The organism is Embleya sp. NPDC020886 (assembly GCF_044333915.1).
Lineage (GTDB): Bacteria > Actinomycetota > Actinomycetes > Streptomycetales > Streptomycetaceae > Embleya.
This window is the reverse complement of sequence record NZ_JBIRRX010000002.1, coordinates 492,046-548,534: the sequence shown is the minus strand read 5'-3', so window position 1 is coordinate 548,534 and position 56,489 is coordinate 492,046. Positions and strand designations below refer to the sequence as shown.

General features: G+C 71.2%; 52 protein-coding genes and 1 pseudogene (1 of these 53 running past the window's edge). 33 read left to right on the top strand and 20 right to left on the bottom strand.

All coding sequences use genetic code 11. The features are described 5' to 3' along the window. Positions 1 to 5: 5 nt before the first annotated feature. Positions 6 to 584: a dihydrofolate reductase family protein gene (locus ACH4U8_RS09175; RefSeq protein WP_395776444.1), complete on the top strand. Its 579-nt coding sequence runs from the start codon at positions 6 to 8 to the stop codon at positions 582 to 584. A gap of 193 nt (positions 585 to 777) precedes the next feature. On the opposite strand, the gene ACH4U8_RS09170 is transcribed toward ACH4U8_RS09175, so the two are convergent. Continuing rightward, positions 778 to 1,509 carry an IclR family transcriptional regulator gene (locus tag ACH4U8_RS09170; RefSeq protein WP_379990213.1) on the bottom strand — a complete coding sequence of 244 codons (732 nt, stop codon included), beginning with the start codon at positions 1,507 to 1,509 and terminating at the stop codon, positions 778 to 780. A gap of 76 nt (positions 1,510 to 1,585) precedes the next feature. Here ACH4U8_RS09170 and ACH4U8_RS09165 point away from each other — a divergent pair, with 76 nt between their 5' ends. The 3 genes from ACH4U8_RS09165 (at position 1,586) to ACH4U8_RS09155 (ending at position 6,117) form a co-directional block, all read left to right on the top strand. Then, positions 1,586 to 2,782 carry an amidohydrolase family protein gene (locus ACH4U8_RS09165; protein WP_395776442.1) on the top strand — a complete coding sequence of 399 codons (1,197 nt, stop codon included), beginning with the start codon at positions 1,586 to 1,588 and terminating at the stop codon, positions 2,780 to 2,782. A 61-nt stretch (positions 2,783 to 2,843) separates the two neighbouring features. Continuing rightward, positions 2,844 to 3,623, top strand: coding sequence for a class II aldolase/adducin family protein (locus tag ACH4U8_RS09160; protein WP_395776440.1), 780 nt, complete (start codon positions 2,844 to 2,846; stop codon positions 3,621 to 3,623). A gap of 145 nt (positions 3,624 to 3,768) precedes the next feature. Continuing rightward, on the top strand, positions 3,769 to 6,117 hold the full coding sequence (locus ACH4U8_RS09155; protein WP_360314159.1) for a UvrD-helicase domain-containing protein: 2,349 nt from the start codon (positions 3,769 to 3,771) through the stop codon (positions 6,115 to 6,117). Between the two features lie 57 nt (positions 6,118 to 6,174). On the opposite strand, the gene ACH4U8_RS09150 is transcribed toward ACH4U8_RS09155, so the two are convergent. The 3 genes from ACH4U8_RS09150 to ACH4U8_RS09140 form a co-directional block, all read right to left on the bottom strand. Next, on the bottom strand, positions 6,175 to 7,476 hold the full coding sequence (locus ACH4U8_RS09150; protein ID WP_395776438.1) for a phosphoribosyltransferase family protein: 1,302 nt from the start codon (positions 7,474 to 7,476) through the stop codon (positions 6,175 to 6,177). Between the two features lie 423 nt (positions 7,477 to 7,899). Next, entirely contained in the window at positions 7,900 to 8,451 is a 552-nt protein-coding gene (locus tag ACH4U8_RS09145; protein ID WP_360314163.1) for a hypothetical protein, read from the bottom strand. A 568-nt stretch (positions 8,452 to 9,019) separates the two neighbouring features. Further along, positions 9,020 to 9,508, bottom strand: a complete 489-nt coding sequence (locus ACH4U8_RS09140) for an isochorismatase family protein (RefSeq protein ID WP_360314165.1) — start codon at positions 9,506 to 9,508, stop codon at positions 9,020 to 9,022. A gap of 90 nt (positions 9,509 to 9,598) precedes the next feature. Between ACH4U8_RS09140 and ACH4U8_RS09135 the strand changes: the two genes are divergently transcribed. Both ACH4U8_RS09135 and ACH4U8_RS09130 read left to right on the top strand, forming a co-directional pair. Beyond that, positions 9,599 to 10,216, top strand: coding sequence for a class I SAM-dependent methyltransferase (locus ACH4U8_RS09135; RefSeq protein WP_379991877.1), 618 nt, complete (start codon positions 9,599 to 9,601; stop codon positions 10,214 to 10,216). Further along, on the top strand, positions 10,213 to 11,232 hold the full coding sequence (locus ACH4U8_RS09130) for an HNH endonuclease (protein ID WP_395776436.1): 1,020 nt from the start codon (positions 10,213 to 10,215) through the stop codon (positions 11,230 to 11,232). The genes ACH4U8_RS09135 and ACH4U8_RS09130 overlap by 4 nt, the downstream gene beginning before the upstream one ends. A gap of 630 nt (positions 11,233 to 11,862) precedes the next feature. On the opposite strand, the gene ACH4U8_RS09125 is transcribed toward ACH4U8_RS09130, so the two are convergent. The 4 genes and pseudogenes from ACH4U8_RS09125 to ACH4U8_RS09110 all read right to left on the bottom strand — a co-directional run bounded on the left by ACH4U8_RS09125 (position 11,863) and on the right by ACH4U8_RS09110 (position 14,193). Next, entirely contained in the window at positions 11,863 to 12,393 is a 531-nt protein-coding gene (locus tag ACH4U8_RS09125; protein WP_395776434.1) for a hypothetical protein, read from the bottom strand. A gap of 95 nt (positions 12,394 to 12,488) precedes the next feature. Next, positions 12,489 to 13,110 (bottom strand): annotated as a pseudogene (gene hsaB, locus ACH4U8_RS09120) (3-hydroxy-9,10-secoandrosta-1,3,5(10)-triene-9,17-dione monooxygenase reductase subunit). After that, entirely contained in the window at positions 13,028 to 13,780 is a 753-nt protein-coding gene (locus ACH4U8_RS09115) for a hypothetical protein (protein ID WP_395776432.1), read from the bottom strand. Before ACH4U8_RS09115 ends, hsaB begins: the two are co-directional and overlap by 83 nt. Continuing rightward, on the bottom strand, positions 13,744 to 14,193 hold the full coding sequence (locus ACH4U8_RS09110) for an acyl-CoA dehydrogenase family protein (protein WP_395776430.1): 450 nt from the start codon (positions 14,191 to 14,193) through the stop codon (positions 13,744 to 13,746). The genes ACH4U8_RS09115 and ACH4U8_RS09110 overlap by 37 nt, the downstream gene beginning before the upstream one ends. A 388-nt stretch (positions 14,194 to 14,581) precedes the next feature. Here ACH4U8_RS09110 and ACH4U8_RS09105 point away from each other — a divergent pair, with 388 nt between their 5' ends. The 3 genes from ACH4U8_RS09105 to ACH4U8_RS09095 all read left to right on the top strand — a co-directional run bounded on the left by ACH4U8_RS09105 (position 14,582) and on the right by ACH4U8_RS09095 (position 16,691). Further along, positions 14,582 to 15,106 (top strand): hypothetical protein, encoded by a 525-nt coding sequence (locus ACH4U8_RS09105; protein WP_395776428.1) that lies wholly within the window; start codon positions 14,582 to 14,584, stop codon positions 15,104 to 15,106. Positions 15,107 to 15,223: 117 nt separating this feature from the next. Beyond that, positions 15,224 to 15,685, top strand: a complete 462-nt coding sequence (locus ACH4U8_RS09100; RefSeq protein WP_395776426.1) for a hypothetical protein — start codon at positions 15,224 to 15,226, stop codon at positions 15,683 to 15,685. A 1-nt stretch (position 15,686) separates the two neighbouring features. Further along, the gene (locus tag ACH4U8_RS09095) at positions 15,687 to 16,691 is read left to right on the top strand and encodes a tyrosinase family protein (protein WP_360314175.1); all 1,005 of its coding nucleotides are present in this window, start codon (positions 15,687 to 15,689) and stop codon (positions 16,689 to 16,691) included. Positions 16,692 to 16,849: 158 nt separating this feature from the next. Here the strand turns inward: ACH4U8_RS09095 and ACH4U8_RS09090 are convergent, their stop codons facing one another. After that, the gene (locus ACH4U8_RS09090) at positions 16,850 to 17,779 is read right to left on the bottom strand and encodes a LysR substrate-binding domain-containing protein (protein ID WP_360314177.1); all 930 of its coding nucleotides are present in this window, start codon (positions 17,777 to 17,779) and stop codon (positions 16,850 to 16,852) included. Between the two features lie 58 nt (positions 17,780 to 17,837). Here ACH4U8_RS09090 and ACH4U8_RS09085 point away from each other — a divergent pair, with 58 nt between their 5' ends. Then, positions 17,838 to 18,644 (top strand): NAD(P)-dependent oxidoreductase, encoded by an 807-nt coding sequence (locus tag ACH4U8_RS09085; RefSeq protein WP_395776424.1) that lies wholly within the window; start codon positions 17,838 to 17,840, stop codon positions 18,642 to 18,644. Positions 18,645 to 18,934: 290 nt separating this feature from the next. Further along, the gene (locus tag ACH4U8_RS09080) at positions 18,935 to 19,303 is read left to right on the top strand and encodes a hypothetical protein (RefSeq protein WP_360314181.1); all 369 of its coding nucleotides are present in this window, start codon (positions 18,935 to 18,937) and stop codon (positions 19,301 to 19,303) included. Positions 19,304 to 19,579: 276 nt separating this feature from the next. On the opposite strand, the gene ACH4U8_RS09075 is transcribed toward ACH4U8_RS09080, so the two are convergent. From ACH4U8_RS09075 to ACH4U8_RS09065, 3 genes are all read right to left on the bottom strand, one after another. Next, on the bottom strand, positions 19,580 to 20,209 hold the full coding sequence (locus tag ACH4U8_RS09075; protein WP_360314183.1) for a TetR/AcrR family transcriptional regulator: 630 nt from the start codon (positions 20,207 to 20,209) through the stop codon (positions 19,580 to 19,582). Next, complete coding sequence (locus ACH4U8_RS09070) at positions 20,209 to 21,069, bottom strand: oxidoreductase (RefSeq protein ID WP_395776422.1); 861 nt, start codon at positions 21,067 to 21,069, stop codon at positions 20,209 to 20,211. The genes ACH4U8_RS09075 and ACH4U8_RS09070 overlap by 1 nt, the downstream gene beginning before the upstream one ends. 113 nt (positions 21,070 to 21,182) lie before the next feature. Beyond that, positions 21,183 to 23,594 (bottom strand): UvrD-helicase domain-containing protein, encoded by a 2,412-nt coding sequence (locus ACH4U8_RS09065; RefSeq protein WP_360314187.1) that lies wholly within the window; start codon positions 23,592 to 23,594, stop codon positions 21,183 to 21,185. Positions 23,595 to 24,043: 449 nt separating this feature from the next. Between ACH4U8_RS09065 and ACH4U8_RS09060 the strand changes: the two genes are divergently transcribed. Next, the gene (locus ACH4U8_RS09060; RefSeq protein ID WP_395776420.1) at positions 24,044 to 24,925 is read left to right on the top strand and encodes a GNAT family N-acetyltransferase; all 882 of its coding nucleotides are present in this window, start codon (positions 24,044 to 24,046) and stop codon (positions 24,923 to 24,925) included. Between the two features lie 87 nt (positions 24,926 to 25,012). Here ACH4U8_RS09060 and ACH4U8_RS09055 read toward each other — a convergent pair whose 3' ends face one another. The 4 genes from ACH4U8_RS09055 to ACH4U8_RS09040 form a co-directional block, all read right to left on the bottom strand. Beyond that, a complete protein-coding gene (locus tag ACH4U8_RS09055; protein WP_395776419.1) occupies positions 25,013 to 25,786 on the bottom strand; it encodes a TIGR03084 family metal-binding protein in 774 nt (257 codons plus the stop codon). Positions 25,787 to 25,906: 120 nt separating this feature from the next. Then, positions 25,907 to 26,260, bottom strand: a complete 354-nt coding sequence (locus tag ACH4U8_RS09050) for a hypothetical protein (RefSeq protein ID WP_395776417.1) — start codon at positions 26,258 to 26,260, stop codon at positions 25,907 to 25,909. A gap of 6 nt (positions 26,261 to 26,266) precedes the next feature. After that, the gene (locus tag ACH4U8_RS09045; protein WP_395776415.1) at positions 26,267 to 26,449 is read right to left on the bottom strand and encodes a hypothetical protein; all 183 of its coding nucleotides are present in this window, start codon (positions 26,447 to 26,449) and stop codon (positions 26,267 to 26,269) included. A gap of 166 nt (positions 26,450 to 26,615) precedes the next feature. Further along, entirely contained in the window at positions 26,616 to 27,698 is a 1,083-nt protein-coding gene (locus ACH4U8_RS09040) for a protein kinase family protein (protein WP_395776994.1), read from the bottom strand. A 383-nt stretch (positions 27,699 to 28,081) separates the two neighbouring features. Here ACH4U8_RS09040 and ACH4U8_RS09035 point away from each other — a divergent pair, with 383 nt between their 5' ends. Both ACH4U8_RS09035 and ACH4U8_RS09030 read left to right on the top strand, forming a co-directional pair. Then, positions 28,082 to 29,200 (top strand): serine hydrolase domain-containing protein, encoded by a 1,119-nt coding sequence (locus ACH4U8_RS09035; RefSeq protein WP_395776413.1) that lies wholly within the window; start codon positions 28,082 to 28,084, stop codon positions 29,198 to 29,200. Between the two features lie 338 nt (positions 29,201 to 29,538). After that, positions 29,539 to 29,922 (top strand): VOC family protein, encoded by a 384-nt coding sequence (locus ACH4U8_RS09030; protein ID WP_395776411.1) that lies wholly within the window; start codon positions 29,539 to 29,541, stop codon positions 29,920 to 29,922. Between the two features lie 49 nt (positions 29,923 to 29,971). Here the strand turns inward: ACH4U8_RS09030 and ACH4U8_RS09025 are convergent, their stop codons facing one another. After that, on the bottom strand, positions 29,972 to 30,772 hold the full coding sequence (locus ACH4U8_RS09025) for a hypothetical protein (protein WP_395776409.1): 801 nt from the start codon (positions 30,770 to 30,772) through the stop codon (positions 29,972 to 29,974). Here ACH4U8_RS09025 and ACH4U8_RS09020 point away from each other — a divergent pair. Next, positions 30,771 to 31,130: a hypothetical protein gene (locus tag ACH4U8_RS09020; RefSeq protein ID WP_395776407.1), complete on the top strand. Its 360-nt coding sequence runs from the start codon at positions 30,771 to 30,773 to the stop codon at positions 31,128 to 31,130. The two genes, ACH4U8_RS09025 and ACH4U8_RS09020, sit on opposite strands and share 2 nt — an antisense overlap. Positions 31,131 to 31,269: 139 nt before the next feature. After that, complete coding sequence (locus ACH4U8_RS09015) at positions 31,270 to 31,791, top strand: EF-hand domain-containing protein (protein WP_395776405.1); 522 nt, start codon at positions 31,270 to 31,272, stop codon at positions 31,789 to 31,791. 559 nt (positions 31,792 to 32,350) lie between these two features. Here the strand turns inward: ACH4U8_RS09015 and ACH4U8_RS09010 are convergent. Continuing rightward, positions 32,351 to 32,914 (bottom strand): DUF4396 domain-containing protein, encoded by a 564-nt coding sequence (locus ACH4U8_RS09010; RefSeq protein WP_395776403.1) that lies wholly within the window; start codon positions 32,912 to 32,914, stop codon positions 32,351 to 32,353. A 153-nt stretch (positions 32,915 to 33,067) separates the two neighbouring features. Between ACH4U8_RS09010 and ctaD the strand changes: the two genes are divergently transcribed. The 3 genes from ctaD to ACH4U8_RS08995 all read left to right on the top strand — a co-directional run bounded on the left by ctaD (position 33,068) and on the right by ACH4U8_RS08995 (position 38,696). Continuing rightward, complete coding sequence (ctaD, locus tag ACH4U8_RS09005) at positions 33,068 to 34,840, top strand: cytochrome c oxidase subunit I (protein WP_395776401.1); 1,773 nt, start codon at positions 33,068 to 33,070, stop codon at positions 34,838 to 34,840. A gap of 152 nt (positions 34,841 to 34,992) precedes the next feature. Then, positions 34,993 to 36,651 (top strand): ribosomal protection-like ABC-F family protein, encoded by a 1,659-nt coding sequence (gene abc-f / locus ACH4U8_RS09000; protein ID WP_395776399.1) that lies wholly within the window; start codon positions 34,993 to 34,995, stop codon positions 36,649 to 36,651. A gap of 221 nt (positions 36,652 to 36,872) precedes the next feature. Continuing rightward, positions 36,873 to 38,696, top strand: a complete 1,824-nt coding sequence (locus tag ACH4U8_RS08995; protein ID WP_360314209.1) for a DUF4157 domain-containing protein — start codon at positions 36,873 to 36,875, stop codon at positions 38,694 to 38,696. 151 nt (positions 38,697 to 38,847) lie between these two features. Here the strand turns inward: ACH4U8_RS08995 and ACH4U8_RS08990 are convergent, their stop codons facing one another. After that, on the bottom strand, positions 38,848 to 39,228 hold the full coding sequence (locus ACH4U8_RS08990) for a VOC family protein (protein ID WP_395776397.1): 381 nt from the start codon (positions 39,226 to 39,228) through the stop codon (positions 38,848 to 38,850). A gap of 160 nt (positions 39,229 to 39,388) precedes the next feature. On the opposite strand from ACH4U8_RS08990, the gene ACH4U8_RS08985 reads away from it, so the two are divergent. The 14 genes from ACH4U8_RS08985 to ACH4U8_RS08920 all read left to right on the top strand — a co-directional run bounded on the left by ACH4U8_RS08985 (position 39,389) and on the right by ACH4U8_RS08920 (position 56,231). After that, positions 39,389 to 40,804: an FAD-dependent oxidoreductase gene (locus tag ACH4U8_RS08985; RefSeq protein WP_395776395.1), complete on the top strand. Its 1,416-nt coding sequence runs from the start codon at positions 39,389 to 39,391 to the stop codon at positions 40,802 to 40,804. 177 nt (positions 40,805 to 40,981) lie between these two features. Continuing rightward, positions 40,982 to 42,184: a hydroxymethylcytosylglucuronate/cytosylglucuronate synthase gene (locus tag ACH4U8_RS08980; protein WP_395776393.1), complete on the top strand. Its 1,203-nt coding sequence runs from the start codon at positions 40,982 to 40,984 to the stop codon at positions 42,182 to 42,184. A 54-nt stretch (positions 42,185 to 42,238) separates the two neighbouring features. After that, on the top strand, positions 42,239 to 43,228 hold the full coding sequence (blsE, locus tag ACH4U8_RS08975; RefSeq protein WP_360314217.1) for a cytosylglucuronate decarboxylase: 990 nt from the start codon (positions 42,239 to 42,241) through the stop codon (positions 43,226 to 43,228). Then, on the top strand, positions 43,216 to 44,208 hold the full coding sequence (gene blsF / locus ACH4U8_RS08970; protein ID WP_395776391.1) for a CGA synthase-related protein: 993 nt from the start codon (positions 43,216 to 43,218) through the stop codon (positions 44,206 to 44,208). The genes blsE and blsF overlap by 13 nt, the downstream gene beginning before the upstream one ends. A 99-nt stretch (positions 44,209 to 44,307) precedes the next feature. Then, on the top strand, positions 44,308 to 45,486 hold the full coding sequence (gene blsG / locus ACH4U8_RS08965; protein WP_395776389.1) for an arginine 2,3-aminomutase: 1,179 nt from the start codon (positions 44,308 to 44,310) through the stop codon (positions 45,484 to 45,486). Next, complete coding sequence (locus ACH4U8_RS08960) at positions 45,483 to 46,661, top strand: DegT/DnrJ/EryC1/StrS family aminotransferase (protein WP_395776388.1); 1,179 nt, start codon at positions 45,483 to 45,485, stop codon at positions 46,659 to 46,661. The genes blsG and ACH4U8_RS08960 overlap by 4 nt, the downstream gene beginning before the upstream one ends. Further along, positions 46,658 to 47,965 (top strand): ATP-dependent carboxylate-amine ligase, encoded by a 1,308-nt coding sequence (locus ACH4U8_RS08955; protein WP_395776386.1) that lies wholly within the window; start codon positions 46,658 to 46,660, stop codon positions 47,963 to 47,965. The genes ACH4U8_RS08960 and ACH4U8_RS08955 overlap by 4 nt, the downstream gene beginning before the upstream one ends. After that, positions 47,962 to 49,266, top strand: coding sequence for an MFS transporter (locus ACH4U8_RS08950; RefSeq protein WP_395776384.1), 1,305 nt, complete (start codon positions 47,962 to 47,964; stop codon positions 49,264 to 49,266). Before ACH4U8_RS08955 ends, ACH4U8_RS08950 begins: the two co-directional genes overlap by 4 nt. A 96-nt stretch (positions 49,267 to 49,362) precedes the next feature. Continuing rightward, positions 49,363 to 51,249 (top strand): hypothetical protein, encoded by a 1,887-nt coding sequence (locus ACH4U8_RS08945; RefSeq protein ID WP_395776382.1) that lies wholly within the window; start codon positions 49,363 to 49,365, stop codon positions 51,247 to 51,249. A 76-nt stretch (positions 51,250 to 51,325) separates the two neighbouring features. Next, complete coding sequence (locus ACH4U8_RS08940) at positions 51,326 to 51,943, top strand: class I SAM-dependent methyltransferase (RefSeq protein ID WP_360314231.1); 618 nt, start codon at positions 51,326 to 51,328, stop codon at positions 51,941 to 51,943. Positions 51,944 to 51,980: 37 nt separating this feature from the next. After that, on the top strand, positions 51,981 to 52,499 hold the full coding sequence (locus ACH4U8_RS08935) for a nucleoside 2-deoxyribosyltransferase (protein WP_360314233.1): 519 nt from the start codon (positions 51,981 to 51,983) through the stop codon (positions 52,497 to 52,499). Positions 52,500 to 52,621: 122 nt separating this feature from the next. Beyond that, positions 52,622 to 54,010, top strand: coding sequence for a M1 family metallopeptidase (locus ACH4U8_RS08930; RefSeq protein WP_395776380.1), 1,389 nt, complete (start codon positions 52,622 to 52,624; stop codon positions 54,008 to 54,010). Positions 54,011 to 54,264: 254 nt separating this feature from the next. Next, the gene (locus ACH4U8_RS08925) at positions 54,265 to 55,563 is read left to right on the top strand and encodes a lipase family protein (protein WP_395776993.1); all 1,299 of its coding nucleotides are present in this window, start codon (positions 54,265 to 54,267) and stop codon (positions 55,561 to 55,563) included. 98 nt (positions 55,564 to 55,661) lie between these two features. Next, a complete protein-coding gene (locus tag ACH4U8_RS08920; RefSeq protein WP_395776378.1) occupies positions 55,662 to 56,231 on the top strand; it encodes a GNAT family N-acetyltransferase in 570 nt (189 codons plus the stop codon). 111 nt (positions 56,232 to 56,342) lie between these two features. On the opposite strand, the gene ACH4U8_RS08915 is transcribed toward ACH4U8_RS08920, so the two are convergent. Continuing rightward, positions 56,343 to 56,489 carry the 3' portion of an MMPL family transporter gene (locus ACH4U8_RS08915; RefSeq protein ID WP_395776376.1) on the bottom strand. It continues 2,082 nt past the right edge of the window, so the window shows 147 of its 2,229 coding nt (coding positions 2,083-2,229); its start codon lies off the right edge, out of view; the stop codon is at positions 56,343 to 56,345.

Sequence of the window (56,489 nt, the reverse complement as noted above, 5' to 3'; positions counted from 1 at the left end):
GCATCATGACCGCCACCTACACCTTCGACGTCTTCTCCAGCCTCGACGGCTTCGGCGGCGCCGGCGGCGACTGGGCCGGCTACTGGGGCAAGCAGGGCCCGGAGTTCCTCGAACACCGCCTCGCCCAGTACCGCGCGGAGCAGCGGATGGTCTTCGGGGCCAACACGTTCCGGGCCTTCGTACGCATGCTCGCCGTCGGCACGGAGGGTTCCGAGGTGCGCGACCCGTGGGTCACCCGGATGACGCATGCGCCGGCAACGGTGGTGTCGACCACCTTGGAGGGTCCCCTCGACTGGCCGGATGCGACCGTCGTGAGCGGCGACGCCGTCGATGTCGTCGCCCGGCTCAAGGAGGAGTCCGACGTGCCGTTGCGCTCGCACGGCAGCCTGTCGATGAACCGGGCGCTGATGGCCGCCGGTCTGGTCGACCGCGTCCAGGTGACGATCTTCCCGGTGATCACCGGCCGGACCGGACTGGACCCGATCTTCCGCGGCGCCGCCGACTTCGACCTCGATCTGATCGAGCACCGGACCCTCGACGGCAACATCCAGGAACTCGTCTACCGACCCACCCTGCACGGCTGAGAGGCAATGGCGTCGGGCGTGCCGTCGGTGACCGTCCCCGGCGGCGCGGACATCCCTTGCATCGTCGGCCCGGCGGTCGCCTCGGTGCTCTCCTGCGGGTGGGCGCGCCGCAGCACGAATCCGCCCGTCCGGACCATTCGCCCCGCCGAGCCACAGGCCGGCGCCGCCGCCCGGAGGGTGGGGTGGCCCGAGGTCACCGCGGCGGCCCGGCTCGGTCGCCGAGGCCGGTCGCGGCCCGGGCGACCAGCTTCCCCACGCGTGTGCAGCCGGCTTCGTCGAGGCGGCCGGACGGGGCGCTGACGATCAGTGCGGCGATCGGTCGGCCGGTCGCGTCGAGGACCGCCGCCCCGACGCTGGCGACGCCCGCGTCCACCGCCCCCAGGCTGAGCGACCAGCCGCGGTCGCGGGTGCCGGTCAACTCCCGCCGGAAGACCTCGTCGTGCGGATCGATGCCGGACAGATCCCACTCGTCGGGAGGTGTGGCCGCGCACATCGCGAGCCCGGCCGCACTGGTGGCCGCCGGGAACACCAGCCCGATCCGCGGGACGGTGCGCACCAGTTGCCGACTCTCCGCGACATCGACCGCGACGATGCGCCCGGCGTCGGGCACCGCGAGGATCACCGTCTCGCCGGTCGCCTCGCGCAGGTCCGCCAACACGGGGCGCGCGCGGGTCAGCAGATCGTCCCGGCGCCGCGCCTGAGCCGCCAGGACCAGCGGGCGGGTGGTCAACTTCCATCGGGTCGACGGTTCGGTGGTGGGCCGCAGCCAGCCACCCGCGTGCAGCGTGACCAGGATCCGCTGCAGGGCGCTCTTGTCCACCCCGGTGATCCGAGCCAGCTCCGCGACCCCGACCGGCTCGTGCTCGGCGATGACGTCGAGCACCTCCAGGGCGCGCGCAAGGCTTTGCAGGGGCTTGACGGCCATCGGGCGCCCTCCGATACATTGCGGATCACTCTACAATACGGCATGTCACATAGCAACACACAAGCTGGGAGCCGTCGTGACGACCCTCGACCCGGAGCTGTTCCTCCCCGATCCCGAACCCGCCGACGTGCGCTACACCGTCATCTCGGTCGACGATCACGTCGTCGAGCCGCCGCACCTGTTCGACACCCACCTGCCCGCCTCGCTGCGCGGCCGCGGCCCGCGCATCGTCGAGGACCCGAACGGCGCGCAGGTCTGGGAGTTCGAGGGCGCGCGCTACTCGCAGGTCGGCATGAACGCCGTCGCCGGCCGTCGACCCGAGAGCGTCAAACTGGAACCGGCCCGCTTCGACGCCATGCGTCCGGGTTGCCACGACGTGCACGCCCGGGTCCGGGACATGGACCTCGGCGGCATCTGGGCCATGCTCAACTTCCCGTCCCAGATCACCGGGTTCTGCGGCCGGGTGTTCGCGCACGCCCGGGACACCGAGGTCGGCAAGGCGTGTGTGCGGGCGTGGAACGACTGGCTCTACGAGGAGTGGTATCGCGCCTACCCCGAGCGGATCATCCCGGGCGGGATCACCTACCTCGCCGATCCGGCCGAGGCCGTGGCCGAGATCGAGCGCAACGCGGCCCGCGGCTTCACCTCGGTGACCTTTCCCGAGCGCCCGCACGCGATCGGTCTTCCGTCGTTGTGGGATCGCGGCCACTGGGACCCCATCATCCGCGCGTGCGAGGAAACCGACACCGTCGTCTCGCTCCACGTCGGCAGCTCGGGCCTGCACCCCATCCCGCCCGGCGGCCCCGCGCTGCAACTGGGCGCGACGATGTTCGGCCAACTGTCGCTGGGCGCGTGCAGCGAATGGTTGTGGTCCGGCTACCCGGTCCGGCACCCGAACCTGAAGATCGCCATGAGCGAGGGCGGCATCGGCTGGGTGCCGATGCTCGTCGACCGGCTCGACAACATCGTCGACCGTTCCGGCTACGGCCTGGGCTGGGACGAGCGCCCCGCCGACGTGCTGCGCCGCAATTTCTGGTTCTGCACCCTCGACGACCCCTCCACGATCGCGCTGCGGCACGTCATCGGCGTCGACCACATCATGCTCGAGACCGACTACCCACACGGCGACGGCACCTGGCCGCACACCCAGGACGTCATCGCGCGGCACTGGGGCGACATCCCCGCGCACGAACTGCGGATGATGTGCAGCGAGAACGCCGCCAAGCTCTACCGACACCCGCTGCCGGACGTCGTCCTGCCGCTCGACGCGTGAGCCCCGCGGCCTCGGCCGCACGCCGGATCCCGCCTCGCCCCCGCTCCGCGAAAGGCTTTTCATGGCATTCACCCCGACGCCCGGCCGGCTCGTCCCCGACCTCACCCCCGCGCAGGAGATCGTGCTGCTGGCGCGCACGCTCTGGCGCGAGGGCTACGACGACCACCTCGCCGGACACATCACCTACAACCTCGGCGACGGAACACTGCTGTGCAACCCCTGGTTGCTGGCCTGGAACGAGATCCGCCCGCGCGACATCATCCGGATCGACCTGGCCGGCAACCTAGTCGACGGCGATTGGCCGGTGCCGCTCGGCATACCGCTGCACCTCGAACTCCACCAGGTCCGCCCGGACATCCAGGTCGCGATGCACAACCACCCGCGGTTCGGCACGGTGTGGGCCGACATGGGCGAGATACCGCCCGCGTACGACCAGAGTTCGTCCCTCGGCGGCGGGGACCTGACGCTCGTCGACGAGTACGACGGCGCGGTCAACGATGCCGAGGCCGCGCGCAAGGTGATCGCGGCAATGGGCGACGCCGATCTCGCGCTGCTCGCCGGGCACGGGGTGTTCGTCGTCGGCGTCTCCACCCGGGCCGTCCACCAGCGTGCGGTCGCCCTCGAAATCCGTTGCCGCAACGCCTGGCTGGTCCGGGCCGCCGACGGCCGCCGCACCAGTCCCCTGCCCGCGCACTGGCTGGAGCGCAGCCGCCGCAGCGACGGCAACGGCTTCGTCGGCTACTGGGAGTCCTCGGTGCGGGCGGAACTGCGCGCCGCTCCGGATCTGTTGACGGAACCGTCGACGGAACCCGGGGAGGCCGACCGACGGACCTCGCCATAGGGGGAAACGGAGACAGGGAAGGAGAAAGCCCCGGACGCCTTGGCGTCCGGGGCTTTTCCTAAGGTATATTGGATGATTCTGAATACCGGTGATCACACAGTATTCAGAAAGATTATGAAGGCATAGTAGCCGTCCGGGAGATGAATTGTCAAACGCCGAATTGCGACACGAACAGGAATTCATCGACGTCCTGTACGCGCGCCTCGCGGACCTGCGTGACCAGGCCGAGGCCGCCGTAACGGACGTGCTCGGGCGCGAGCACGACGGCACCCGGCAGGCACGCGTCGAACGGGACATCGCGGTCTTCGAACAGTCGAGCCTGCGCGCGGCATTCGACGCCGGCGCGAACGGCCTGTGTTTCGGGCGTTTGTTGTTCCGTGACGGTGCCGACCACCACATCGGCAGGATCGGTATTCGCCGCGACGACGCCGAGCACACCCCGCTGGTCATCGACTGGCGCGCCGACGTCGCGCGGCCGTTCTACCTCGCGACCGGACACACCCCGATGGGCCTGCGCCGCCGACGGCACATCACCACCTCCGGGCAGCGGGTCGCCGCGCTGCACGACGAGATCCTCGACCTCACCGATGCCACTCGCACCGGCTTCGAGGGTTCGGACGCCGACGCGGTGCTGCTCGCCTCGCTCGACGCCGCCCGCACCGGGCGCATGCACGACATCGTGCAGACCATCCAGGCCGAGCAGGACCGGATCATCCGGGCGCCGCACCAGGGCGTCCTGGTGGTCGAGGGCGGCCCGGGCACCGGCAAGACGGTCGTCGCCCTGCACCGCGCGGCGTACCTGCTGTACGCGAACCGCGAGCAGTTGACCCGTCGCGTGGTGCTCGTGGTCGGCCCCAACCCGGCCTTCCTCGGCTACATCGAGGACGTGCTGCCGTCGCTCGGCGAGACGGGGGTGCAGTTCGCCACGCCGGGCGAGCTGTTCCCGGGCGTCACCGCGACCGCCGTCGACACCCCGGAGGCCGCCGAGGTCAAGGGCCGCGCCGCGATGGCCGAGGTGCTCGCCCGCTTCGTGGCCGACCGACAGACGGTGCCCGAGACGCCGTTGCTCATCGGGCACGACGACGGCGATCTGTTCCTGGACGCGGAGATCGCCCGGGCCGCCCGGAGCAGGGCGCGCGCAACCCGGCTGCCGCACAACCTCGCCCGCCCGGCGTTCGCGGCGCGCGTGATCGACGGTCTCACCGAGCAGTTGGTCGCCGTACTGGGCGCGGACCCGTTCGGCGGGCCGAACTTCCTCGGCACCCACGAGGTCGCGCAGTTGGCGATGTCGGTCGCCGAGAGCCCGGCCGTGCAGGCGGCCGTCGACGAGTTGTGGCCCCGCCTGACCCCGCAGGGGCTGCTCGCGGACTACCTCGCCGAACCCGTGTACCTGTCCGACCAGGACGCCGCGGCGATCCGGCGGCCGGCCGCGTACGACCCGGTCTTCGGGACCTGGACGAGCGACGAATGGACGGTCGCGGACGTACCGTTGCTGGACGAGGCGGCCGAACTCCTGGGTGAGGACGACTCGTTGGCGCGGGCTGCGGCGGCTGCCGAGCGCCGGCGGCAGATCGCGTACGCGCAGGGCGTGTTGGACCTGTCGTACGGCTCGCGCACACAGGAGTTCGAGGACCGCGACGACGAGGAGTCCGAGGTGTTGAGCGCGCACGACCTCGTGGACGCCGAGCGGCTGGCCGAACGCCAGGAGGAGCTCGACCGCCGCACCTCGGCCGAGCGCGCGGCGGCGGACCGCACCTGGGCCTACGGCCACATCGTGGTCGACGAGGCCCAGGAACTCTCGGCGATGACCTGGCGGTTGCTCATGCGGCGCAGCCCCAGCCGGTCGATGACCCTGGTCGGCGACCCCGCGCAGACCTCGGAGCCGGCCGGGTGCGGATCCTGGGAGCGCATCCTGGTGCCGTATGTCGAGGGCCGCTGGGAGCGGGTCCGGCTGGGCGTGAACTACCGTACGCCGACCGAGATCATGCAGGTCGCGGCCGACGTCATGCGGGCCGCCGACCCGGGCTTCGAGCCGCCGAGGTCGGTGCGCTCGACCGGCGTGAAGCCGTGGGCGCGCCACACCGGGAACCTGGCGGCGGCCGTGGCGTGGGCGGTCGCGCTGGAGTCGGGTACATCGGACGGGTCGGGCACATCGGGCACGTCGCGTACGCGGCACGCGACCGACGGTGGCGCGGAGCGGGTTCCGGTCGAGGGACGCCTCGCGGTGATCGCGCCGCGCGAGCTGATCGACGCGGTGGCGGCGGCGATCCCGCACGCCGAACGAGGCGTCGAGCCGGACCTGACCCGGCCCTTGGTGCTGCTCGACCCCAAGCAGGCCAAGGGGCTGGAGTTCGACGCGGTGATCGTCGTGGAGCCGGCAGCGTTCGGCCTCGCCGACCTGTACGTGGCGCTGACCCGGGCGACCCAGCGGCTCGGCGTCGTGCACACCCGCGACCTCCCGCCGGGGCTCACGGGTCTCACCCAGGCGGGGTGACCTCGGCGCGGGCGGGCGGAACCGGCCCGCCCGCGCCGCTGCGTCGGTCGGGTCCGTTCAGCGTTCGGGGCGCGGACGGAGACGGGCCAGGAACCAGTCCTCGGCGAGCGCCGTGGCGGCTTCGAGCGTGCCGGGTTCCGCGAACAGGTGGGTGGCGCCGGGGACGATCGCCAGCTCGTTGGCACAGCGCAGGTGCTGTTGTGCCTGCCGGTTGAGGTCGAGCACGAGGTGGTCGTCGCCGCCCACGATCAGCAGGGTCGGGGCCGTGACCGAGGGCAGGCGGGCGCCGGCGAGGTCGGGTCGGCCGCCGCGGGAGACGACCGCGGCGATTCGGGAGTCGGGCTCCGCCGCGGCCCACAGCGCGGCGGCGGCGCCGGTACTGGCGCCGAAGTAGCCGACCGGGCGCCTGCGGCCTTCGTCCCGGGCGCGGAGCCAGTCGGTGGCACCGGCGAGCCGGCGGGCCAGGAGTTCGATGTCGAACACGTTGGCCCGGTCCTGCTCCTCCTCGTCGCTGAGCAGGTCGAACAACAGGGTGCCCACCCCGGCCTCGGTCAGCGCGTCGGCGACGAAGCGATTGCGCGGGCTGTGCCGGCTGCTGCCGCTGCCGTGGGCGAAGACCACGATCCCCGCCGCGCCGTCGGGCACCCGCAGCCGGCCGCCGAGCCGAACACCCCCGATGGCCATCTCCACGTCCCCGGTGTCGGACACGGGAGGGTGTGGCGCGTCGGCCGCCGCCTGTTCGAGGCACGCGACGACCTCGCCGTCCGAGGTCTGGGAGAAGTCCGTGTAGAACTGGCCGACCGCGAGAAAATCGACCACCGGATGCGGACAGACCACTTCGTCGGCGTCCTTGCCCATACGTTCGACCACGTCCGACGGGGCGACCGGAACCGCGAGGACGATCCGGGCGGCCCTGCGATCGCGGGCGACCCGGCACGCGGCCCGCGCGGTCGCCCCCGTGGCGACGCCGTCGTCCACCAATACGACCGTCCGCCCGGCGATGTCGACCGGCGGCCGGCTGCCCCGATAGCTGCGGGCGCGTTCGGCGAGGGTCCGGCGCTCGCGTTCCTCGACGGCGGCCAGCGCCGCGTCGGTGACGCCCACCCTGCGCACGAGGCCGGGGTCCACCACCCGCACGCCGTCCTCGCCGATCGCGCCCATGGCCAGCTCCGGCTGGTGCGGCACACCCAACTTCCGCACCAGGCACACATCCAACGGCGCGGCGAGTACCTCGGCCACCTCCGCGGCGACCGGAACGCCACCCCGGGGCAGGCCCAGGACCACCACGTCCTCGCCCTTCAAGTAGCCGAGCCGATCCGCCAGTATCCGACCGGCTTCGAGACGATCCCTGAAGATCACGACTCCTCCTCGGATTCGGCGGCCGGCCTCCCCACCGAGGCGACACGCGGCGCGGCAGCCACCCACAGCGGGCCCTCGGCCTCCCGGCCGCCGGACGATGCAACGGAGTCCGCACGCTGCCCGATCATCCGCGCCGCCCATGCCGTCGGCGAAGGGCGAAGGCACGTACTCCCAGTATCCCGCCCACGCCACCACACCGAAGCCGAGCCGTCGGGGGCGTGGGAGCAGCCGAGGTGGCCTCACGCGCGTCACGGCTCGCCGGATCCCGGTACACGCCCCGCCCCACGAGCCGGCTCCGCCGCCGATGGCGACCGGGTGCCGGGATTCCTTCCGACCCGGCTGCACCGCCACCGCCGACACCGTGTTCGAACGGCGACGGGGTGGCGGCGGACGGAGCGCCGTCGGCAAACGGCTCTTCGCTGCTCAACCTCCGTTGCCGCGCCGGAAAGGCTTCGATTTCTCCCCCAGCGCGTCCTTGCGCACCTGGGCGGTCAGCGCGAGATCCGCCTTGTCCGCCTCGGCGGCCGCGTCGAGCACCGTGTCCCACAACGCGTCCGTGCTCTTGAGCGGCGGCGTGTCCGGCAACGACCCGTACGTGTCGTGGTACGAACGCCAGGCCATCAGCGCGAACAGCCATTTCTGCAAGGCCGCGAAGGCCGCACTCTGGGCGTTGCGCAGCTCGGGACTGCCGTACAGGTTCGCCTGCGCGGCCAACCGGGCGCCATCCTCCGAATCCGGATTCGCCAACCGCGCCAGCCGCAACTCGCCCGTGCTCGTGGCCTCCTTGCGCTCCCCACGCAGCCGGGCCATCACGATCAGAATGTCCTCGTACGCCGCCGCCCGACGATCCCAGGTCCGATGCGCACGCTCCCGACGGCCACTGAGCCCCTGAGAGATCCACACCCCCAAAATCGTGGCCATCGACCCGATCCCGGCCCCGGACAACGCGGCTATTCCTGGAGTCAGTCTCATCATGGCCGGTGATTGTGTCAGTACCACGTCACCAGGCCGGCCGGCGGTCCGGCGCTGCAACGAGGTACGACGAGACCCCCACTGCTCGAAGAGGTGTCCTCGGGCTCGGCGGTGCGCGTCGCGGGAGCCGCCCGGACCGTCGCCCACAACGCGCTCACACCGCGAAATCCCGCTGCGGGCCCGACGCGAAGGCGAGGATCTCGGGCACTGCCTCGTACAGGCTCGCAAAGTGGCGGTGCACGCCCTCCACCGGGACCGGGCGTTGACTCCCCCACACCGTCATGCCGGCCCGCGGCCCGGACTCGACTCCGGCTCGATCCTTCGCCGCGGATGGCGCGCCCGGAACTCTTTGCGTAGACACATGAGTTCCGCAAACCGTGCGGCACGCATCGGAGTATCGGCCACGTCCGCGACGAGCGGGTCGTGCCGTATCCACCGCCGTGGCGGCCGGAGTGCGGACCGGCTGTGGCGGCGGTGCGCACGGCGCCGGCCGAGGCGGGCCTTGCCGAGGTCGTGGAGGCGAGCCGCCGCCGATCCGGTCACGGGTGAGTGCCGCGATTCGGCTGCCGGGTCAGACGTAGGCCGCCGTGTCACGCACCTCGCCGAATCGAGGGAACGTCCTTTCCACGGCGAGGTCGTGCTCGTCCGCGGCGAATCCCGACATGGCGTCGGCGACGAACTCCAACTCGTAGCCGTGGTCGCTCGCGGCCCGCGCGGTGGATTCGACCCCCATCGTGGTGACCAGTCCGGCGAGCACCAGCGTGTCCACGCCCAGTTCGCGCAGCCGGTCGTCCAGGTCGGTGCCGTGGAACGCCCCGACGGTGCGCTTGACGATCAGGGCATCGCCGGGCCGGACCAGATCGTCGGCGAAGCCGCTGCCCGGCGGCTGCTCGGCCACGTTCGGCCGCTCCACCCGCACCAGCACCACCGGGCGACCGCCGGCCCTGAACCCGTCGGCCAACCGACGGCAGCGTGCCAGTACTTCCTCGCCGGAGTGCGGAGCGAGAGGCAGCGCGATGATGCGTGGCATCAGGTCGATGAGGAGCAGCGCGGAAGTCACGGAGACGATGGTAGGCCAGGGGCCGTCGGTGCGATGGCGTAGCGTTCCGCGTAAACGGATTCGGTGCGCCGTCGGAAAGGATGGACCGGCATGCGGACACGGCCACTCGGGACCGCCGGCTACGGACCGGACGCCGAGGCGTTGGCTCGTCGATACACGAGCACGACCTTCGAGGCCGTGCACGCGAGCATCCTGCCCTGGTTGCCGTCGAGTCCGGGCCGGGTCCTCGACATCGGTGCGGGAAGTGGGCGGGACGCCGCGGCGCTGGCTCGTCGGGGACACCACGTGGTGGCCGTCGAACCCACCGACGAGTTGCGGCGGATCGGCCGCCGCTCACACCCCGGGGTCGACATCGAGTGGGTCGACGACGCCCTGCCCGCGCTGGCGCGTGTGCGGGGTCGGTACGACCTGGTGCTGATGTCGGCCGTGTGGATGCACCTGGACGAGGCCGAGCGCGTCGACGGCATGCGGCGAGTGGCCGAACTGACCGCGCCCGGTGGCCGCGTGGCGATGTCGATCCGGCGGGGCCCGGTCCCCGAAGGACGGCGCATGTTCGCCGTCCCGGTCGCCGAGACCCTCGCCCTGGCCGGTCGATCCGCGCTCTTCCCGGTCCATCGCGGCGAGGAGCCCGACCACCTGGGCCGCGCCGACGTCCACTGGGACACCCTCGTCCTGCGCGCCGAACCCCCCGCCCCCGAGGGGCAATGATGACGCCGGAGTTCTACCGGACCGAGCCCAACCCACGCACCTCCTGGCGACTCGCCATCCTCACCGGCTCGAATACGCGCACGTACAAGTTCGCCCTGGGCAGCGTCCTGCTCGAACTCGCCGCACAGGGCCGCACCGAGGTGCCGCTGGACGAACTCGCCGCCTTGTACGCGATGGCCATCGTGGCGCACCAGGCCGACGCCCCCCAGGCATCCACCAAGACGCCGTGGCGCGACACGGACTTTCTGGTGGTGGCCGAACGCGAGGCCGCCGAGTCCAAGGCCCTCGGACGCCCCACCGAACGCCTGCTGAACGCGACGATGGACTCCATCCCGGCGATGGTCATGGAGAGGTTCCACAACCTGAAGGGCAAGACCCGAACGGCCCATACCTTCTACGAGTCGACCGGAAAATCTCGCGCCCGGATCGTGCGCCTGACGCCCGACCTGCTCCGCATCGCCCAATCCGAGCAGGCCCAAGGGCTGCGCGCCGAACTCGCCGCGCGCTGGGACATCGTGGCGCTCTCGTTCGCCGCGGGCATCGGCCCCAGCCTCGTCAACGAGGGCTTCGCGGTCGACTGGGAAACGCAAACCCTGATGGACACCGGGCGCCGCCGCTCCGTCACCGGCGTCGCGGACGCCCTGATCGGATTCCAACACGGCCGCTGCCTCATCTGCACCGAGCCCATCACCCCCGCCGACCAAACCGCCGTCGACCACGTCTTCCCCTACTCGCTGATGCGGCGCCTGGGCGTGGTATCCGGCTGGCGCGGCCCCGACCTGGACGCGGTCTGGAACCTCGCCCCCACCCACCGGCAATGCAACGCCGACAAAAGCGACCGTCCCCCCACCTCGGGCCACCTGCACCGCCTCGCCCGGCGCAACGAAGCGATCATGCACTCGCCCCACCCGCTGAAAAGGACCCTCCTCCTCAGCCTGAATGCCGCACGCCTCCGCCGCGAAACCGCCGAGCAGTGGCCCTACTTCCTACGTCAGGTACAGGCGGCCTGCGACTGACTTCCCACCGGGTGGGCCGCGGCAGCATCCACGACCGGGTGGTGGCCCGGCGTCGCGCGGCTCCCACCCACGGTAGGGCTCGAAAAGGGCGTCCCGCCGCCGACGGGGCGGCAGTTCGCCAACCGGGCCATGGCAAATCCGGCGTGGCGGCATTCGCCCGACCGAGGCAACGGCCGGTGCCGCTCGGGCGGTTCGGGCGGTCGGTGGTGCTGCGCGCCGAGCGTCGGCCTCCCGCGGCCGCATGCCCGCGACGGGCGCCGTTCAGTACCGAGTCGAGCAGGCCGGGGAACAGCGTGTCCAGGTCGTGGCGGCGCAGCCGCACCAGTCGGGAGCGGCCCTGGATGGTGGTCCAGATGATGCCCGCCTCGCGCGGCACCCAGTAGTGGTGGGACAACGTCGTCTGGTGGACGTCCAGGTCGCCGCCGATCGTGTTGCAGCTTTCCTGCCCGGTCACGGCGAGCCGTAGCACGATCTCCAGCCACACCGGGTCGGCCGGCGCACGCGGCCCCGCGGCCGGTCCGCGATCCCGGGCGGCCGGGCGGGCCGACGAACACGGTCGTCGGCCCGCTCGGGGGTGGTTCGTCCATTGTTCGGGCCGGTTCGGCCGGTGGGGGCGTGCGGATCGGGGGCTTACTCGCTACGGTCCTGCGCGAACTCGGTGATGTGGTCGGCGATCGACTCCGGGGACTCCAGTGTGGGGAAGTGGGTCCGCCCGCGCAGCCAGGACGAGGTGAACCACTCGTGGTCGGCCCCGAACTCGCGTTGCGCCGTGCGGTAGTCCGCCGAGTCGGGCTGCGAGTACAGGTGGACGACGGGCCGGGTCTGCGCGAGGGCGACCATCCGCTCCAAGGGGGAACCCCACCGTGCGTACGCGTCCTCGATCACCCGGCACGAGCGGGCCCACATCACCTGGTCGAAGCCGCCCATCTCCTCGGTGAGATGCCTGGCCACGGGCGGGCAGTCGGCCGCCGCCAGCCACTGGTCGAACAGGGCCTGCCGGCCCTCGCGCCAGGTGTAGGGGTGGTAGCCGACCCGAAGGCCGGTCACGAATTCGGCGGGAGCCCGGGTCAGCAACAGGAACGGCGGCCGCCCATTCGCCTCCGAGCCGCCTTCGGTGATGTCGTAGTCGATCGCATGGCCGTCGAGCCGCACCGTGCGCATGTTCCCCACTCCCTCTTCGTACTTGCTTGCCTTGTCGGTGCCGATGCCGCCGGCGTGGTTCGGCGCCGACCCCCGTGTGCGTCCACCCCGAGCGGTCACAACCACTCCCCGCGCGGAACCCACCTCGGGTACCCGGCCGGGGCGACCGACACCACCGGGGCCGTGTACCCGCCCCGGTGGAAGTGCAGCGGCCGGCTTCCGTCGACCGCGTCGAGGTCGCGGACCCCGCCCACCACGATGTGGTGATCGCCGCCGTCGTGGACCGACTCCACCGTGCAGTCGAGCCACGCCGCCACGCCCTCGATCAACGGGACCCCGCCCGGCGAGGAACGCCACGCCAGGTCGGCGAACTTGTCCGGTCCGCTGCGTCCGAAGCGCGCGCTGATCCGGCACTGTTCGTGGGTGAGGACGTTGATCCCGAAGCGCCCCGCGCGCGATGATCGGCCAGGTGCGGGAGTGCTTCGTCGGGCAGAACAGCACCAGCGGCGGGTCCAGCGAGAGCGCCGAGAACGACTGGCACGCGAAACCCACCGGTGCGCCGTCGTCGGGGTCGGCCGCGGTGACGATCACCACGCCGGTCGCGAAGTGCCCCAGCACGTCCCGCAGTCGCCGCGGTCGAGCGCGGTGGCCGCCGTCACAACATGCCGTTCTCGACGACCGCGCCGAACGCCAGGTCGCCGTACATCTTCTGGGCCGCCTCGGGGTCGTTGGCCACATGCACCCGCGCGGCGTGCAGGTCGCGCCACAACCGCTGCATTGGCGAGCGGGCGTCCAGTGCCTTGACCCCCGACGCCTCGAACAGGCGGTCGGCGGCGACCGTCACCCGCTGCCCGGCCCGAACCTGGTCGCGACGATGGCTCGCCCGCAACTCCATCGGAATCGGCCGACCGGCCTCGGCCAACGCCACGATCGCGCTCGGGTTCGTGGTGAGTTGGAGCCAGGACGCCTCGATGTCGCCGGCGGCCTCGGCCACGCGTACCTTCGCGAACGGATCGTCCTTGGCGTTGTCGCCGCCGAACGCCCGTACCCGCTCCCGCTGGTGTGCGACATGCGCCTCGTACAGGCCGCTCGCCATCCCGATCAGCGGCGTCGCGATGGTCGTGGTCATCAGCGTATACAGCGGGATGCGATACATCGGGGCGGTGTCGGCCGCATGCCCCGGGCACACGCAGCGGAACTGGTCGGCAAAGGAGAGCACCCGGTGCGCGGGGACGAACGCCTGCTCGACCACGAGGTCGTTGCTGCCGGTGCCGCGCAGCCCGACCGTGTTCCACACGTCGTCCACGCGATAGTCGGCGGCGAGTACCAGGAACGCGACGTAGTCGACCGGCTTGCCGTCGGCGCCGACGATCAGGCCGCCCAGGATCGCGCCACCCGCGTGGTCCACCCCCGAGGAGAAGCTCCACCGGCCGTCGAGGAGATAGCCCCCTCGGTCTCGGTGGCCCGGCCCGGCGGCGCGTACGCGGAGGAGAGCACCGTGGTGCGGTCGGCGCCCCACACGTCGTCCTGGGCGCGTGGGTCGAACTGCGCCAGGTGCCACTGGTGCGCGCCGAGTACGGACGCCACCCAGCCGGTGGACCCGCACGCCGAGGCGATCGCGCGGACCGCGGTGAAGTGGTGGATCGGGTCGGCCTCCATGCCGCCGAACCGCTTCGGCTGCAACAGGTCGAAGAAGCCGGCCGCGCGCAACTCGGCGACGGACGCGGTGGGGACGCGGCGTGCGTCCTCGGTCACCTGGGCGCGTTCGCGCAGCGCGGGCAACAACGCTTCGACGCGATCGAGGACATCCTGTGGGCGCACGAGCACTCCCGGGGATCGTGGAGAACGAAGGGATCCCGCCGGAGACGGCGAACGATCCGCGGCCTCCCGGCAAGCACCTCGCAGCCTGTCCTTCCGCTCACATGCCGAGCAAATGCCATTCCGCCCCACCTCCATACCGAAACGGCTATCCGGCCGCGCTCGATCGATCGCCGCGCGCACCGCGCTCCCATAGCGGTTCCGTTATGCGATCACCGGGGAACGGCATTGGCCCGATCCTGCCGCACCCCGCACCATGTACCTCACCCGGGTAGGGAATGCCCGGCGCACCCGGAACCCGCAGCACCGGCGGATACACGACCCCGGCGGGTAGGCGGCCCAGCGGTACGGGGGTGCGCGACCCCATCCGGACCCGATACGGAGGAACCTCTTGAGCGCCACTCGCATCCTGGTCACCGGCGGCCGGATCCTGACCCTGGACCCGATACTCGGCGACCTGGCCGACGGCGCGGTCCTGATCGAGGACGGCGAGATCGTCGCGATCGCGCCGGACGCCGAGCGCTTCGCCCACGTGGACGCCGAGGTCGTGGACACGAGCGGTGCGATCGTGCTGCCCGGCCTGGTGGACAGCCATCGGCACACCTGGATGGCGCTGCTGCGGGCGATCTCCGCCGACCACTCGCTGCCGGAATTCCTGGGCGACACGTTCTACGGCATCGGCTCGATCCTCGGCGCCGCGACCACCTCGATCCTGCTCCGGGGCCTGCGCGAACTCCACGACCACGGTCTGCTGCGCCCGGGGCACCTGCACATCCACTGTCCCGCGCTCACCGACCACGAGTGGCGACTGCTCGCCGACACCGGTGCCCGGGTGAGCATCGCCCCCGAGACCGAACTCCAGATGGGCGCCTCTCGCCCGGGCGTTGCGACAGGAGTTGCAGCGCCTGCCGCATGAGCGTCTCCTGGACATGTATCCGAACCGCCCGGATCGAGCGGACCCCACGAGGTTCCGCCGGGCCGATGTGCCACGAGGCTCGACCCGAGGCGATTGCGGGCTTTGGGAGTGGACCCCATGGACCATCAGGACTTCGCCGCGACCGCCGAACCGGCCGCCCTCGCCCGATATATCGCGGATCTACCCGTGCCGGAGACCATGCACGGCTCGATGGACAGCGTTCGCGAAGAGGAGTTCGAGGGGCATCGGATCGTCATCAGGACCAGTTACGAGATCACCGTGGACGACCGGCCGGTCACCGCCCACCTGATGGTGTCGAACAACGGCGAGGTGCACTGTCACGCCTTGCCCGCGTACCAATTCCTTTCCGCCGTGGACACCGTGAAGGCCCTCATCCAATACTTCCCGGACGAATTCCCACCGGGCGGCGGAGGCCATGGCGGCCCGGCCGCACCCGGGGGGCACGGGGGACACGAGGGGCACGGGGGCCATGAGGGCCATGAGGGCCATGAGGGCCATGAGGGCCATGAGGGCCATGAGGGACACGACCACGGGCCGGATCACCCGGGAGGTGGCTGAGATGGCGATCGTACGCAGGAACATCGTCACCGACCCGGTCGCCCGGGACGCGTACATCCGCGGCGTCAACCTCCTCAAGCGGGAGAGCACCACGCTCCAGACGACCGCCTTCGGGATCGCCGGCCCCGCCAAGCCGGTCCGCACCTACGATCTGTTCGTGATCTGGCACCACCGCGCCATGACCACGCCCGTGCCGCCGGACGGGGACTGGATGATCCGCAACGGCGCCCACCGCGGGCCGGTGTTCCTGCCGTGGCACCGCGTCATGCTCGCCTACCTGGAAGCCAACATCCAGCGCGTCCTCGACGACCCCGGCTTCGCCCTCCCGTACTGGGACTGGTCCATCGACGGATCCCTCCCCGATCCGGAGAGCCGGCCGATCTGGACGAAGGACTGGATGGGCAACCAGGGCGATCCCATCTCCACCGGGCCGTTCGTCTTCGATCCCGCCGACCCGAACAGCTTCCGGGTCCGCGTCGAAACCGACAGTTCGCTCCGACTCGTCCAGGCGAATCGGGGCCTGCGCCGGGGTCTGGGGCGCCTTCCGCCCCAGGGCACGGCCTCGTCGACCACGCTTCCGAACGCCCTCGACGTGGGCGCCGCCTTCAACACGGCGCCGCTCCTCGGCGGCGATCCCGACCTCGCCACCTACGACTTCTCCCCCTGGGACGCGTCGTCGAGGGGCTTCCGCAACCGGCTGGAAGGGTTCGTCGGCACCGGACTGCACAACCAGGTCCACCGCTGGGTGGGCGGCGACATGGGCCCGGCATCCTCCCCGAACGATCCCGTCTTCTACCTGCACCACTGCAACGTGGACCGAATCTGGGAGGGCTGGATGCAACTCAACGGCCGCTCGTACCTCCCACCGATGACCGCCTCGATCAACCTCCTGGGCCACCGCATCGACGACCCGATCGTGACCCCCCTGGGCCCGGGCTCCCCGGGCGGAACACCCCGTCTGACCCTCGACTTCACCGCCAAGTACACCTACGACATCGTCCCCTGAACGACGATCCGCCCCGCGTCGACCGCGATGCGACGGCAGGGCGGGGGTGCGGGTGGGCGGGTCGTCGCGATCCGACGGCCGTCGGGGTGCCCGGTGGACGGAGATCGGCTCCGGGAGCCGCTCACGGGCCGCCGCCGGTTCGGGCCGCAGCCCTCGGGTCAGTAGCGTTTGCGCAGGTCGCTGGACAACGCGATCGCGGTCTCGCGCAGCCGGGTCAGAAACGCCTCGGTGGCGGCGGACGGGGTCACGCCGTCCCTGGTGGCCGCGTATACCTTGCGGACCGGTGCTCCGTCTCGGCGCAGCGACACCAGCGCGAGGTCGGAACGCAGCGCGGGTGCGGCCAGCGCCGGGACCAGGGTGACGCCGAGGCCGGCCGCGACCAGGCCCTGTTTGGCGATCCAGTCCGCGGCGACGAACACGATTCGCGGTGCGAACCCCTCGCGCAGGTACGGGCCCAGCAGGGTGTCCTCCGGTCGTGCGCTGCCGGCGATCCACTCCGCGTCGGCCAGTTCCGCCGGCCGTACGTGTCGGCGCCCCGCCAAGGGGTGCGAGCGGGGCAGGGCCACGAGCATCGGCTCGTCCAACAGGGGGTGCAGCGTCGCCCCCGCGCTCGCGTCCGCTCCGGCGCCGCCGACCACCGCGACGTCCAGTTCGTCGGCCGCGATCCGCGACAGCAGCCGCCGGGTCAGCCCTTCGTCCAGGGTGAGCGCCACGCCCGGATGCGCCGCGCGGAACGCGGCCACCGTGCGCGGCACCAGCACCGCCCCCGCCGTCGCGAACGCGCCCACCCGGACCCGGCCGCTCGCCAGCCCGCGCAACGCCGCGAGGTCGCGCCTGGCCTCGTCCACCTGGTCGAGTACCGTCCGCGCCCGGGGCAGCAGGGCCCGCCCCGCGTCGGTGAGCCGGACGCCGCGCGGCAGCCGGTCGAACAGCGCCGACCCGACCTCGTCCTCCAGCGCGGACACCTGGCGGGACACCGCCGACTGGGTATAGCCGAGTTCGGTCCCGGCGGCCGTGAACGATTCCGCCTCGGCGACGACCAGGAACACCCGGAGCCAGGCGAGCGGAAAGTCATGCGATGTGGGCATGGCAGCTATGCTAGACATTCGCTGGTCGCATCGCCGGGCAGCGCCTAGCGTCGACGTCATGGAACGCATCGCATTTCTCGGTACGGGCCGGATGGGCCTGCCCATGGCCCACCGGCTGCTGAACGCGGGTTTCCCGCTGACCGTGTGGAACCGTACTCCCGCCCGCGCCGAAGAGCTGGTGGCGGCCGGCGCCCGGCCGGCCGCCGACCCCGCCGACGCCGTGCGCGACGCGGACGTGGTGATCAGCATGCTGGCCGACCCCGCGGCCGTCGCGGACGTGGTCGCCGCCTGCATACCCGCGCTGCGCGCCGGGACCCGACTGGTCGACATGTCCAGCATCGGCCCGCACGCCGTCCGAGCCCTCGCCGATACGCTCCCCGCGGGCGTGGCCCTGGTCGACGCGCCCGTGATGGGCAGCGTCGACCGCGCGGCTGCCGGCGAGTTGCTGATCTTCGCGGGCGGCGACGTCGCGCCGGTCGCCGGTGTGCTCGATCACCTCGGCGAGGTGCGGCCCTGCGGCGCCCTCGGCAACGGCGCCGCGCTCAAGCTCGTGATGATCAACGCGGTCGTCGGCAGCGTCGCGCTCATCGGCGAGGCCCTGGCCCTGGCCGACGCCCTCGAACTGCCCGACGGCACGGCCGAACAGGCCCTCGCCGCCGGCCCCTTGGCCTTCGCCTACGGCAGGGCCACCGACACCACCAGCGACTTCGCGACACAGCTCGCCGCCAAGGACGTGCGCCTCGCCACCGAGGCGGCGGAACTCCCGATCGCCGCGGCCGTGTTGGCCACGCTCACCGCCTTCCCCGAGATCGCCGACGACGACCTGGCCCGCCTGACCTCGGCCGTCCGCAAGCACCGAGGCTGACGACCACGCGGCGGCGAGTTGGCCGAAAGTGCGAGGGAGAACGCCCACGCCGGTGGGTCGAGCATGCGTGTGTGGAGCCGATTCCTCGCCTCGGCAGGGCTTTTGCCTTCGCGCCGCCCGAGATCGGCAACCGTCCACCCGAGCGACCGGGTCGTGTTTCGGACGAAAAGAACCGGAGGCCCTCGAAAGCTTGAACGATCACGATTCGGAGCGGCAGTGTTTCTTTCCGTGACCTGAGTGCCGGATACCTGGTCGCCTTGCATATCTTGCATATACGGGGAGAAAGGACCATGACAAGACGATTGATCAGCGGCCTGCTCGCGGTCGCCGCGCTCACGGCGTGCACGGCGGAGGTCGTCGCCATCGCGTCCCCCGCCTCGGCGTCCGGACCGAAAGCGGCCCTGGGCAAGTGTCCGGAAACGAAGGACGTGCACGTCAACGGCGCCGAAGCGCACTGGACTGTATGGTGCTCCGGCAACCGGGTCTACGTGGACGGATACGTGAAGGACACCAAGGCCGACGGCAAGTGCGCCGAGGTGTACGGAAGCGTCGGCTCGGTGCAGGTCAACAGCGCCAACGCCTGCCCCAGCGGCAACAAGAAGACCTTCGCCTGGAACGCGCCGGGCAACAGCGTCGCCCTGTACCTGCGTCTGATCTGATCCACACCGCCCCGAGCGTGTCGCCGGTGATCCGCGCTCCCTTCGCGGATCACCGGCGATTCTTCGGCAACCTCGGCGGAGCGGACTCGACCGCCGGGATCGGTGGCCGATCGTGACCTCCCGTATTCGGAGCGGGTTCCCCGACAGCCCCACTCGGCCCGAATCACAACCCCGAGCGGTCGGCCGAAGTCGGCGCAAGGCATCACCCCGAACACGCGCTCGATAGCGTCGGTCCGATGTCGCCACGGATCGGCTTCGGTTCCCGGGCCGTGCCGTTCAGGCCGGCTGCCCCGGGGGGTGCAGGCCGGCGCTGGTCAGCCAGATGTGTTCGCAAGTCGCGGATGCGGCTTGCAGGTTCTCGCGGGACTCCTGCGAGGCGTGGTAGAAGGTCCGCTCGATCATCCAGCACAGGACGCGTGCCATCGCGGCGGCCTGGTCCGGTTCGCCGCCGGCCCGGATGCCGGCTCGTTCCAGCACGGCGGTGATCGCCGCGATGAACAGGTCGGCCGTACGGTCCCACAACTCGCCGATCTCCGGCACGGTCGACGACACGTCGATCGCCGTGCGCATGACCGGGCCGTGTGCGTTCCACAGTTCGACCGTGCGCTGCATGGCCGCCGCGATGGCCCGGCGCGGCTCGTCGGCCGCCGCGGTGGCCCGGGATCGCTCCCACAGGTGCTCGACGGTTCGGGCCACGAGTGCCGTGACCACTTCCTGCTTGGAGCCGAAGTAGAAGTACAGGGCACCGCGGGTGATGCCGGCGCCCTGGGCGATGTCGCCGACGGTCATCGCGTCGTAGCCCTTGTCCGCCAGCAGCACTTCACAGGTGTCCAGGATGGCCCGCTCCCGGACATCGCCCTTGCGTTCGGTGCCGCGGCGGCCGCGCGTGGGGGGTTGGTCGGGCATCAGAGTCGTGCGCCCTCGGCGAAGTCGGTCGTCCGGGAGAGCGGCTCCCACGCGCGGATGTCCTGATCCACGGCCGTGCGCGCGGCGGCGACCAGGCGCAGCGCGTCCGAGCCCAGGACGAGATGGGCCGGCGGCCGGTCGACCGACGTGATGTGCACGACGGCCTCTCCGGCCTTGGCGGGATCGCCCGGTTGGTTCCCGTTTGCCTTCTGCCGAGCGGCACGGATGGGGGTGAACAGTTCGTCGTAGTCGGCGATGGACCGCGCGGCGCGGGTCATCGACCGGCCGGCCCAGTCGGTGCGGAAGGAGCCGGGTTCGATCGCCGTCACGTGGATCCCGAACTGCGCGACCTCCTTGCCCAGCGCCTCGAGGATGCCTTCCAGGGCGAACTTGCTGCCGCAGTAGGCGGACATGCCGGGCACGGCCATCAGCCCGCCCATCGAGGTGACCGCCATCAGGTGGCCGCGGCGACGGCGGCGCATGTGCGGCAGCGCCGCCTGGAGGGTGGCCATCGTCCCGAATACGTTGACCTCGAACTGCCGGCGCACCTCGGCGAGCGGGGTTTCCTCGAAGGTGCCCTCCAGGCCGTAGCCGGCGTTGGCGACGACGACGTCCAGGGGGCCGACGCGCTGCTCCACCTCGGCGACCACGTTCGTGACGGCGTCGTCGTCGGTCACGTCCAGGATGCGGGCGTGTGCGTACCCGGGCGCGAGCCCTTCGAAGGCCCGCAGGTCCGGCTCGGAGCGGACGGTGCCCACGACGGTGTGCCCGGCGGCCAGGGCGGCTTGTGCGACGGCCCGCCCGAGGCCGGTGCTGACGCCGGTGACGAGCCAGTTCTGCTGCTTGTGCCGTTGTTGCATTGCTCCTCCAGCGAGGACTCGGAAAAGAGCCGGACTGCTCCCTCGCCACAAATTCTACACGGCGTCGATTTTTGTCATCGCAGTGTAGATTTCAACGATGCCGTGCGGCTCCGTCAGGAGGCCGGGGGTCGGCGGCGAGCGGCCCGTGCCCGGAGCAGGTGGTCCCTGAGGCGGTTGCGCAGTGTCGCCGGTGGTTCGGTGGCGCCGGCGAGGCGCAGGAACGTGTCGACGGGCCAGTCGATCAGGGCTCCCTGGCGGGCGAGGTAGAGGCCGACGCGGTCGATCGTGTACCGGTTGTCGTAGTCCAGGAGCAGGTACCCGGCGAGCTGGTGGATCTCCTCGCGGCCCAGGTTCCGCGGGCGGGTGGTGGCCTTGGAGTCGATCAGGGTCCCGCCGAGGATGAAGTCCGCGTCGGCGCCGCCGAGGTCGGCGCTGCCGGCGAAGGTGGGTCCGCAGATCCGGCGCTCGTCGGGGAGGGCGCGCAGGGGCGTGAACACGTCGCGTGCGAGGGCGAATTGCCGTTCGAGGTCGGCGTGGACGTAGGCGGGGACGGCGTCCAGGAGTTCGGCCAGGGTGGTGGACGCGGTGGCCGCGGCGAGTGGGCCGCGGCGGCGGATCGTCCCCGAGCGGCTGATGTCCTCGTAGGCCGCGGCGACGAAGCACCAGCGGTTCAGGGTTTCGGCGTCGGCGCGGAACCGGTGTGCGAGGTGGGCGTGCACGGCGGCGAGCAGATCGCGGCCGGCGGTGTGCAGCGCCTTGCGTGCCCTCGGGTCGGGCGCTCCGGGCAGGGGCGTGTCGGAACCGACCAGCGCGACGCCGAGGTCGACCGCCGGGCCAGGGGGGCGGGCCATGGACAGGCGCAGGCGGTAGTCGATGGCGTGACCCAGCGCCGCCCAGTCCGGGTAGCGCACGTCGATGGGTTGCACCGGGTGCGGCAGGTCGGTGATGCGGGTGAGGTAGTCGCGGACCAGCAGGTGGCTCTCGGGGAGGTGGGCGGCCATGAACGTGGACATGGGCGAGGCGGGGTAGCGCAGTTGCCGGGTCAGCGGCAGTTCGATCATCGGGCGTCCGGCGACGATGCCGTCGGCGAGTCGCGCGCCGGCGGCCTCGTACGCGTCGATCCAGTCCAGGCCGGTGTGGTCGAGGAGGTGCCGGGCGCGGGTGACCGCGACGTAGATCAGGCGCGCCTCGGCGGGGTTGAGCGGGCGCGGGACGCCTTCCTCGTCGCCGGTGGGCGCGTCGAACCCGGTGCCGATCCGGATGCTCTTCCACTCCCGGCCCTTGGCCTTGTGGGCGGTGGAGACGACGACCCTGGCGTCGGCCTCGGTGGTCAGTCGGCGGACGGCGTCGATGACGAGCTGCGGGCCGTGCAGGTCGACGAGTTGCACCATGGCCTTGAGATCCTGGCCGGCGGTGTCCTGTTCGGTGTACTCGCGGACCTCGTCCCAGGAGGCGAACAGGAACAACTCGGGGTGGCTCGTTCGCCGGCCCGCCATCAGTTCCTGGGCGGCGCCGGCGATGCGTTCGAGCGCGGCGCCGCCGCCGGTGAGCGCGACGGGGATGTCGTGTTCGAGGCAGGTGAGTACCTCGCTCATGGCATCGGCGTTGCCGCGACACAGGACCGCGTCGGCGTGCGGGGCGGGGCCGATGCGGGAGTCGACGGGTGGATGGCCGCTGAGTTGCAGGTCGGATTCGGCGTGGCGCAGCCAGCGGTTGGCGACCTCGGCGATCCGGGGCCCGAAGCGGAAGGACCGGGTGAGGTGCAGGTGTTCGGCGGGGAAACCGGTCATCACGTCGCGGGCGCTGCGCCAGGCGTAGATCTGCTGGGCGGGGTCGCCGACGCACACGCGTTGGGCGTCCTGGGCCAGGAAGATCTCCTCCAGGACGGGATTGGTGTCCTGGGCTTCGTCGAGGAGGACGAAGTCGGCGTGCAGGGTGGGGCGGGTCAACGCCCACATCTTCAGATAGTGGTCGTGTTCGAAGCGCAGCCGGCCGTGCAGGGAGCGCAGGTCCTGCCAGGCGCGGTGGGCGTAGGGCGTCAGCAGACCGGCGACGTGGTCCTGGGCCTGATGCCCGAGGCCGTTGATGCGTTCCATGTGCCGAACGGTGATCTCGCGGTCGGTGCTGTAGCAGAAGCGGCGGACCATGCCCATGACCAGGCGGGCCTGGTGGGTGCGGGTGATCTTGGCGTGGTCGACGAACATGTCCCGGGTGAGGCCGAGGACGCGGGCGGTCTCGCGGGCGGGCAACCGGGCGGCCGAGTTCAGGCGTTCGCGATAGGCGTGTCCGCCGGCGGCGTAGGCCAGGGAATGGGCCGTGCGGCATTCCATGTTCGAGCCGAAGCGGGCGCGGGCGTCGTCGGCGATGCCGCGGTTGAACGCCACGTACAGCCCGCGTTTTCGGGTGCTGTTGCCCATCATGACCAGTGTGGAGGTCTTGCCCGTACCGGCCCCCGCGATCAGGGCCAGGTCTCGACCCGCCACGAACACCTCACGCGCCGCCTGTTGTTCCGACGTCGGCTCCACCTGTCGGCCCCCCGGTTCCGTGTGCCATCGGAAGTTCGAGAGTGGCGCATGTGATCACATAGCGTCAATGCCTGCTCACGTGCCGACCCGCCGGGCCGGCGCCGGCGGCACCGAACTCGCCCACAGGCGCCGCTGCTTGGCCGACTGAGCACCCCATGATCGCCACCGGGCGTGCATCGAACGTGTCGGGGCCTCGCCCACCGGGACTTCCGAGGTGGGCGGGACCACGCCGACGGCCACGTCCGGATCGAGATGTGGGGGTACGCCCACCCATTTCTCGTTCCGAGTCGAAGCGCTACCGTCTTCAGGCCGCCGGTCGCCGGAGGCCGACGCCATCGCCGTAGCCGTAGCCGTAGCCGTCAAGGAGGTGTGCGGCACATGCGCACGAGTGGTCGGCAAGCACGCCCGAACCCTGCCGGCTTGTTCCTCCTCCCCACGACGGAGACACCTTGTCCATTCGCATCACCTCGCTGATCGACCCCGACGGCGGCCCGTCCGCCCGCCGCCTGGCGTGGCTGGCTTCCGACGGCGACGGCAACCCCGTCGGGTCGGCGTTCCTGCGTCTTTTCACCCGGCCCGGGCAGGACCACCTCGCCGAGTTGGACCTGCAAGTCCATCCGGCCGAGCGGCGAAACCGCACCGGCACCCGGCTCCTGGAGGAAGCCGTGGCCGCCGCGCGTGGAGACGGCCGGCGCTGTGTCATCGCCCAGGCCGAAGCCGGCTCTCCCGGGGCGGAGTTCCTCCCGGCCCGGGGCTTCCGCAAGGTGCTGACACTGACCTTCACCCGCCTCCTCCTGGCCGACGCGGACCTCCCGGCTCTCACCCGCGTCACCGAACAGCCGTGTCCCGGCTACCGGTTGGTGTCCTGGGACGGCACCGTGCCCGACCACCTCGCCGACACGTTCGTCGCGTCACGGCACGCCATGGACGACATGCCGATGGGCAGCACCGACTTCGGCACGGTGACCTGGGACCTGGAACGGGTTCGGGCCGCGGCCGCAACCGTCGAGAAGCGGGGTTCCGCGCTACACACGGTCGCCGCCATCGACACGTCGGACGGCTCGATCGCCGGCTTCACCGAGTTGGTGATCCCCGGTGACGGCAAGGGCGATGGGCAGCACTACGGCACCGGCGTCCTCCCCCGACACCGAGGGCACGGCCTCGGCCGCTTGATGAAGGCCGCCTCGATCCTCCGGGCCATCGAACGATATCCGGACCTCGGCGGCCTGCTCACCGACACCGCCGACAACAATCCGCACATGCGGCACATCAACGACGCACTCGGCTACGCGCCGACGCACACGACCTTCGAATACCAACTCGACCTCTAGAAGCGGCGGGAGCCGGGCCGGCGCATCATCCCGGCTCGGCCCCTCCGCTGCGCCGGCGGCATCCGGAGGGCTCCGCCATCGACCTCGTCAGAGGAATACCCGCGCATTGTCCAGCCACGTCTGCGCGTCCGCACCGACCGCCGTCAGGTCGGTCTCGGCTCGGGACCGGCGTTGGGTGACCCGAAGGCAGAAGTCGAGAGCACTGCCCTGTACCCGTTGCGCCGCGTCCTCCGGGCCCCACGCCCAGATCCGTCCGTCGGGACCGGCCAACTCGACGCGGAACGGCTCCGCCGGAACCGGCAGCCGAGCGGCGTAGAACGACAACTCCCGCCCCATCACTCCCAAAGCGGCCACCTGCCGCAACCGACCCGTCGAACGGCGGGCAACACCCAGGGCGTCGAAAACGTCCTGCCCGTGCGCCCACACCTCCATCAGCCGAAGCGGTGCGACCAGCGTCGCGGTCACCTCCGAGCCATACCAGGGAAATCCGAGATCCGGAGGCACCTCCCGCAGCGCCGCCACGACCTCTGCCCGCCCGGCCCGCCACTGTTCCAGCAACAGCGATCGCGGCTTCGCGGCTCCCGCCGCCGCATCGAGATCGGCATACTCCTCGCCCGCCGCTTCCGCCTCCTTCAGGACGGCGCCGAACGCCTCCGGAGTCCGCAAGGCGACGAGCACATTCGCATCGGCCGAGGCAAGGTGCGCGATCTGATGAGCAATCGTCCATCCCACCGCCGGAGTCGGCCTGCTCCAGTCGTCCTGCGCCGACACCAAAGCATGCAACTCATCGCCTTCCGCCACCAAGTCGGCCAGTGCGACATCCCGCTCCAGACCGGACGTATCAAGGCCATAATTCAGCATCCGCCGTCACCTTCCACTTCCACCTGCGCGATATGCCCTCGGCTTCCACTTCATCACAACGCGACGCCGCGCGGGCGGGCCGAATACCCGAGCGTCTTCACGGCCGTTGCCTGAAGTGGTTCAGGAGCAGTCGAAGCGATGCCGATAAGGGAGACCCGGGCAACCACCGCAGACGAACACATAGACGCCACCGCAGTCGCCGAGCGTCAGGCCGGACCCCTCCCGGACCCGATCCCGCTCCTCGGCCGACGCAGAGGGCAGGGCGACGTGCTGCTCCTCCACGGGCAACCACCGGTCGCCCGTGGCGCCGTCGTACTCGCCGCCGGCAATCGTCACCAGGTGATCCATGCGCTGCTCGCAGTGCCGACAGTCCGGCCAGTCCGGCTCCTGTGTCCAGAGCGGGTAGCCCCCCAGCTTGATCCCGGGGGCGACGGACAGGTGGTGGTCGTAGACCCACTCCGTCTCGGCCCTCAAACGCTGCTACTCGGCACAGTACGGCCACGGCTCGTCCGTCGGCCACAACACCGGACCGCCCACCGAGCTTTCCCGCACCCCGACCGCGGCCGGGCGCGGATGCAGACGCGTCGAGGTCTTCGCGTAGGGCAACACTTCCGGGAACCACGTCCCCATGTCGACCGGGCTCGGCGGGGTGGTACGGGTCACTGGTGCTCCTGGGGAAGTGGGCGATGGAGCGCAATGTACCGAGTGCCATCGCGGTGTGCGCGTCGACCTGGGCGGAAGGCGAACGACGGCGTCCGATTCGGCATGGACAACTTTCGGTGGTGGCCGGGGCGTTCGATGTCCGGGTCGGGGAGTGGGGGTGGCTCGGTCAGTTCGGGGTGGTGGGGTCGGGACTCGGTGCTCGTTCGATCTCCGCGTGCGGGAAGGGGGTCTGCTTGCTCTCGTTGATGAGGCGGCGGTGGAAGGTGGCCAGGACGGCGGCAGGGCGGGCGTGCCGGTCGATGACGGCCGCGATGTCCGGCCGGATGCCGTCGGGTCGCCGGCCCGCGATCCAGTCGTGCACGAAGGCGTCGCGTTCGGCGTCGCCTCCCACGCCGTCGAGCAGGTGGTAGTGGAGCAGGTGGCTCGCGGTGTAGCAGCGGTCGTACGCGAGGTGTTGCGAGAGGAAGGTGGCCTGGTCCGCCGAGAGGTCGAATCGGGAGCTCAGGGCGAGTCCGAAGTCGGCGAAGTAGAGCCGGTGACCATCGGTCAGGATGTTGTCGAAGTGAGCGTCGAAGTGCACGAGTCCGCGCGAGCTCATGAAGGCGGCCCCGCTCGCCAACGCCTCCTCCACCCGAAGACCGAGCGAACCCTCCTCGCCCTCCGCCACGGCGGTCTCGCGGTGCTCGGCCAGCCACGTGCCGAGGGTCTGCGGCACGTACTCCAGGAAGAGCACCAGGCTGGACGACGACCGGCCGATGGCCTCCAGCCGACGGCGTACGGCCGGTGATCCCTCCCAGTGCGCGACAGCGCCTTCCAGCCCCCCGAACTCGTCGGTGAATCCTTCGGGAGCGGAATCGCGCAGGACCCGCCAGTGGTACATCAGCGGGAATCCCGCGTACTCGTCGCCGAGCACCCAGTTCGTGGTCATGGTGTGCACCGCAAGCTCTCGCCAGGCACCGAACCCGGCCGATCCGATCCCGTATTGGTAGTACATCGGCAGCCCGAAGACGTTCGCCGTCGACCGCACGTTCTCCGGGCGCAATTCCGTGTCGGTCAAGGGGACGCGCTTGACGAAGACGCGAGTTCCGTCGACGCGCAACTCCGCCGATCGGCCGCCGATGCCGGACCCGAGCGGAGTGGCGGCTGCCACCACCTCCCCGAGCCGGTGGTCGCTCAGCAGGGAGAGCTGCGTGCTCACCGCCCCGTATCCGGCCAACCGCGCGGCCCGCAGCCGATCCCGGCCCGGCATCGACGGCTCCTCGGTGCCCGCACCCGGGCTGCTGCGCTCCCACATACGGCACGACCCTACGCCGGCGAGGCCGGGCCGCGTCGGCTGCGCCCACGAAGGCGTGACGGGCGAAGTGGCCTACGTGGTGCGGGCATTGCCCGGCCGTCCCCGGCCGCCCACCACCGCCCGGCCGGTCCCAAACGTTGGTACCCCGGGACGAACCGGCCGCAAATCCTTGAACGAACGGACAACCCACGGCTCCCTCGAATGAGATGACCTGTCCGCAGCGCACAGCAACCCCGCGCGGAACTCCAGGACGGGCACGACACGCCCGCATTCGACCACGTTCGACAATGTGGGCAACCGGTTACTTCGCAGCCAACCTCATCGGAGATGGAGAGCCCATGCGTCGTCGGACAAGCGCTGTCGCGGCCCTGGCGGTCGCGGTCCCCCTGCTGACCGCCTCCGCCCCTGTCGCATCGGCCGCAGCACCGCCGTGTGACACCAGGCCCTTCCAGGCGGCGCTGAAGGCACTGGGCGGTGTCGGCGCGTCGGGGGTCGGCGTGACGGTGCAGAGTCCCCGCTGCGGCGTCCTGACCGGCGGTGTGGGCCTCGCCGACCGCAAGACGGGCCGCAAGGTCGTCGGCAACGAGCACAGCCGCATCGCCAGCAATACCAAGACCTGGGTGGCCACGGTCGTGCTCCAGCTCGTCGGCGAAGGAAAGCTCGGGCTCGACGACACCGTCGACCGTCATCTGCCCGGGCTGATCCGCACCGGGACCTACGACGGACGCACGATCACCCTCCGGCAACTGCTCCAGCACACCAGCGGCTTGCCCGACTACCTGGAGGCACCGTTCTGGCGGGACGAGACCGCGCACCGCTGGGATCACATCGAACCCCTGCAGACGATCGAGCAGGCGCTGACCCTGCCCCCGCCCGAGGACAAGCCCTTCTCCTACTCCAACACCAACTACAACCTGGCCGGAATGATCGTCGCCAAGGTCACCGGGCGCAGCATCGCCACCGAGATCGAACAGCGCATCGTCAAGCCCCTCGGCCTGCGCAACACCTCCTGGCCGGGCGACCGGACCACCCTCCCCGAGCCGGAACTGCGCGGCTACGTCAAGCGGTCCGGGAAGGAACTCGACTGGACGGAATGGAACACCTCGGGAGCCGACGCATCGGGTGCGCTGGTCTCCACCGGCGCCGACGTCACCGCCTTCTGGTCCGCGCTGATGGGCGGGAAACTGCTGGCCCCGGCCCAGCTCGCCGAGATGAAGCGGACCGTTCCCGACCCCACCGTGCGGGGGGCGCGCTACGGCCTGGGCGTCGAGCGCTACGAGCAGGCCCCGGGCCTGGTCACCTGGGGACACAGCGGCTTCATGGAGACCGGACACAAGATCCGGAACACCGTCACCGACGACGGCCAACGGGCCGTGACCCTGCTGATCGGCTCGGAGGAGTTCAAGGAGGCAAAGGTCGACTCCATCCTCCGCACCCTCATCCGCGACCTCCGCTGACCGCCTTCGGCGACCGGGCGGTTCGACCGGGACGGGGCCATGGACCTCGACGGCCGTCTCCCACCGAAGCCTTCGGCCGGCGGCGGTGGCGGCCGCGGCGGTGTGCACGACTCGCGAGGGTCGGGGTCGAGGGGGTGCGAACAGGATGGATGCCGTGACGCCGTCCGCCGAGTTCGCACCCCGGCTGCACACCGGGCTCGGCGCCCCGCTGATCGAGACCGTGCCCGCGCGCCGACTACCGGGGCCGGGGCCGAAATCGTCGCGTGAGGTGCCGTACGTTCCGAGGCGGGAGCGGAACTCGGTGGTATTCGCCGTGCAGATCGGGAAGGCTCGCCCGCATGGTCTCGGTATTGCAGAACGTGGCGATCGACTGTGTGGATGCCTATGGGCTGGCCCGGTTCTGGAGCGGGGTGACCGGCCGGCCGCTGGATCCGGCGGACCGACCGGGCGACCGGGAGGTCCAAGTGCTGTTGGCGGAGGGCCCGGTGTTGTACTTCAACCAGGTGCCCGAGGCCAAGACGATCAAGAACCGGATCCATCTGTGCCTGCGCCCCGAGACGTCGCGCGATGAGGAGGTGGACCGACTGCTGGACCTCGGTGCCACCTTCGTTGCCGATCACCGCAATCCCGACGGTTCGGGCTGGGCGGTCCTCGCCGACCCCGAAGGCAACGAATTCTGCGTGCTGCGCAGCGAGTCCGACCGAGCCGCCATGACTTCCTGACGCCCACGCGGCAGCGCCGACGCGGCGCGATCCCGGCTCGGGCCCAGGCTCAGAGCGCGAATACGGGCCGGGTGGAGAATTCCTCGTACATGTCCTCGCCTTCCGAGGTGTACACGAATTCGGTGGCGAGGAAAGGATTGCGGTTGGCCGTGGCCAGGGCCAGCCATGCGATCAGGCGGCCGTAGCCGCCGCAGACCGACTCGCCGCCGTCGCCGCCGTGCACCGCGGTGACGTCGCTCGTCAGCTCGGTCCGGTACGTGTCGTAGGCGATGAGCAGGCCCAGGGCGTTCGGTCCGTGCTGTGGGCCGGTGTGATCCTCGTAGGGGCTCCGGTCGAGGGGGCAGTCGTCGCCCCATCGGAACAGGGTGGTCGCGCCGGCTCCGCAGGCGTGTTCCCACTCATCGGAGTTCGGCATCCGCAGACCTCGCGCCGCGAGCACCGCCGGCATGTCGGTGGGCGGCTCGGTCAGGTTCTCGTCCTCCACCGCCATCAGCACCGTTGCGAGGGTGACCTGCCGGCGCGGACTGAGCAGGTGAGCGAGATAGGCCCGCAGATCGGGTCCGTACCCGAACCCCGCCTGCTCGCTCTGCCGGTAGTCGGCGACCTGTTCGGGCGTCGGTTGCCAGGTGTCGAGGTCGAATCCGAGCGTGACGACGCCACCCGGTACCAGGGCGAATTCCTGGGCGTCCCGTTCGATCCGGACGCGGTGCATCCGGGCACCGAGGTGCTCCACGGCCTCGACGGCGACAACACGACCGCCTGCCGTATCGGCCGCCTGTCGTGCGACTCGGCGGGCGGTGGAGAGGTCGAATGAACGCCACCGGTCGAAGGTGAGCTCGGCAAGAGACATGCGCGGCACTCTTGCACCCGGCTCCGACAGAGTCGGCCTCGGCACGACCCACCGGAAACGACGTGCCGCCGGCGCCCTCGCCCACCGCGGCCGCAGCTTCGACGGCCCCCTCCTGACCGCGCCCCTGCACGCCCTTCGGAACCCGGCCACCGGTCTTCCCCACCTCGGCATCGCCCGATTCGACCACGCGACGTTCACCGCCGACGCCGGCTTCCTCGGCGCGACCTTCCTCGCGGACGCCGCCTCCGGCCAGGGCCTCACCCCCACCGGGGCCGAGATCGAGATGGCCTCACGCCTCGTCGGACCCGTCCTCCCGGGCCTCGCCGCACTCGCCATCCGGGGCCGCGTCGAACGGTGAGTCCATTGCCAGGGTTTCGCCCTGCCTCCCACGCACGCCCTTTGTACGGCTTATACGACTTGCTCTGACAGGGGAGCATTTACTCACTTCCTGGGTATCTTGCGGCTGCAAAGCCGTGGAGCACCCTGGAGGGAGCGCAGTGTCCGACTCACCGCAGCACCGCATCTTCGCCATGTTGGACGTCGACGGCGACGGAGCCGTCACCCACGAGGAGTATCTCGCCCGGGTCGACCGCGTGGCCTCCGCCGTGGGCCGCGACGCCCACCATCCGGTCGTCGTCGCGTCGCGGGCCGCCCACGAGGCGGTCTTCCGGGACATGGACGCCGACCACGACGGACGCGTGACGTTCGAGGAATATCGCTCGTGGGTGGGGCACGACGCGTTCGAACGCTCCTGCCGACCCGCCCTGGGTTCCCTGTTCGACATCGCCGACGCCGACGCCGACGGGCGCCTGGACCGCGCCGAGTTCATCCGCCTGCGCGCGGCGGGAGGCAACGCCGAGGCCGCTGCCGCCGTAGCATTCGACGCCCTCGACAACGACCGCGACGGACTGGTCGACCGCGACGCCTACCTGGCGGGCATTCGCAATTTCGTCACCATGGGCAGTTCCCCGATGGCCGCCGCCTACGGCACGGGGCAACCGGTGCCGGGCCGTTCCTGACCCCGCCGCCGAAGTCGTCGATTCGGAGCGGTACTTGCCTCGCCGGTCGCCCCAGAAACGGGGGAGGCCCCGGCGCGGGGCCTCCCCCGTGAGTCGGGTGCCTCGCCGCCGGGCGGGTCCCCTCGCGGTCGCCCTCGCGTCACAGGCAAGCCCACTTCGCGTCAGCCTGTCGGCCTGGTGGAGCCTTGCCCACTTCACGCCGGCGTCGGTTCGGATGCCATGGCCGGCTGCTCCGGTCGGCGGGCGGTACCTCGTCGGGCGCGAACGGGCCGTTCGGGTGAGCGAGCCCCGTGTCGGCCATCGAACCAACCGGGCGGATGCTGAAATGGGGCCGCAACCGTCCCCTCGCATACGGGAGACCCATGCTCATCCGCGTCCCGGTCGCGGGCGCCGCCGCCGCGATCGTCGCCGCCGCGACGCTGCTCGCGACGCCTGCCGTCACACGTGCCCACGCCCTCGAACTCCCCGCGCCCACCGCACATTCGGCGGCCGTGCCGGCGCTGCTTCCGCAACAGGACGTCCCCGAGTTGGACGCCCCCGGCGACGCGAAACCCGTCACCTACCCGCCCGACGGCGTAACCCGGCCCGGCGCGAGCACGTTCACGTTCACCGCCCCGCCGCACACCCGCATCGTCGTCCTGGAGATGGACTGCCGCCCCCGCGCCTGCGCCCAAAGCATCGCCGCGGACGGGGCGAGCGCCACCGCGCGTACCCCGCCCGGCCGGTGGCGCTGGGGTACCCCCATGTTGACCGGTGTGGTGACCGCGAAGGCGAGCGCGAAGGCGAGCGCGAAGGCTCCGACGAGGCTGCCCCAGAACAGGCCGTCGCCGAGGCCGGCGTCCATCGCGCCGGGGTAGAACATCATGAAGCCGTTGTCGATGATTTCCATGACGGTGATGGAAATGGTGTCGGCGGCGAGCGCGACCTTGACCATCGCGCCGAAGGACAGGCCGGCGTTGCGAACGCCGAACAGGGTCAGGCCGTACCCGAAGAGGAAGGCCGGCACGACGGCGAGGACGATCGTCTCGACGTTGCCCCAGTCCAGGACGGTGCCGATGGCGAGGCCGAGGATCTCGCCGATCGCGCAGCCGGTCAGGCAGTGGGCGGTCGCGACGGCCGACATGCGCCAGGTCGCGGGCCCATGACCGTGCCCGCCACGATCGTCAATAGCGAGTCGTGGTGCCCCCTGGAGGCGGTTCGTGAACGGAAGCACCAACGCGGCCGGTCACGCCGTCGACCCGGCGTCCCTGTGCCAAGCATCCCGCGGAGCAAACACATGACAGACACCCAGGCGCCGACACCGACCACCGTGCCCACGGCGACGGAGACGGAGACCGTTCCGCGCTCGGCCCGCCGAGGCGAGATCGTGGTGAACTGGCTGACCACCACCGATCACAAGACGATCGGCAACCTCTACTTCGTCACATCGTTCCTGTTCTTCCTCTTCGGTGGCGTGCTCGCACTCGGCATGCGCGCCGAACTGGCGCGCCCGGGAACGCAGTTCATCTCCAACGAGCAGTTCAACCAGTCGTTCACGATGCACGGCGCGATCATGTTGTTGATGTTCGCCACACCCCTGTTCGCGGGCTTCACCAACTGGATCATGCCGCTCCAGATCGGCGCACCGGACGTGGCCTTCCCCCGCCTGAACATGCTCGCCTACTGGCTCTACCTGTTCGGCTCGCTGATCGCGGTCGCCGGCTTCCTCACCCCGCAGGGGGCGGCCGACTTCGGGTGGTTCGCGTACACCCCGCTGAGCGGCCTGGTGCGCTCGCCGTCGATCGGCGGGGACATGTGGATCATGGGCCTGGCGATGTCCGGCTTCGGGACCATCGTGGGCGCGGTCAACTTCATCACCACGATCATCTGCATGCGTACACCCGGGATGACCATGTTCCGGCTGCCGATCTTCTGTTGGAACGTCCTGCTGACCTCGGTGCTGGTCATCATGGCGTTTCCGGTACTGGCAGCGGCCCTGTTCGCGCTGGAGGCCGACCGCAAGTTCGGTACCCACGTCTTCGACCCCGCCAATGGCGGAGCACTGCTGTGGCAACACCTGTTCTGGTTCTTCGGCCATCCCGAGGTCTACATCATCGCGCTGCCGTTCTTCGGCATCGTCACCGAGATCCTCCCGGTCTTCTCGCGCAACCCCATCTTCGGCTACAAGAGCCTGATCGCCGCCACCATCGCCATCGCGGGACTCTCGGTCACCGTCTGGGCACACCACATGTTCCCCACCGGCGCCGTGATGTTGCCGTTCTTCTCGTTCATGACGTTCCTGATCGCCGTACCCACCGGAGTGAAGTTCTTCAACTGGATCGGCACCATGTGGAACGGGTCGCTGTCCTTCGAGACCCCCATGTTGTGGTCGATCGGCTTCCTGGTCACCTTCCTCTTCGGCGGGCTCACCGGCGTCGTCCTGGCCTCTCCGCCACTGGACTTCCACGTCACCGACAGCTACTTCGTCGTGGCCCACTTCCACTACGTCGTCTTCGGCACCGTCGTCTTCGCCATGTTCGCCGGATTCCACTTCTGGTGGCCCAAGTTCACCGGCAAGATGCTCGACGAACGACTCGGCAAAATCCATTTCTGGGCCCTGTTCGTCGGCTTCCACACCACCTTCCTGGTGCAACACTGGCTCGGCGCCAAGGGCATGCCCCGCCGCTACGCCGACTACCTCGCCGGCGACGGGTTCACCACGCTGAACACGGTCTCCAGCATCGGCTCGTTCCTGCTCGGCCTGTCCACGCTGCCGTTCCTGTACAACGTCTGGAAGACGCACAGGTACGGACGCAGGGTCGTGGTGGACGACCCGTGGGGATACGGTCGCTCGCTGGAATGGGCGACCCCCTGCCCGCCGCCCCGGCACAACTTCACCCGGCAGCCCCGAGTGCGCTCCGAATCCCCGGCCTTCGACCTGCACTATCCGGAGGTCGCCGCCGCGGACTACCCCACCCGGCGGGTGGCCGAACTGCTGGCCGGCGCCGATCCCGACATCGACATCGACCCGGCCATCGACACGTCGAAGGGGCCGACGACGAAGCACTGACCGACCGCCGGCCCGCGCGGTCGCCGCCGCGCCGGGCCGCGTCTCTTGTTATGGTGGATGGGTGGCACTGTTCTACTTTCTCTGAGTCCGGGCCCGGCCGACGTCGCCGATTCCGCCGCCCGTAGACACTTCGCATGCCCAGGGAAAGTCACATGCGCGAACGCGCCCACACCACTTCCGACACCCCTTCGCCCGCCGCCGTGGCGCAACTGTCCGTCCGGGACGTCAGCAAGTCCTACGGCACCCGCACCCTCCTCGACCAAGTCTCCTTCACCATCCGCCCGGGCGAGAAGGCGGCGGTCGTCGGCGAGAACGGCTCCGGCAAATCCACCCTGCTCCGGCTGCTCGCCGCAGCCGAGGCCCCGGACGCCGGGCGGATCACCGTCGACTTCCCCGGCGGCATCGGCCACCTCGCCCAGACCCTCGACCTCGACCCGGACCGCACCGTGCAGGACGCCGTCGACCTCGCCCTGACCGAACTGCGGGACCTGGAACACCGGCTGCGCACCGCGGAGGCCCGCCTCGCCGACGCGTCGAAAGACGAACTCGACGCGTACGGCGACCTGTTGAACGTGTACGAGGAACGCGGCGGTTACGGGGCGGACGCCCGCGTCGATGCCGCCATGCACGCGCTCGGGCTCGTCGGGGTCACCCGCGACCGCGTGCTCGGCTCGCTCTCGGGCGGCGAACAATCGCGGCTCGCGCTCGCCTGCGTGCTGGCCGCCGCCCCCGAACTGTTGCTCCTCGACGAGCCGACGAACCATCTCGACGCCGCGGCCGTGCACCACCTGGAGGAATACCTGCGCGCGCACCGCGGCACGGTCGTCGCGGTCACCCACGACCGCGGCTTCCTGGAGCGCATCGCCGACACGATCCTCGAAGTCGACCGGGACACGCGCACGGTGCACCGGTACGGCGACGGCTGGGCGGGTTTCCGGGCCGCCAAGGCCGCCGCTCGACGCCGCGCGGAGCAGCAACACGCGGACTGGCTCGAAGAGGTGGCCGATGCCGAGGAGCTGCTCGACGCCGCGGGGAAGCGGTTGGCCGGCACCGGCAAGGATCCGCGGCAGGGCTTCGGCAAGCACCGCCGCTCCCACGAGGCGAAACTCGGCGGGCAGGTACGGGCGGTCCGTGAGCGGCTGGCCCACCTGCGCCGCAACCCGGTGGCGGCGCCGCCGGAACCACTGCGGTTCACCACGGTGCCGGCGGCGGCCGGTGGCGAACGTCCCGTCGACCTCCCGCTCGCCGAGCTGGACCAGGTGGCGGTCGGCGAACGGCTGCGTCTGGACGAGCTGTTGGCAATCGCCCCCGGGCAGCGCCTGCTGGTCACGGGCGAGAACGGCGCGGGCAAGACGACCCTGCTCCGCCTCCTGGCCGGCGAACTGGAACCGGACGCGGGAGCGGTGCGTCGGACGGCCCGGATCGCCTACCTGGCCCAGGAACTGCCCGCGCGGGCCACCCGCCTCCCGCTGCTCGCCGCGTTCTCGGCCGGCCGCCCGGGGCTGCCGGAGGAATACGCCGAACAACTGCTGGCGCTGGGCCTGTTCCGCAGCGAGGACCTTCCCGTCCCGGTCGCGGCGCTGTCCGCGGGGCAACGACGGCGGCTGCAGATCGCGCGGCTGGTGACCCGGCCGGCGGACCTCCTCGTACTCGACGAGCCGACGAACCACATCGCCCTCGACCTGATCGAGGACCTGGAGGCGGCGCTCGCCGCCTACCCCGGGGCGGTGGTCGCGGTCTCGCACGACCGGCGCTTCCGCGAACGGTTCCCGGGGGAACGCCTGCACCTGCGCGGCGGCCGAAGGCACTGAGCGCCCCGGCTCGACCGAGGGCGTCGGTGGCCGCCGTCCTCAAGACCTGGGAGGTCACCGGCGGATCCCCCGAGAACTGACGTCGTCCCCGCGAGCAGCACGGGGGCGCAACTCCCTCGATTCTCGGCAAAACGCCACGGCACGCGTGCCGGAACACGTAGCTTCGAGCGTGTTGTCGGGTCGGCCGAGCTGGGGGGTTTGGCGTGGGCGGGGAAAGAGCTGTGTCGCCGGCGGTGCGCGGCGCGTTCGAGGAATTGTTCGACGCCGGGTTCGCGGCGGTACGGATTCACCAAGGGGCCCTGGGCACAGGAACGTTCGGCGCCGGGCAGCTCGCCTGTACACACGGCACGGACCTCGCGTTCGCGCCGGGCGCGTACGACCCGCACAGCGTCGCGGGGCGCGAACTGATCGGGCACGAGCTGGCCCACGTGTTGCAGCAGCGGTACGGCCGGGTCCGCCCCGGCGCCCCGGACCCGGCGCTGGAGGCGGAGGCGATCGAGGCCGGCCGGCGCGTCGCGCGCGGCCTGCCGGTGCGGGTGCCGGGCGCCGGGCGCCACGGGCGCGCGGTGACACAGTTCTACAACGTGCACGCCGCCGGTCCGGGGGCGCCGTTCGTGGTCGTCGGCGGTGGTGCGCATCACGCGCCCGTACAGCCGCAGGACTCGTTCATCGGGCAGGTCAAGGCGGGCGGTGGACAGTCGTTCATGACCGGTGCGCCGCCGACCGTGCGGCTCGCGGCGACGAATCCGGGCGGGGTATCGCTGCGGGTGTCGGGCAACAACGAGATGGCGATCGAGGATTGCGACCTCGGGGTCCGGCAACCGAAGTGCTTCTACGCGACGCAGGCCGTCGTCGACGCGAGCAACCACCGCCTGACGCTCATCAATTCGCGCTTTCGGCTGGTGGCCGATCCGCCCGGGGCGAACCAGCGGCGGATCACCGTCGCGGGCAACACGCTGCTCCGGGTGCTGCCGCAGGAGGCCGCGTCGGGCACGACCGGCCTGAACATGCCCTGCAACCAGCCGTGCAACGAGATGATCTCGCACGTGATCGGCGTACCGTTCCCTTCGGTACGGTTCGAAGCGAACCCGCATGTGCCGCACCATCACATGCTCGAATATCACATCGCCCGGGCGCTGTTGCCGGGTCCGCCGCCGCCGGTGCTCGACGACACCGACCTGGTGACGGTCGCCGACACCGCGCGCACCATCGCCGCGGCCTACGGCGCCGCCGCGCACGCGCCGACGGCGACGTTCACCGGGTATCTCCAGACGTACGGACTCAACCAGTTCGCCGCGCCCGGGGTCGGCGAGGGGTTCCTGACCGTGAGCCTGGTCGTCACCGCCCCGACGTCCCAGTTGGCCCAGGGCGCCTATCCCAGCCAGACCGACTTCTACCGTCCCATGGCCGGCGCGAATCCGGTGCTGTTGAGCAGCAGGACCTGGGGCGATCACTGGGCGGGGGTGGTCGCCTCCGACGGGTCCGACGTGGTGACCCTGGAGAACTACGCGCGCAACGCCGAGGACGCGGTGCCCAGTCCGGACGAGCGCTACTACTTCCAGATGTACCAGACCGATCCGGCCGGCGCCGGAACGACCTGGCACACCGCGTGGACGAGTACGCCGATGGTGGCGATACCGCCGCCGGTCCCCGCCGTCCCCCTGCCGCATCCGGCCCCGACCCACTGGCCGGCCACCCCCGGCGTACGCAGCTTCGCGAACCCGTTGACGATGCGGATGGGCCGCGCGCGGGATCGCTGGAACATCATCGCCGACACGCTCTACGCCGCCGTGGCCACCGCCACCATCGAGAACGACCACGGGATGATCGGGACCGCCGCCGACGCGCACGCCGAGATCCGCAACATCCTCAAGGGCCTGCGCTACGCCAACGTGCAGATCGCCGCGAACAACAAGGGCACCAAGGCCCGCAACGACGCCTGGGTGTTGGCGCTCACGAACGCGATGGCGGCACGTCGGTTCGAGGGGAACGTACAGGCGCTGCAACACACGCACGACCGGATGATCGACCTGCTGATGATGTGAACCGCTCCGCCGTCGGCGCGCCCGGTCCCCGGGGAACGGGCGCGCCCGCCCGGCCGCGTCGGCTCGGCCCCCGCGTGTCTCACAAGTAGTGTTCAGGGCACGGCAGTTGCCGCATGACCGCCCCGGGGCTGCGGCTCGGCGCAGCGTGGGGTCAGGAGCCGGCGGCTCGTTCCGCAGCGCTGCGTTCCACGCAGAATTCGTTGCCTTCGAGGTCTGCGAGGGTGACCCAGCCGGATCCGTCGGGGCGGCGGTGGTCGGCGACCAGGGTGGCGCCGAGCGCCGACACCCGCTCGACCTCCTCGTCCCGGGTGCGGTCCGTGGGTTGGAGGTCGAAGTGCATCCGGTTCTTCACCACCTTGCCCTCGGGCACGGCGATGAACAGGATCGAGACGCCCTCCGTCTCGACCAGCGCCTCGGGGTCGCCCGGCTGATCGTCGTCACCGATCCTGGTGTCCAGGACCGCTGCCCAGAAGGTCCCGAGCCGGTAGGTGTCCGCACAGTCGATGGTCACGTGATGCACTAGGGAAGCCATGGCCGACACTATGGCCGCAACCGGGCGATCCGCCAACGGATTTGGCTGTGGCGGGCCTCCAAACAGGAGCCGCCGCACCCACACGGTCGGCGCGAGGCGGTTGCGCGGCGGACTCGAAAAGGCATCGCGGGCAGCCGGTCGACCTGTCACCGTGTGGCCCATGGACAACGAGAGTCCGACGACATCGGTCATCGTGTGCGGCAGCGGCGTGGTGGGGCTGGCCACGGCCCTGATGTTGTCGCGCGGTGGGCATACCGTCACCGTGTGCGAGCGTGACCCCTCGGCTCCGCCCGCCGATCCCGCGGACGCGTGGCTGAGCTGGGAGCGCCGCGGCGTGGCCCAGTTTCGCCAGCCGCACAACCTGCTGCCCCGGTTTCGCCAGGAGCTGGCCCAGGAACTGCCGGATGTGCTGGACCGACTCGTGGCGGCCGGGTGCTACCAGGACAGCGCGCTGTTGCCGTTGCCACCGAGCGTCGCCGGCTACGTCCCCGATCCCGACGACGACCGCTTCCGCTTCGTCACCGGCCGGCGGCCGGTGGTCGAGGCGGTGTTCGCCGCAGCCGCCGAGGACGCGGACATCCGGATACATCGGGGCACGGCGATTGCGGGCCTGCTCGCCGGCGCTCCGGTGCTGCCCGGCATCCCGCATGTGGCCGGCGTACGCACCGTCGACGGCGCCGAGTTCCGCGCGGACCTGGTGGTGGACGCCACGGGACGGCGCACCCCCTCCGCGCACTGGCTGACCGGAATCGGCGCGGCGGGCCCGGAGACCGAGTCCGAGGACGGCGGATTCGCCTACTACACCCGCTACTTCACCGGCCCACGGCAACCGCGGCGACGCAGCGCACCGTTCACGCCGTACGGCACCTTCGCGTTGCTGACCATTCCCGGCGACAACGACACGTGGTCGATCACGGTGGTCACCGGCACCGGCGACGCCCCGCTCAAGGCGCTGCGCGACCCCGAGGCTTTCACCCGGGTGGTCGGCGCCTGCCCGCTCCAGGCGCACTGGCTGGACGGCACGCCCATCACCGATGTCGTGGCGATGGCCGGAGTCCTGGACTGCCGGCGGCGGTTCGTGTCGGCCGGACGTCCGGTGGCCACCGGCTTCGCCGCGGTGGGCGACGCGTGGGCCTGTACCAACCCCACCGCCGCCCGGGGGTTGAGCATCGGACTGCTGCACGCCCGATTGCTCCGGGACGTGGTCCGCGAACACGCCGACGATCCGGCCGGGTTCCCGCTCGCCTGGGACGAGGCCACGGAGCGGGTGGTCGCGCCGTTCCATCGGGAGCAGATCGCCGCCGACCGCGAACGCGCCGCCGAGATGGCGCCCGACCGGATCGGCGAACCGGCGCCCGGGCCGACCCCGTTCGCCGCCGCCGCCTTCCGGGACGCCGAGGTCTTCCGCGGCCTGTTGGAGACCGCCACCTGCCTCGCGCTGACTCGCGACGTGCTCGCGCGACCGGTCATCCGGGCCAGGATCGCCGACGCACCACCCGCGCCGCCCGCGTCACCCTCTCCGATGGGGCCACCCGGGCCGGACCGCGAACAACTGCTGCGCCTGCTGGCCGGCTGAGGCCCACCCGACACCACCATTCTTCATATCAATAGTCCTTCCCATCGAATAACTGAATGCATTTCGGAATATCGACGATGCATTCCGAAAAACAACCGACGAACCGGTTGCACCGTTCGGGAATATCGACCTATATTGATTCCGCCAACTCGCCCGAACGGGAAGTCGACGGATTCAATGCGCACTGATCCCAATGCACGAACCGTGGTCGTCTCCGGCGTGGAATTCGGCTGGGGCAGTTCGGGAAAACTCGGCGCCGTCCTGTCGGCCGTGCGCGAGCGATCGACCGTGCCCCTGAGGTTCGTCGGTCTGGCCTCCGGCCTCGGCCGCCCGGTGTTGGCCGAACACGCCATCGACCGCTGGTACGACCTGCCGGAGACGGACGTACCCGGCGCGGTCGACGCCATCGCCCGGTCGGAAGGGGTGGTCGCCGCGGTCGTCGTCCTGGACGGTGCGCTCGCCACGACGCTGGAGGCGGCCGGCGTTCCCACCGTGTTCGTGGACAGCCTGCCGTTCATGTGGTCCGAGGGGGATCGGGCCGCGCTCCCCCTGGACGCGACGGTCTACTGCGCGCAGAAATGCGTCGAACTTCCCCCCGAGTGCCGGGACGTGCTGGCGTCCGTCCGGAACCTGCGCTGGGTGGAAGCGGTCGTCGGCGCCCCGTCGGCCGCCGAGCCGGCCGCGCGCACCACCCGCCCGCACCGCACGGCCCTGGTCAGCCTGGGCGGCCTGCGCGCCCCTCGGCTCGGCGACTGGACGGCCTACCCGCGCATCGTCGTGCCCGCCGTCCTGGAGGCGCTCGCCGCCCACGGCGTCCACGAGGTGCACGTGGCCGGGAACCTGCCCGCCGACCTGGCCGGAGCACTCGTGGACGCGTCGATCGCACCGCCACGCGTGACCACGGGGGCGCTCGCACACGGCGAGTTCCTGGACCGGGTGGCCGGCTGCGACATCCTGTTGGCCTCCCCCGGCCTGACCACCCTGCTGGAGGCCGGTCGGCTGGGCGTGCCCACCATCTGCCTGCCGCCGCAGAATCTCAGCCAGATCTTCAACGGGCGCTTCCACAGCGACGCGATCGGCACGGAAACCCGGATCGCCTGGCCCAAGGCGGTGTTCACCGAGGACGAGGCGCTGTCGCTGCGCAATCGCGGCGAGGACCACGCCCTGGAGCTGATCTACGCCGGCATCGCCGCGGCGGCCGCGGACGCGGGCGGTCGGGCGACCACGATCGCCCTGCGCGACGACATCCTGACCGCGTTGCGCGGCGCCGCCGAAGACACCGACTGGGGCGCGCTGACCGCGGCCGTCGGGGTCGACGGAGCCGCCCAGGTCGCCGACGCCCTGCTCGCGATCCTGCCCGGCGAACCCCGACCGGCCTGACAGCCGGCTCGACTCGTCTCGTCCCGTCTTCGAACCGGCCCGAAGGGTCCCACCGTGCGTGAGCGTCACCGATATCTCTTCATCAGAATCCTGGAAGCCTGCAACGCCGACTGCTTCATGTGCGACTTCGCACTTTCCCGCGACACCTTTCGGTTCTCGCCTCAGGATTTCGCGGACCTGTTGCCCAAGGCCCGGGAAGCCGGCGTGGCCTATGTGCGATTCACCGGTGGCGAGCCGCTCATGCATCCGGACGTGGTGGAGCTGGTGCGCTCGGGCACGGCCGCGGGAATGAAGATGTCCATCATCACCAACGGCTCGATGTTGCCGAGAATGGCCGAGAGCCTGGCCGAGGCGGGCCTGGCCCAGGTGATCGTCAGCCTGGACGGCGCCTCGGCCGCGACCCACGACGTCTACCGCCGCTCCCCCGGCATGTTCGACAACGGCCTGCGCGGACTGCGCGCCGCCGCGGCCCTCGGTGTCCTGCCCCGAGTCAATACCGTGGTCGGTCCGCACAACTACGCCGAAATGCCGCTGCTCCAGGAGGTGTTGACCCGCGCCGGGGTCCGTCAGTGGGAGTTGTCGGCGCTGAAACTGGATCGCAGCATCACCTATCCCGACCCCGACGAGGTGCGCCGGGTGTGCGACCGCGTCTACGACGCGGATCCGGACTCGCTGCTGGTGCCCATGGGGAAGCGGTTCTACGGCGACGATCCGGAGGAACAGGGGCGCTACTTCGCGGAATCCGTCACCCCCCGCGCGTCACTGCCGCAGTGCCACGTCACCGACGACGTCATCTACATCGACGGCAAGTACGGGCGGATGTACGCGTGTAGCTGCATCCCGCATCGCGAGGGCGACGAGGGCCCGGGCGGCGCCCCGCTGCGCGAGTCGGGCGTGATCGGTCTGGACACCCCGGCCTTCCGCGAGCACGCCGATTTCTATCGCGACCGCGGGCCGCTGGTGTGCAACGGCTGTTCCACCACGGCGGCCGGCTACAGCGACGACGTCGCCCGGCTGGGATCGGTGACCCCGTGGCAGTACTGACTCCGCGGGAGGGGCCCGAGACCCGACGGCCGGACCGCGACGGCGCCGAGCGCCAGTCCGGGCCCGGCGAGCCGGCGCGCCGGATCCTGCTGGTCTCCCGCGACGAGCAACTGGACTCGCTGCTCGCCCGGCGACGCGTCGCCGCCCACCTGCGCGACCTGCGACCCGTGCCGGGCACGTCCGACGAGGCGCCGCCGGACGTGGCGCTGGTCTGCGACGACGAGGCCGCCACCGCGCGGCTGTCGGCCTCGGGCGTACCGGTCGTGCACCTGTACTCGGGCCACCCGGGCACGACGGACGCACTCGGGACGGCCGGCGCGACCGACCGGGCCCTGTACCGCGTGCACCGCCCGGGCTGGCTGCCCGACCCCGACCCCACCCGCGCCCCGACCGGCCTTCGGCCCACCGGCGTGCTCGCGCCGGTCCGGTCGGCCCGCAGCCGACAACGCGCCGGCACCCTGCTGCTGCTGTCCCTGTGGGACGTGCCGGCGGCCGAGGCGGACACGTTCGTCGACACGACGCTGCCCGGGCTGGTGCACGAGGCGCTGCGCCGCACGGGCCGCTGCGAGGTGGTCTGCGACCTGCGGCTCACCCCGATCCGCGCCGCGTTGGCGGGCCTGGCCGACCGCCCTGAGGTACGGGTGAGCCGGGCCGTCGACGTGGATGTGGACACGCTGCATGCCGGGGCCCGGGTGTTCCTGGCCGCGCCGACCCTGGGCGCGTCGGCCCTGGCCCAGGCGCGGCGCGCCCCACTGGTGTTCCTGCCGCCGCTGGGCGGCGCCCAGCGCGATCTGGCCGCGCGGATGCGCCGGCTGGTGCCGGTTCCGTGCGCCGACGACCCCCGGGACCCCGGCGTATGGGCGCCGCCCGACGAGGGCGTCACCACGTTGTGGGACGCGCTCGCCCCCGACCTGGACGACCTGCGCGGCGCCCAGCGCGTGGCGCGTACGCTCCGCCAACTCTCGCTCGCCCCACTGTGAGCTATCCACCGTAGACCCCCGCACGACGCCGGCATCCCCACCGCGTGCCCCGACCGAACGCCTCGCGTCGCCGAAGGCCCGTCACCCCTGGAGCCCGCCATGTCCGCCACGCCCCTCGAAACCACGACCGCCGGCACCCCCGCGGCCGAGCCCACGATCGTGCGACCCCGCGTCCCCGACACGGACTGGAACGACTGGCGCTGGCACATGCGTCGACGCATCACCAACGTCGACAAGGCCCGCCGGTGGATCAACCTCAGCCCGGACGAGGAGCAGGCGATCGCCGGGGTCGCGGGCCGCTACCGCTGGAGCGTCACGCCGTACTACGCCTCACTGATGGATCCCGACGACCCGACGTGTCCGGTCCGGCAACAAGCCGTGCCCGCCTCGGGGGAGTTGGTCGAGTTCTCCGGCGCGGAGGTGGACCCGGTCGGCGACACGTACTACCGCAAGACCAACCGGGTCGTGCACAAGTACCCCGACCGGGTCATCATGTTGATCACCGAGGCGTGTCCGGTCTACTGCCGGCACTGCACCCGCAAGTTCCACACCACCGACGTCAACGGCACCTACTTCCGCGACGACGAGGGTGAGTCGTTCGACGAGGATCTGCGCTACATCGCGGAACACCCGGAGATCCGGGACGTGTTGCTGACCGGCGGGGATCCGCTCTCCTACCAGGACGGCAAGCTGGAGGAGATCATCTCGGGGCTGCGGGCGATCCCGAGCGTGGAGATCATCCGGATCGGCAGCCGGTTCCCGGTGTTGTTGCCGCAGCGGATCACCGACGACCTGTGTGCGATGCTCGCGCGCCACCATCCGGTGTGGGTGAACACCCATTTCAACCACCCGAAGGAAATCACCCCGGAGGCGACCGCGGCGGTGGACCGCATGTTGCGGCACGGCATCCCGGTGGGCAACCAGACCGTACTGCTGCGCGGCATCAACGACGACGTCGCCACCATGCGCACGCTGATGACCGAGCTGCTGCGCATCCGGGTACGGCCGTACTACCTCTACCACTGCGACAACGTCACCGGTGTCTCGCACTTCATGACGTCGGTGGCCAAGGGCTGGGAAATCATGGAGGGACTCCAGGGCCACATCACCGGCTTCGGGGTGCCGCAGTACGTGCTGACCACCAGGATCGGCAAGATCCCGATCGCGCAGCCGTACTTCAAGGTCACCCCGGAGGGGCTGCACCTGCGCAACTACCGGGGCGAGGAGATGCTCGTCGACAACGCGGCGTGCCCGATCACGGAGGCGGACGCACGATGACCCTGGACAAGCGTCTCGGCCAACGTTTCCTGCCCTACGGCGCGAACTACCTCGACTGGTCCGACATGACGGAACTGCGCGAGGTGATCGACCATCGGGTGTTGTTCCGCTACCAGACCGAAACCGAGAGCATGGCCTCGCGGTTGGAACGTGAGACATCCGAACGCCTGGGCGCCGCCCATACGTTGGCCGTGCACAACTGCACCGAGGCGCTGCGGCTCGCGCTGATCGCCACCCGTCCCTCGATCGGCGACCCGGTGTACATCCCGGCGGTCACCTTCGTCGCGGTGGCCGGCGCCGTGTTGTCCTGCGGCCTGATCCCGGTGTTGGTCGACACCGACGACTCGTTGTCGCTGGATCCCACGCTGTTGCCGGCGGACGCCGAGCGGGTGATCGTGGCGCACATGGAGGGCACGGTGGCGCCGCTGCCCGAGGGCGTGCCGTACGTCGTCGAGGACTGCGCCCAGTCGCTCGGCGCCCGCTTCCCGGACGGCCGCGCGGTGGGCACGGTGGGCTACGCGGGGACGTTCAGCTTCCATCACAACAAGGTGCTCACCTCGGGCGAGGGCGGGCTGGTGGTGACCAACGACGAGCAGGCGTGGGCGACGATGCGCTGCTATCACGACCACGGCTCCGCGCGGGTGCCCGGGCGCTATCCCACCTGGAACCAGGACGCCTATTACGGCGAGAACTTCGTCACCAGCGAACAGGTCGCCGCCGTCCAGTGCCAGCAGTTCCGCCACCTCGACGAGCTCCTCGACGGGCTGGAGCGCATGTACGCCATCGCCATGCGCGACCTGCCCGACCGCGCGGATCTGGAGGTACGCCCGCGCGCGGCGGGCGACGCGAAGGTCAGTCTGCGATTCCGCTGCCGGGACCGGGCGTTGCGCGACGCCGCCGTGGCCGCGCTGAGCGCCGAGGGCATCGCCAACTGGACGCTGAACAAGTACCTGTTGCCCGAGCATCCGGTGCTCGCCGGCCGGCGCTCGCTCTACGCCGACGGCTTCCCGTGGAACCACGCGCCCGACGGGCCGCTCGCGCTCAGCCACGACGGATTCGTCCGCACCCGCGACCGGTTGGACCGCACCCTGTGCGTACCGCTGTCCCCGGAGTTGCCCGAGGCCGAACAGGTGGGCGCGGTCAAGGCCATCCGGCGCGTCCTGGAGGCGGTGTGAGCACGCGTCCGGTGTTGCTGATGGTGGACGACCGGGCCTCGTCGTTCACCCGCCACGCGGCCCGGGCGTTGCCGCAGGAGTTGGTGCTGCTGCGCTTCGCCGAGTTGCGGGGCGACCTGAGCGAGGACTACCTGCGCGAGACCGCGCACCTGCCGGCGTTCTGGGTGCGCGAAGGGGTGCCGTTGGCGCAGGAGGCCCGGCGCTACCGGGATTGGGCCGGCGAACTGCCGGTGGCGCCCACCCGATTCTGCAATCCGTCCGAACCGCGCCAGCACCTCGCGCAGCGCTTCGCCGCCCTGGTCGGGCTGCCGCACCTGAGCGAACGCCAGGTGACCTGGGTCCGCGACAAGGCCGCGATGAAGGAGCGGTTTCGCGAGCTGGGCCTGCGGACCGCCGCGTTCGCCCGGGTCCGGTCGGCCGCGGAGGTGGCGCGGTTCGCCGAGCGGTACGGCCGGCCGCTGGTCCTCAAGCCGGTGGACTCGTTCGCCTGCGTGGACACCTTCCTGCTCCCGGGGCCCGAGGCCGCCGCCGAAGTCGACTTCGCGGCCCGGGACTTCATGGTCGAGCAGTATCTCGGCGGCACCGAGTGGGAGGTGTGCGCGCTCATCCACGACGGCGAGGTGCTGGCCGCCTGGCCCAGCGCGATGCCCTGCCGCCCGCTGGACATCGTCGACGGCGCGATGAACGCCAACATCAGCGTCGGCACCGACGAGGGCCCGCCGGTGGACCTGCGCGCGATGCTTCAGCGCATCGTCACCGGGATGGGCATCGACCACGGCTACGCGCACATGGAGTTCTTCGTGGTCGACGGGGAGGTGTTCGCGGGCGAGATCGGGGTCCGGTTGGCGGGTTGCGAGATCCCCGCCAATCACGGGCACGCCTACGGATTCGACGTCTTCGGCGCCACGCTGGACGTCTACCTGGGCCGCCGACCTCGGCTGGAGTACCGCGAACGCCGCTGCGCGGGCGATCTGCTGCTGCCCCTGCCCGGCACGGGCATCGTGCGCCGGGTCACCGGGGCGGACGAACTCCTCTGCCTGCCGGGCGTGATCGAGGCCGTCCTGCGCGTCGGGGTGGGCGACCCGGTGGCGGCCCGGCGCGCCTCGCACAACGCCTCGGGTCACGTCCATGTCGTGGGCGACTCGATCGCGCAGGTCGAGCAGCGCATGCGGGCGGTCCTGGACGCCTTCACGATCGAGGTGGTCCCGGCCCGCGAGGCCGAGGCGATCGCGACGAACCCGGCGGACGAGGCCGATGCCGTCGCGGCGTCCCCGGACCGTGAACCCGATCCGGTGGCCCGATGACCGCGAGCCCGCGCCGAGACACCGAACCCGCCGCCGCGGAAACTCCGCCGGCGCCCCCCGCGACCGGCGGCGTCCTCGGCCGCTTCCGCACCCTGCTCACCCTCCCCCGGGTGGCCGCGGCGGCCTGGTGGAGCGTCGTCGCCCGGCTGCCCGTCTACCTGATGTCGCTGGCCATGGTGCTGACCATCCGCGAACAGGGCGGCAGTTACCCGCAGGCCGGCCTGATCGCCGCGCTGTACACGCTCGGCATGGCGCTGGGCAGCCCGTTGATCGCCCGACGGCTCGACCGCAGCGGACGCCGAGCCGTGTTGATCGTCACCGGTGTGGCCTACCCGGCGACGCTCGCGGCGCTGGTGTGGGCCACCCGCCCGGGTTCCTGGGCGCAGCCCGTGCTGGCCGTCGCCTCGGGGGTCGCGCTGCCGCCCACGAACGCGTGCATGCGCTCGTTGTGGGCGCGCATGCCGCTGTCGGACGACGAGCGTGAGAGCGCCTACCTCTGGGAGGCGCTGCTCACCGAGGTCCTGGTGATCGGCGCACCGCTGATGCTCGCGGTCCTGATGTCGTCCGGCTCCGCCGGGGTCGCGCTGACCACGGTCGCCGTGATCGGCGGCGCGGGCGCCGTGGGCCTGGCCTGGGTGCGGCTCCCGGCGAGCACCGAGGCGGCGTCGACCGGCCCGGAGCCGGCCGAGGCCGACGGCCGAGGCATACCGCGCCATCCGCTGCGCGATCCCTCGATGCTGGTGCTGCTGGGCGTGATGACCGCGTGCGCGGTCCCGATCGGGCTGATGACGCTCGCCATCCCGGCCTTCGTGGCCGCGCACGGATCGCCCGACGGCACCGGCGTGGTCTACGCGTGCTGGGGCATCGGCAGCGCGGTGGGCGCCCTGTGGCTGGGGCGTGCCCCGTCGCGCGTCGCGATGCATGTGCGTTTTCCCCGGCTGGTCCTGGCCTTCGCGGCGGGCACCGGCCTGACCGTGTTGAGCACTTCCCCGCCGACCCTGGCGATCGCGCTGGCCGTCGGCAGCCTGCCGATCGCCATGGTGTCCGCGGGCGAGATGACCCTGGTCGGCGCGCTCGCCGATCGGCGGCTGCTGGCCCGGGCGTTCACCTGGGCCTCGCTGGCGACCGTGTTGGGCGACGCGGTCGGCCAGCAGGTCGGCGGCCTGCTGATCGACCCGATCGGCGCCCGCGGCGTGTTCACCGTCGCGTTCGGCGTGGCGCTGGCGGGAGCCGGACTGGCCTTCTCCGGTCGCCGGTTGCTGGCGCCCGCTGCCGCCGGCCCCGCGCGGTGCGCCACCTGATCGCCGCCGGCGGTGCGCGCCGCCCGTCGCCCCCCATTCCCCTTCCGGTTGCTCCCGCTTGCGCCGGTCGGCCCACAGAACACGAGGTCTCCCGTCATGAACGCCCCCGTCGTCGCCGAAGAAGCACCCGACCGCCCGGATCGCCGGCCGGCCACCGCGCTGTTCGGCGCGGTCGGTGTCGACCGACTGCCGCGGGCCGTGGCCGAGTTCCTCGCCGCGCCCGAGCACACCCCGGTACCCGTGCCGTGCGTGGGACGTCCGGACCTGGCGCACGCCGTCGAGCTGGCCGCCGGTCTGTACGCCGGTGTCGAAGTCCCGCAGCCGCTGGACGTCGGCGTGCTGCTCGGGCCGTTGGACCTGCCCGACGGCGTGTCGGCGCTGGCCCGCCCGCTCGCCCGCACCTGGGTGGCCGAGCAGGAGTTGGCGGACGCCGCCGGGTTCCGCCGCCGCCACCCCGGGACGCTGCTGATCGTGGGCTGCTACGACCGGCTCAACCTGGACCCGGTACGGGCGTTGCTGCTGACCACCTACCGCGACCGCGAGCCCGGACTGACCCTGCTGAGCGGGCGCGACGCGACCTCGGTGGCCTGGAACGTGGCCAAGCAGTACGCCCGGCCGGCGGCCGGCGTCGACGCGATCGGGCTGTTCACCGACACCGACCGGCCGCCGCACCCGGACGGCGTCCGGGTCTTCGACGACCGCGACTTCGAACACGTCGACATCCAGGCCGAGATCCTCGCCACTCGATGGCGCCGGGTGGCGTTCCAGGGCCACGGCAAGGACGACAGCGTCAACCTCGGCGAGTTCACCATCTGCGGCCTGAACCCCACCGCCCCGGCCCGCACGGGAGCACTCGGCCCCCGCTGCGCGTACGGACTGCCGTGCTACAAGCCCGAGGACAAGCTGGTCCCGCTCAACCGCGTGGAAGCCGTCGAGGTGGTGCTCAGCGCCTGCAACAGCGGCCCGCTCGCCGATCTCGCGCTGTACGACCCCAGGTACCAACTGTTGCTCAACGCGCTCGACGGTCCGGCCCGCACCGTCGTCTCCGCCGTCTCGGTGCACGATTCCGATCGGCCGGAGAACGTCGCGTGGATGCATGGGGCGTTGTCCGGCGCGGACTCGGTGGACGTCCTCAACGCCAGTCTCGCCGGGTCGCATCCCTACCCGGCGTTCATGCGCTTCGGCCTCCCGCAGGGTGACGCGCCCGCCGCGCCGCCGCCCGCCGAGCACCGCCCCGACCCGCTCGTGCTCACCGTGGGCCGGCGGCTGACCACCCTGCTCACCTCGGAACTGCTGCCGCACAACCACGCGTTGCGCCCCAGGCTGGTCAAGCTCGCCCGCAAGGTGGATCTGTGGGTGTCCCGGCCGACCCATCTCGCCGACCAGTCGCCCGAGCAGATCCGTACCTCGCTCACGGCGGACCTGCAATCCCTGGACCACGTGATCGCCGAACAGGTCGCGGCGAACCCCGAGAACGAGCTGATGAGTTACCCCGCGCACTTCGGGGACCGCAGTTCGCTGGACCCGCAGGTGCGCGAGGTGACCTGCCATTGCGGGCGCCCCGCCCAGGAGTTCACCCGGCGGGGGTTGCTGCCGCACGTCTCGGACACGATCTGCGCGGTGTGCATGCGCTGCGGCGACGTCACCTTCCGCGTGCCGCAGGGCCCTTCGCTGCTGGCCCACGCCCAAGACGAGGTCGAGCAGGGCGCCGTGCTGGAGGTGCGCGCGACGCTCACCGCGGCCCGCCCGGGTCCGGTCCGGCTGGGGCTGTTCGTGCCCACCTACCTGCGTGAGGACACGACGGTGGAGCCGGGCATCGTCAAGATCCGGGCCGGGCACGAGCGGGCCCGGGAGGTCGCCTTCCGGGTGCGCTTCGCCGCCGAAACCGCGCCGCAGGCTTACTACTTCACCGTTTTCGCGGTCCAGGACCTGGCCGTCTCCACGGCTCGACGCCACTTCGGCGTCGTGCCGCGCCGCGGCTGAGTCGAACCCGGCACCGCCGCACCGCATTCCACCGACCGCACACCACCGAATTCCGCCGCGACAAAGGACGAATGCCATGGAAACCCGGTCCAAGCCCGAGATCGAACTCGTCGAGACCGACGGCGAGGTGACATTGAGCATCGGCGGCGAGCAGGCCATGCAGGCGTGGGAACGCGATCTGATGTGGGCGAGCGCCGACATGTTGTGCGAGTACGGCCGGGACTTCTACGAAGTCGGCCTGGGCCTGGGGCTGTCCGCGCTGCGGATCGCAGGCAACCCGGCCACCCGCAGCCACACCGTGCTCGAACTCTTCGACGAGGTCGAGGACCTCTTCCGGAGCAAGCACCCGACGCTGCCCGACAATCTCGCCATCGAACGCGGCGACTTCTTCCAGCGGGTCTTCGAACTGCCCTCGGAGAGCCTGGACGGCATGTTCTTCGACCCGGCCCTGGACATGGAGGTCTGGACGGACGAGGCGCTGTGGGCCAGGACGATGCCGGAGGTCGTCCGGGCGCTGCGCCCCGGCGGGGTGTTCATCCCCTTCTTCAGCACCAAGCCGGAACTGCGTTGGCAGTACCTGCCGCACTTCCGGAGCATCCGGGTCGAGTCCCACCCGTACCAGGCGTACGACACCACCGAGTACACGTACGGCACGAGCGGCCAAGCCTACATCCAGTGTTTCCGCAAGACCTGACCATGCCATCCCCACGGCCCATTCCGGAGGTAGCCGTATGACCATCGCCCCCTCTACCGATTACCTGTGCGGCCTCGACGTGGGTTCGCTGTTCCTGGCCGGGCCCTTCATCCAACTCCTGGACCCGGCCACCGGCGAGATGCCGGACCACGCGCGAGCCCCGTTCGACATCCTGATCAAGCACTTCGAGGCACACGGTCTGTCCGTGCACAACGCGCACCGCCGCGAGGCGTGGGGCGCGGAGTTGATGCGGCCGGACCAGTGCACCCGGCTGGATCAGGACGAGATTCGCAAGGCCGACGTCTTCGTCGCGCTCCCGGGTTTCCCCGCCTCGCCGGGTACCCACATCGAGGTGGGCTGGGCCAGCGCCTTCGACAAGCCCATCGTGCTGATGCTGGAGCGGGGGCGGGAGTACACGTTCCTGGTGCAGGGGCTGCACACCGTGGCCACGGTGGAGTACGTGGAATACACGGACGTCGCGGAGGCCCTGCCCGAGTTGGACCTGGCCCTGCACCGGGCGGTGTCCCGCCACCGCGAGACGGCTCGCACGGCCTGACCCGCGCCGCCGGCAGGTGGCCGGGCCGCGCTCGGCCACCTGCGCTCGAACATCGCCCCCGGGGAGCGCGAGTCGCCGACCCGAACAGGGCTTTTGCCGCCGCCGATCCGATGGGGGAACCGATGAGGATCGGCACGGCCGTGTTCGCCGCCGTCGCCACGCTGCTCGCGGCGTTCGGCGCGAGCTCCGCGTCGACGCGCGCGGCGTCGCCGGGCACGGTCCGCCTCGAACGGCCGCTCGTGGCGCACCCGGAGGCGGTACGGACCCCGGCCACGCCGTCGTACACGGTCGAGTTGACCGCCGACGCCCGCGGACGCGTGTGGACCGGCCACGAGCGGGTGGGCTTCTCCAACGCCTCGGCCGATCCACTCCCCGAGGTGTACCTGCGGTTGTGGGACAACGCGCACGGCACGTGTGCGGCACCGCCGATCACCGTCTCCGAGGTCACCGGCGGCGTCCCGGTCGCCCTCACGGTCGACTGCACCGCCCTGCGCATCGTCCTGCCCGTGCCGCTCGGTCCCGGCGAACGCGGCACGATCGGCTTCGGTCTGCGTATCGAAGTCCCGGACGGGATCGACCGGTTCGGCCACGACGACGAGCACGCCATGCTCGGCAACGCGCTGCCGGTGCTGGCGATCGCGGACGCGGCGGGCCCGCATCTGGACCCGTATACCGACCACGGCGAGTCGTTCTATGCACTGGCCGCGGACTTCGACGTCACGCTGGAGCACCCCGCCAACCTGCGGGTACCGGCCACCGGCACCTCGGTCGACTCCCCGGGTTCGCCCGGCCGCGTCGTCACCACCGCGACGGCGCGCAGGGTCCGGGACTTCGCGTGGGCCGCCGGGGCGTTCACGCAGATCTCCGGTGCCTCAGCCACCGGGGTCGACGTCAACGTCTACGCGGACGGCGGCGTCACCGCGTCGAACGCCCGGGCCATGCTGGACGTCGCCCGCTCGGCCGTCGACACCCACGCCCGGCGCTACGGCGCCTACCCGTACTCGGAGTTGGACGTCGTCCTGGACGACGACCTGTGGTTCAGCGGCATGGAGTACCCGGGATTCGTCCTGGACCGCGTGCAATCCACCGCACTCGTGCACGAACTCGCCCACCAGTGGTGGTACGGGATCGTGGGCAACGACGAGTACACCGACCCCTGGCTCGACGAATCCTTCGCCGAGTACGCCACCGATCTCGCGCTCGGCCGGACCGGCGAAGGCTGCGGGCGGGACGTCGCGTGGTCCGCGCCGACGGAGCGACTCACCAACTCGATGCGGTACTGGGACGCGCACCCGTCCCGGTACGAGGCGGTCGTCTACGACTACGGCAAGTGCGTGCTGCACGAGCTTCGGCGACTGATCGGCGACGCCCCGATGGACCGGCTGCTGCGCGGATACGCCGCCGACCACTGGTACGGGATCTCCACCACGGCCGAGTTCAAGCGAGCGGCCCAGGCGGCCACCGCGCACGACCTGACGCCGTTCTGGGCCCGGCACCGTGTCGACGGCTGACCCAGGACGTCGCTGCGATCCGGTCGCCCCGGGTCGCCGGCAATACCTGGACGCCAAAACCGAACTCGACTAGGTTTCTTGCGCGGCGTCCGGCGGCAGGCTCGTCCGGACGACCTCCGCGAGCGATGCGCCATGCGCCATGCACATAAAACCTGTTCCATTCCATCTGGCTCGGTTGGGGGCTGGACATGCGTTGTACAGGTACGTCAGGCGGGAAGCCGAAAGCCCGGGTGCCGCACAGGCTCGCCGCCTTGGTGATCGTCGCGGCACTCGCCGCGACCGGATGCAGCCGCGCCGACCCCGAGCCCGCGGCCGCACGCCCCGACGCCGGCACGCCTCGGGCGGGAACGGCCGCGCCGGTGCCGCCCGGCGACACCGCCGCACCGTCCCCGCCGCCGACTTCGGTCCCCCCTGCGGTGCCGACGGCGGCGCCCGGCACCAAGGCGCCCGAGCACGACGCGTTCTTCGACCCGCCCGTCCCGCTCCCGCCGGGAAAGCCCGGCGAGGTGATCCGCCGACGGCCGTTCGACGTCCCCGGCGCGGGCACCAAGGGCGCGGCCGAGGAAGTGCTGGTCATGTACACGACCACCGGCACCGACGGCAGACCCGTCGCCGCGACCGGCACCGTCGCCCTGCCCAAGGGCCCGGCTCCCGCCGGGGGTTGGCCCATCGTCGCCTGGGATCACGGCACCGTGGGCATCGGCACCATGTGCGCACCCTCGCGCGGCTTCCTCGCCGGCATCGGCGGCTTCGACATCCAGGCCGAACTGATCCGACGCGGCTTCGCCGTGGTGCAACCCGACTACATCGGCATGGGCGTCACCGGCGTCAAACATCCCTATCTGCAAGGAAAACCCGCCGCCTACGCGACGCTCGACCTGGTCCGCGCCGCCCGCACGATCAACCCCGACCTCGGGCAGACCTGGTTCGTCGGCGGCCACTCCCAAGGCGCCCACGCCGCCTTGTGGACCGCCGACCACCAGCCGCGATACGCCCCCGAACTCCCGCTGGGGGGCGTCCTCGCGTTCGCGCCGGGCACCGGCTTCCAATTCATGCCCGGACTCGTCGAGCAACGCGACGCGACCGCGGCCCCGTACATCGGCATCTTCCTGATGCTCCTCGACGGAGCCGCAGCCGCCGACCCCTCGGTCAAACCCGACCAACTGCTCACGCCCGCCGCCCTCGCCGTCGCCGACGCGGCCTGGATCGACTGCCTGAGCACCGTGATCGGCGGCGACTTGCCCGACCCCGCCAACGTCCTCAAACCGAACGCGGACCTCGGCCCGCTCACCGCCTCGCTCGAAGCCAACGCCACCGACCAGGTCACCCCCGCCGCCCCGGTGTTCCTCGCCCAGGGCAGCGCCGACCCCCTGGCCCCGCTCAACCTGCCGATGGCCCAGGCCCTGTGCGCCAAGGGCGCAAGCATCGACTACCGCACCTACCCCGACCAGGACCACGGCCTGAACGACTTCCAGCCCTCCGGCACCGACGCCCTCACCTGGCTCCAGTCCCGCCTGGACGGCAAACCACCCACGCACACCTGCGCCTTCTGACCCGACGCGGGCAACCCGGCCCCGGCCGGCTCCACTTCCCGCACCCGCGCTTCCGCCACTCGTTGCGCGCTAGCGTCGGGCGGGCGATCATGGCGATCATGGAGCGGCCGAGGCGGATGATCGAGTGTGGGGACTTCGTTCTGCGGAGTTGGCGGGCGCAGCGGGACTTCGCGGCGGCGTTCACGTTGATCGAGGAGTCCCTGGAGCACCTGCGGCCGTGGGAGCCGTGGGTCGCGGCGCACAGTGCGCGGCACACCCGGGAAATGCTCGCGAGGTTCGAGGCGAAGTGGGCGAGCGGGGAGATGTACAACTACGCCATCGTCGAGGACGGCGTCCCCGCCGGCATGTGCCAGAGCTACCGCGAGCCCGAATCCCGGGGCCGGCGCCTGGGCTACTGGTTGCACCCCGCGGCGACCGGCCGGGGCACCGCCACGAAGGCGACGGCCGCCCTGGTCGCCGAGATGTTCACCCTGCCGGACGTGGCGTACCTGGAGATCACCCACGACCTGGCCAACACCTCCAGCGCCGCCATCCCGCGCCGGTTGGGCTTCACCGAGATCCGACGTGATCCGGGGACACCGCCCACGGCTCCCGCCGGCAGCGGAATCGAGGTGGTCTGGCGGCTGGACCGCCCCACCCCGGACACCGACGACACTCGCCGCCCCTGAACCGAACGAGACGACCTCCGGACCGGGTCCGCCCGCGTGCGGTGCGCACACGAGCGTGCCCGCCCCCGGTGCGGCGGGGGGCGGGCACGGTATCGGGACGGACTCGCGGGGTCAGACTCCCGTCGGGTCCTTCACGTACGACGACTCGGCTGCCGGGGCCGCCGGCGTGGGGCCGCCCTCGCTGAGGCCGAACCGGGCGTGGAACCTGCGCAGCGGGGCCGGCGCGTACCAGGCCGAGCGGCCGAGCAGGCGCATCGC

Coding starts and splice junctions, on each gene's coding strand:
- ACH4U8_RS08960 (WP_395776388.1), top strand. CDS start 45,483: ATGACCCTGGACAAGCGTCTCGGCCAACGTTTCCTGCCCTACGGCGCG.
- ACH4U8_RS09040 (WP_395776994.1), bottom strand. CDS start 27,698: ATGCCGGGCCGGGATCGGCTGCGGGCCGCGCGGTTGGCCGGATACGGG.
- ACH4U8_RS08930 (WP_395776380.1), top strand. CDS start 52,622: ATGAGGATCGGCACGGCCGTGTTCGCCGCCGTCGCCACGCTGCTCGCG.
- ACH4U8_RS09075 (WP_360314183.1), bottom strand. CDS start 20,209: ATGCCCGACCAACCCCCCACGCGCGGCCGCCGCGGCACCGAACGCAAG.
- ACH4U8_RS08920 (WP_395776378.1), top strand. CDS start 55,662: ATGGAGCGGCCGAGGCGGATGATCGAGTGTGGGGACTTCGTTCTGCGG.
- ACH4U8_RS09125 (WP_395776434.1), bottom strand. CDS start 12,393: ATGCGCACGGTGCGGCTCGACGGCCATGCGATCGACTACGACATCACC.
- ACH4U8_RS09175 (WP_395776444.1), top strand. CDS start 6: ATGACCGCCACCTACACCTTCGACGTCTTCTCCAGCCTCGACGGCTTC.
- ACH4U8_RS08945 (WP_395776382.1), top strand. CDS start 49,363: ATGAACGCCCCCGTCGTCGCCGAAGAAGCACCCGACCGCCCGGATCGC.
- ACH4U8_RS09080 (WP_360314181.1), top strand. CDS start 18,935: ATGACAAGACGATTGATCAGCGGCCTGCTCGCGGTCGCCGCGCTCACG.
- ACH4U8_RS09130 (WP_395776436.1), top strand. CDS start 10,213: ATGATGACGCCGGAGTTCTACCGGACCGAGCCCAACCCACGCACCTCC.
- ACH4U8_RS08935 (WP_360314233.1), top strand. CDS start 51,981: ATGACCATCGCCCCCTCTACCGATTACCTGTGCGGCCTCGACGTGGGT.
- ACH4U8_RS09090 (WP_360314177.1), bottom strand. CDS start 17,779: ATGCCCACATCGCATGACTTTCCGCTCGCCTGGCTCCGGGTGTTCCTG.
- ACH4U8_RS08990 (WP_395776397.1), bottom strand. CDS start 39,228: ATGGCTTCCCTAGTGCATCACGTGACCATCGACTGTGCGGACACCTAC.
- ACH4U8_RS09030 (WP_395776411.1), top strand. CDS start 29,539: ATGGTCTCGGTATTGCAGAACGTGGCGATCGACTGTGTGGATGCCTAT.
- ACH4U8_RS08950 (WP_395776384.1), top strand. CDS start 47,962: ATGACCGCGAGCCCGCGCCGAGACACCGAACCCGCCGCCGCGGAAACT.
- ACH4U8_RS09160 (WP_395776440.1), top strand. CDS start 2,844: ATGGCATTCACCCCGACGCCCGGCCGGCTCGTCCCCGACCTCACCCCC.
- ACH4U8_RS09100 (WP_395776426.1), top strand. CDS start 15,224: ATGGACCATCAGGACTTCGCCGCGACCGCCGAACCGGCCGCCCTCGCC.
- ACH4U8_RS09170 (WP_379990213.1), bottom strand. CDS start 1,509: ATGGCCGTCAAGCCCCTGCAAAGCCTTGCGCGCGCCCTGGAGGTGCTC.
- ctaD (WP_395776401.1), top strand. CDS start 33,068: ATGACAGACACCCAGGCGCCGACACCGACCACCGTGCCCACGGCGACG.
- ACH4U8_RS08980 (WP_395776393.1), top strand. CDS start 40,982: ATGCGCACTGATCCCAATGCACGAACCGTGGTCGTCTCCGGCGTGGAA.
- ACH4U8_RS09135 (WP_379991877.1), top strand. CDS start 9,599: ATGCGGACACGGCCACTCGGGACCGCCGGCTACGGACCGGACGCCGAG.
- ACH4U8_RS09085 (WP_395776424.1), top strand. CDS start 17,838: ATGGAACGCATCGCATTTCTCGGTACGGGCCGGATGGGCCTGCCCATG.
- ACH4U8_RS09025 (WP_395776409.1), bottom strand. CDS start 30,772: ATGTCTCTTGCCGAGCTCACCTTCGACCGGTGGCGTTCATTCGACCTC.
- ACH4U8_RS09070 (WP_395776422.1), bottom strand. CDS start 21,069: ATGCAACAACGGCACAAGCAGCAGAACTGGCTCGTCACCGGCGTCAGC.
- ACH4U8_RS08940 (WP_360314231.1), top strand. CDS start 51,326: ATGGAAACCCGGTCCAAGCCCGAGATCGAACTCGTCGAGACCGACGGC.
- ACH4U8_RS09055 (WP_395776419.1), bottom strand. CDS start 25,786: ATGCTGAATTATGGCCTTGATACGTCCGGTCTGGAGCGGGATGTCGCA.
- ACH4U8_RS09020 (WP_395776407.1), top strand. CDS start 30,771: ATGCGCGGCACTCTTGCACCCGGCTCCGACAGAGTCGGCCTCGGCACG.
- ACH4U8_RS08985 (WP_395776395.1), top strand. CDS start 39,389: ATGGACAACGAGAGTCCGACGACATCGGTCATCGTGTGCGGCAGCGGC.
- blsG (WP_395776389.1), top strand. CDS start 44,308: ATGTCCGCCACGCCCCTCGAAACCACGACCGCCGGCACCCCCGCGGCC.
- ACH4U8_RS09035 (WP_395776413.1), top strand. CDS start 28,082: ATGCGTCGTCGGACAAGCGCTGTCGCGGCCCTGGCGGTCGCGGTCCCC.
- abc-f (WP_395776399.1), top strand. CDS start 34,993: ATGCGCGAACGCGCCCACACCACTTCCGACACCCCTTCGCCCGCCGCC.
- ACH4U8_RS09095 (WP_360314175.1), top strand. CDS start 15,687: ATGGCGATCGTACGCAGGAACATCGTCACCGACCCGGTCGCCCGGGAC.
- ACH4U8_RS09145 (WP_360314163.1), bottom strand. CDS start 8,451: ATGATGAGACTGACTCCAGGAATAGCCGCGTTGTCCGGGGCCGGGATC.
- ACH4U8_RS09010 (WP_395776403.1), bottom strand. CDS start 32,914: ATGTCGGCCGTCGCGACCGCCCACTGCCTGACCGGCTGCGCGATCGGC.